The following is a 56,169-nucleotide window of genomic DNA, read 5'->3' as shown; positions in this document are numbered from 1 at the left end:
ATGCAGTGTCCGCACCGTCACCCCGGCGAAGGCCGAGACCTGCCCCACGGAGTAGCTCATCCACCTGCCCTTTCGTTGGTCCACATCCTCAAGCCTGACGTAAGGGGAGGGTCAACTCGCGCTCGCTGGGCGTCGGAGTGAAGACGGAGAGGTCTCGCGGCGCGCTGGTCGGTCTTCGACCGCGAGCCGGCCGGCGCGGGAGCAGATGGTCGGCCGGACGTGCTGTTGTTGCGGAGCTGCCGGCGGAAGGTGGGAAGACACGGGCGTGTGCACCGGTCTCTGCCTGATCCGATGCTCACCCGCCGCGGTGCCGGGCAACCGCAACGACTGCGGGGCGTGGGATCTGACGGATCGAAGGCCGCCGTCGCCCCTGGTTCTGGGGCTGCCTGCCGCGGGCGCAAATTCGGGGGGCCTCAGCGCTGTGCGGAGAACTTCGCGATCATCTCCGGTGCGATCCAGCCCCGATCTTCGAACTGGTCGACTACGGCGTCGTCGGCGACCTCTGCGACGTCGTCCCGCATCTCACCGAGGAAGTCAACACCCGCAAGGGCTGACGCAGCCGAGCCGCCCAGCCAGGCCGTCGCATGCGGCTCAGCCTCCCGTGGTCCCCTCGCGCTGCCCCGTCCGCCGGCGTAGCCCGCCGAGCATCGGCATGGTCAGGCCCGCGAAGAGGAACAGCACGGCGAGCCCGCTCAGTGCGGGGCTGACCGCCTCCTCGGCGTCGAGGGGCCAGTGGTTGCCGAGTGCCGAGAAGACGATGTGGGACCCCTTGGACATCGTGTACCCGACGCCCAGGGCGGCCGCGACGGCGCACACGGCGAAGCCGGCGCCGGTCCAGGGACGAGTCGTCCAGCTGCGGCGGGCGGTGCGGGCGCACATGAAGACGAGCTCACCGCAGGTGACCAGGACGTAGGAGAGGTAGATGAGCAGGTAGGCGGCCACGGCCGCGGGTGATGCAGGGCTCTCCGGGTGCAGAACGCGGTCACGATCACGCCCGCCACAGTGCAGGAGCCGAAGATTATGCCGTCCACTCAAGCACCCACGCTTTTCGCCAACGACGGAAGCACCCTGCTGGTCCACGTCGCCCGGTCCGACCCCCGTTCGGAATCGGGCATCGTCCTCCGGTCTGCCCGGTGGCCCGGACGTGACCGCCTAGTAGCTGTCGTAGCTCGGCTCACCGTTCGGCCGGTAGACGCCGACGACGGTGCCGCCCTTCGTCGTCGAGACACTGACCGGTTCCAGCGCGGTGGGGATCGCTCCGTCGGCGAACAGCCGCTTGCCGGTGCCGATGATCACCGGGTGGATGGTGAGCCGGTACTCGTCGACGAGGCCGTGACGCATGAGGGTCTGGGCGAGGTCGCCGCTGCCGACGACGTTGACGTTGCCTCCGTCGGACGCCTTCAGTTCGCGTACGGCAGCGACGACGTCGCCCTCCAGCAGCGTGGAGTTCTGCCACTCGACGGACGTCAGGGTCCTGGACGCCACGTACTTGTGCATGCTGTTCATCCGCTGGGTGAACGGGTTCTCGGGATCGGCGGTCGGCCAGTACGAGGCGAAGATGTCGTACGTCTTGCGGCCGAGCAGCATCGCGTCGGAGTGCTCGTACCAACCGGCGATGGCCGTGCCGACCTCGTCGTCGTCCACCGGCTTCTGCCAGCCCCCGTGCTCGAAGCCGCTCTCGGCGTCCTCGTCCGGACCGCCCGGCGCCTGCATGACACCGTCCAGCGTCAGGAACGTGCAGATGATGACCTTGCGCATGATGCGCTCCCTTCGTCAACGGGTAGACCGCACCACCGCCGAAAACTCATCTCGCGTCAGGCCCTGAGCGTCGCGGCCGTCGCACACGGGATCCCGCAGGCCGCACCCTCACCGGTGCGTCGGAGCCGCCGCTTTCGTGCCGCCGTCCGTCCTGGTCCGGTACCCGCCGGTGTTCCGACACGTCGGTGGCGAGGCGGTACTCCACGGTCACGTCGCGGTAGTCCTGCCCGGGGGCCACCCGATGGGGAAGATTGGTCCGCTCGGCGTGGGAGACCGACTCGCGCGCTCCGGTACCGGGGAAGGAGACCCTCGTCCGTGGCGCCTCCTCGAAACGCAGACGGTCGCCGCTGACGACTGCGTCGAAGGAGATGGCCGGGCCGGAACCCGCGGGGCCGCCGCCGGAGGCTTCAGCCGTCGGAAGCGGCGGCGCGTCCGTTCACGGCGGCTCGCCGCGCTCCTTGTCCTCCCGGTGCCGTACGGGTCGCCTCGCCCCGGACTCGTCGTCCGGCATGCGGCGCCGCCGAGTGCCGGAGCGTCCACCGGTCTCCCTCGCCGCCTCCCCGAGGCCTGCCTCCTTCGAGGTGCGTCGCACGCTTCGCTCGGCAGCCCGTCGGGGCTCCCGAGCCGCGTCGTCCGCGGCCTCGCCGGCCTTGCCCGCCGCCCCGCCCACCTCGCCGACAGCTCCTCCCGCATTCCCTCCGACGGCCTCAACGGCCTCCCCGGCGCCCTGCGCGATCTCTCCGACGGCCTCACCGGTGCTGCCGCCGATGTCCTCGACCGCGGATCCGGCCCCCTCTCCGACGTCCCGCACGGCGGTCTCGGTGCCCCGGCCCACGTCGTGCACGGCCGACCCGACGCCGCGGGCCAGGTCCTCCAGAATCTGCGGATTGCGGTCGAGCGTGGTGAGAACCCGGTTGATGATCAGCGCGACGTTGTCCAGCCGGACCTTGAGCCGGGCCTGTGCCTCGACTCCGGAGAGGCCGAGATGGACCTGGCCGAGCGCGACGTCGGCGCCCACGTTCAGTTTGAGCAGGTCCAGCACCTCGGCCTGGAGGGACACCCGGGCCCGCAGGTTCTCCACGTCGAGGTCGAGCTCATCGACCTTGAGCTGGGGGACGTCCAGAAAGACGTCGGGGCCGTGGTCCTCCGAGGACCTTCCCGACGTCGAATCGTCGTCCCGGACCGCAGTGTCTTCGTATGCCGCCCCGTCGTCGAACTGCTCGGCCCCGTCGTCGTAGACCGCATCGTCGTACGGCTCCGGCTCCTCCGTGGCGTCCGTCGTGTGGTCGCCGTCGTTCTCGGCGTGCTGCTCCATCGCTGCGCCTCCGCGAACTCGCCCCTTCGAAACTTCATCCCATTTACCCCAGTATGGCGCGATCGGGGTCGATGGATCCGAATTCAGTCCCCGGAGCACCGCAGCGGGGCTCCGCCGCTCCGGGAGCCGGGACGGCAGTCATGGCACAGAAGCGATGGGACGCGCGCCGCCACGGCGTGCCGACCACCGCACGGTCCGCCGAGAGGTCGCGGCAGAAGCGTCAGGCGTCGGTGACCGTCGTGGTCACCGGTGTGCCGGTCTCGACGGTCCTGCTCACGGTACAGAGACGGTCATGAGAAGCCTTGACCGCGCGGGGCAGGATCGCGCGGGCGCGCTCCGCTCCCTCGCCGTCCGGGAAAGCCACGGTGAACGCGACCTCGAGGTTCGTCATGCGGTTGCCCTGGTCGTCGCTGACCTTGTCTCCCGTGACCGTCACGGAGAACCGGGCGGGCTCTGCGTGACGGCCGGTGGCGACATCGACGTCCACAGCCGTGCAGCCGCCGATCGCGGCCAGGAACAACTCGACGGGGGTGAACCCGGTGTCCTGACCGCTGTCCGGGGACGTACCGAAACTGATCGATCCGCCGCGGGTGTTGGTCGCCACGAACCGGCCGCTGCCGGTACGTTCGACGACGACGGAACGTTCCGAGTCTTCGCTCATGTCACTTACATTAGCCACTCCGACGCACCGGTCCACGGCGCCGGACCGGCTCACCGTGGGGTGATGCGCATTCCTGCCGCGGTTCGCGGAAACACGCGCGTATCGACTCCGTCTAGGGAGCAGTCCGCGCCTGCTGAAAGCCGGGGTGCGGATCAGCACCGACCGGTTTCCCCGCCGGCGGCCCACAGGTGAGCGGCGACGGCCGGGTCGGCCATGTGCGGCGGGGGGCTCACGGCGCGGTTTGCCGCGCAGTTCGGATCGCATCACCGCCGACAGACGACCGGCGCCCCTCCGGACCGCTGCCCCACCACCGACGCAGCGGTCCACGGAGCAGGACGACCCGGGCCTCAGTCCACCGTCAGGACGATCTTGCCGGTGGTGCGGCCCTGCTCGCCGATCGAGCTGGACCAGATCGACACCAGCCTCGCGCCCGGCCGGATTCCCGCGATCGCGGCCATGACCTCGGGTGGCAGCGGGCCCCCGCGGCCCAGCTCGGGCATGATCCCCGGGTCAAGGTCGACGAGGAGGTCTTGTTCGTCGACGACGGCGACGTGCTGACGTCCGCGGGCGTGGCCGCAGGCGTCGACCTGTGCCTGCACATGATCCGCCGGGACCATGGTGCGGCCGCCGCGAACCGGACCGCCCGCATGTGCGTCGTACCGCCGTGGCGGGCCGGGGGGGCAGGCCCAGTACATCGACCGTCCCATCCCGGACCCCACCGTCGCCGGCACCACCGACACGCGCGCCTGGGGTCTGGAGCACCTCGGGGAGCCGTTGTCCGTGGCACGGCTCGCCGAGCATGCCCGGATGAGCCTGCGCTCCTTCAGCCGCCGGTTCCGCGACGAGGTCGGCATGACTCCGGTGCAGTGGCTCACCGCCCAACGCCTGGAACTGGCCAAGCAACTGCTGGAGACGACCGACCTGCCCGTCGATCTGGTCGCCCACCGGTCCGGTTTCGGCTCCGCCAACTCCCTGCGGGCCCACATGAGATCCACCTTCGGCGTCTCACCCGCCGCCTACCGCCGCAGCTTCAGCTCGCGCGTCGACGTCGGCGCATAGGCGCGGTGCGCGCCACGGGCCTCACGCGGCCGCGGTCTTCGCGGGTTTCGACGCACGCAGGCGCGACGGCGCGTTCACCGTGCCGGCCACCGACCTCAAGGCTGACGTACGGAATTTCGCACCTGGTTCGGGAAGCCGGTCAGACCGTAAAGCTGTGTCACGGACCCGTCGACGCTCTCGACGCACCGGACGATGGGCGCACCGGAAGATGCCGGGTGCATTGACGGCCCGTTGACGCCGGAACTATGGTCTCGACGATTTCACGAACAGCGTTCGAAATAGCGAACCACAGGTCTTCCGCCCGCCCTGCCCCTTCACGGTGAACGCAAAGGTGGTTTCATGTCCGCTCCCCTCAGCAGAAGGCGCGTGCTCCAGTTCGCCGGGACGACGGCCGCCGCGACCGCCGTCGGTCCTCTCGCCGGCAGCTCCCCCGCCCACGGAGCGGTCCTCCCGCCGGCCCGGACCGACATCGGGGCACTGGTCTTCCCCTTCGACCTCGGTCGGGTCCGGCTGACATCGAGCAGGTGGCTGGACAACCAGAACCGCACAGAGGCGTATCTGCGGTTCGTCGACGTCGACCGGCTCCTGTACAACTTCCGCGCCAACCATCACCTGTCCACGAACGGCGCCGCCGCCACCGGCGGTTGGGAGGCTCCCGACTTCCCCTTCCGCAGCCACGTGCAGGGCCATTTCCTCACCGCCTGGGCGCAGGCGTACGCCGTGACCGGTGACACCGCCTGCCGGGACAAGGCCCTGTACATGGTGGCCGAGCTGGCCAAGTGCCAGGCCAACAACGACGCCGCGGGCTTCGGCGCCGGGTACCTCTCCGGCTACCCCGAGTCGGACTTCGCCGCCCTGGAGTCCGGGACGCTGAGTAACGGCAACGTGCCGTACTACACGATCCACAAGACCCTCGCCGGTCTGCTGGACGTGTGGCGGCACCTCGGCAGCACCCAGGCCCGTGACGTACTGCTCGCCCTGGCGAGCTGGGTCGACCGGCGCACCGGCCGGCTGAGCACCGCCCAGATGCAGGCCGTCCTGGGCACCGAGTTCGGCGGCATGAACGCCGTCCTGACCGATCTCTGCCAGCAGACCGGCGACGCGCGATGGCTCGCCGTCGCCCAGCGGTTCGACCACGCCGCGGTCTTCGACCCGCTGGCGGCGAACCAGGACCGGCTGGCCGGGCTGCACGCCAACACGCAGGTGCCGAAGTGGATCGGGGCCGTGCGCGAGTACAAGGCCACCGGCACGACGCGCTACCGGGACATCGCCGCCAACGCCTGGAACATGTGCGTCACCACCCACACCTACGCCATCGGCGGCAACAGCCAGGCGGAGCACTTCCGCGCCGCGAACGCCATCGCCGCGCACCTGGCGGACGACACCTGTGAGAGCTGCAACACCGTCAACATGCTCAGTCTCACCCGGGAGCTGTTCGCGCTGACGCCGGACCGGGCCGAGCTGTTCGACTACTACGAGCAGGCGTGGCTCAACCACATGATCGGCCAGCAGAACCCGGCCGACCCGCACGGCCACGTCACCTACTTCACCCCGCTGAAGCCGGGCGGCCGACGCGGTGTGGGTCCGGCGTGGGGCGGCGGCACCTGGAGCACCGACTACACCACCTTCTGGTGCTGCCAGGGCACCGGTCTCGAGATGCACACGCGGCTGATGGACTCCGTCTACTTCCACGACGGCGGCACCACCCTGACCGTGAACCTGTTCGTCCCGTCGGTCCTCACCTGGACCCGGCGCGGCATCACCGTCACGCAGACCACCTCGTACCCGGCGAGCGACACCACGACGCTGCGGGTCACCGGCAACGCGGGCGGCACCTGGGCGATGCGCATCCGCATCCCCGGCTGGACCACCGGTGCCGTCATCAGCGTCAACGGCGTCACGCAGAACGTCACCGCCACCCCCGGGACCTACGCGACCGTCGACCGCGCCTGGGCCTCCGGGGACACCGTCACCGTCCGTCTGCCGATGCGCACCGTCGTACGGCCCGCCAACGACAACCCGGGCGTCGGTGCCGTCACCCACGGCCCGGTCACCCTGTCCGGAAACTACGGGGACACCACCCTCTCCTCCCTCCCTTCCCTGGACGTCGCCTCGATCAGGCGGGCCGGTTCCACCGCGCTCTCCTTCACCGCCACCGCGAACGGCGCCACCGTGGATCTCGGTCCGTTCCACGACGCCCACGGGCACAATTACACCGTCTACTGGAACACCGGCGGCCTCCCCTCCGTCCGCATCGCCGACGCCGCCGGCGGTCTGGTGCTCGGCATCCAGGACATGTCCACCGCCGACGGCGGCCGTGCCCTGCTCTGGTCCGACTCCGGGACCGCCGACCACGACTGGGAGATGGTGCCCGACGCGGGCGGCACCCATCGCTTGCGCAACGTCCACAGCGGCAAGGTGCTCGGCGTGCTCGACATGTCCACGACCGACGGCGCCACCGTGCTGCAGTGGACGGACAACGGCACCGCCGACCACCGGTGGACGCTCCACGACCAGGGCGACGGCACCTGCACGATCCGCAACGCCCACAGCGGGAAGCTGCTCGCCGTCCAGAACGACTCCCCAGCGGTCGGCGCCTTCGTCGTCCAGGACGCGGACGACGGTACGGCCGACAACCGCTGGCGCATCGTGCGCTGAGCCGGTGTTCCTCCGCCGCTCCACCGTGCTCGGCGGTCGCTCTCCGGGCCCGGATCGGTCCCGTGCGACGCAGGTACGGGCCGCGGGCGGCAGTGAGTAGGGCACCTCCTGTCACCGGCTCGGCGCGCTCGCCGAGAACCCGGCCGGATAGCATGCACACCGCTCCGGGGAAGGGCCCCGGACGGGTGTGCTTTCCAGTGGTTGGGGGTCCGCATGGTCGCGGGTCGTGTGGTGCGTTTCGACAGTGCGCGGGGCTATGGGTTCATCGCCCCGGACGACGGAGGCGAGGACATCTTCCTGCACGTGAACGATCTGCTCATTCCCGAGGAGTACGTGCGCTCCGGTCTGGTCGTGGAGTTCGAGGTGGAGAGCGGTGAGCGTGGGCTCAAGGCGTCGGGCATCCGGCTCCCCGAGGGTGAGCGGCCCAAGGCTGTGCGGCGCCACCAGGAGGCCGCACCGCGAGCCCCGATGTCCGACGAGAACGGCCATCCGATGTGCGATGTGCTGAGTTCCGACGAGTACCGGCGTGACGTGACGGAACTGCTGCTGACGTCAGGTCCGCAGTTGACCGCGGAACAGATCCTCACCGTCCGCAGCGCGCTCCTGAAGTTCAGCGAGGGCCACGGCTGGGTCGAGGACTGAGGCCGCGTTCCTCTACCCTGCGTGTTCCCACTGGGGCCAGGTGCGGGAACGGGCGAAGTCCCAGTGGGCGATGCCGGTCCGCGAGAACGTGCCCCTCGGCCGGCCCCGCACCCACGACGACACCCCGGTGTGGGAGGCCATCGACGCGGTCGGTCTGCGCGAAGCCGTCGACAGCCTTCCCGCAGGCCTGGACACCCTGTTCTCCTGTGACGTCTTCGGCGGCACCGAGCTCTCCGGCGGCCAGTGGCAGCGAGTGGCGTGCTCAGGGGCCCTGTACGGCACTGCTGTCCGACCTCGACGCCATGACCGAGGCACTCGGCGACTGACCGGGCGGCCGGAAGGACACCGGCGGGCGAGGCGACCGCGGCGCGGCAGGGCGACGACCGGCTACTCGATCAGCGCGTCCGCGACGATGATCACCAGGCCGATCAGCATGTCCAGGGCGCCTGCGCGGCAGGAGGCCAGGCGGCCGAGCCCGGCGGTGCGGGCGGCAAAGAAGCCCAGGGCGAAGAGGGTGACGGTGTTGCACAACAGGGCCGTGTCGGCGGCCGTCTCCTCCGCCCACCACCCGGCCGTCGCGGCGAGCAGCAGCGCCACGGTCGGCAGCACGGCGACGACCAGCGGCCACTCGGACAGCACCGCGCGCACTCTGCTCGGCCTGGCCGTGCCGTCGCCGGACGCGCGCTGGGCGATGACGTGCGCGTACCCGTGGGCGGCACCCGACGTCAGCGCGGTGAGCAGGACCCACAGCGCGTCCTGACCGGGGTTGGCCTCCTCTCCGGGAACGTCCAGCGCGGCCACCAGGGCGCTCGCCAGGACCAGGCCGTAGATGCCCTTGAACAGCCACCGCTCGGGTCGGCTCCGGAGGATTCCCCTCGGCGTGCCGCTGCCGGCGGGGACGGGGTCGGCGTGTTCGTTCATTCAGGCGAGCCAGTCGGTGTACCGGGTGGTGGCCAGGTGGGCCTCCTTGTCGGTGAGGACGTCGCCCTTGACCGCCGCGAACATGCCTGCGGTCGGGTCGGTGACGACCGTACGCCCGTCGCCCTTGCGGGAGAGGGTCAGGCGGCCCAGGTCGTCCAGCGGATACACGTCCGGTCCGCCGATGTTGCGGATGCCGTTCAGCGGGGTGCCCACGGCGACGTCCGCCACCGCGGCCGCCACGTCCTTCGCCGCGATCGGCTGGATCGGCGTCGCGGGCAGCCGGACGGAGTCGCCGTCCGACGTCCAGGACAGGACGGCCTCCATGAATTCCATGAACTGGGTGGCGCGCACGATCGAGTACGGGACGGGGCCGCGCCGCAGGATCTGCTCCTGGAGGAGTTTCGCGCGGTAGTAGTCCAGCTCCGGCACCCGGTCGACGCCGACGATCGAGAGGATGACGAAATGCTCCGTCCCGGCCCGCTGGGCCGCGGCCAGGAGGTTGTCCATCGAAGTCCGGAAGAAGGCCGGCGAGGCGTCGTCGAAGGTCGGGGAGTTCGTCAGGTTGACGACGACGTCGGCCCCCTCGACCGCCCGGTCCACTCCGTCGCCGGCGATCACGTCGACTCCCGTGGACAGCGAGTGGGGTACCGCCTGGTGTCCGGCTGCGTTCAGGTTCTCGACGACCTGCGAGCCGATCAGCCCCGTACCGCCGATGACCGCGACCTCCATGACGTGCCTCTCTTCCTTCCGGAGCCGGGTGCCTCAAGGAACCACTGTGTCGGTGTACGGAGAGGACGGCGCTTTGGACGCCCCGAAGGGATGAGTGTCCTCACGCGGCGGGCGACGACGCGGGGACAGGTCCGGGCCGGCCTTCGGCGGGCACGCGGTCGGTCCGCGTCAGGCGGCGCAGTCCGGGCAGATGCCGCGGTACGTCACTTCGACCTCGGAGACGGTGAAGCCGAAGGACCGGGACGGCGGGAGGTCCGCGAGAGGGTCGCCCGTCGGCCGGACGTCGCGCATCGAACCGCAGCGTGAGCAGAGCAGGTGGTGGTGGGGCCGGTGCGCGTTCGGGTCGTAGCGCTTGGCGCGGCCGTCGGTCGACACCTCGAGGACCTCGCCCCGGTGCACCAGTTCACGCAGGGTGTTGTACACCGTCGCGCGGGAGATCTCGGGCAGTCGCTCCGCGGCGCGGGCGTGCACCTCGTCGGCGGTCAGGTGCACGTGGTCTCCGTCGAGAACCTCGGCGACGACGCGGCGCTGCGCGGTCAGGCGCCAGCCGCGTTCGCGAAGCCTCCCCAGGAGATCACTCATGCGCAGCACCCTAGCAGGGAACGGCGTCAACTCAAGAGTGGATATCGCTCTAGATGGCACCTTGCCTTAGATCCTGTCCAAGGTAGGGTGTGCCCATGAACGCGCGGGGCAGCTTGCCCCGGACTGCCGGCCGGCCGGGACCGTCAGGCCTTGAGCGCCATGCGAAGAACCACACCGAGGAGCAAGCCTTGCCTGAGAACAACCAGAAGCCGCTGACCACGGTTGCCGGTGCACCGGTTCCCGACAACCAGAACTCCCTGACGTCGGGTCCCCGCGGGCCGATGCTCCTGCAGGACGTGTGGTTCCTGGAGAAGCTCGCCCACTTCGACCGCGAGGTCATTCCGGAGCGCCGGATGCACGCCAAGGGCTCGGGCGCCTTCGGCACCTTCACGGTGACGCACGACATCACGCGCTACACCAGCGCGAAGATCTTCTCCGAGATCGGCAAGAAGACCGAGCTGTTCGCCCGGTTCTCCACGGTCGCCGGTGAGCGCGGCGCCGCCGACGCGGAGCGCGACATCCGCGGTTTCGCCGTGAAGTTCTACACCGAAGAGGGCAACTGGGACCTCGTCGGCAACAACACCCCCGTCTTCTTCTTCCGCGACCCGCTGAAGTTCCCCGACCTCAACCACGCGGTGAAGCGCGACCCGCGCACCAACATGCGCAACGCCGAGAACAACTGGGACTTCTGGACCAACCTTCCCGAGGCCCTGCACCAGGTCACGATCGTGATGTCGGAGCGCGGCATCCCGGCCACCTACCGGCACATGCACGGGTTCGGGTCGCACACCTACAGCCTGATCAACGCCGAGGGCGAGCGGTTCTGGGTCAAGTTCCACCACCGCACGCAGCAGGGCATCAAGAACCTCACCGACGCCGAGGCCGAGGCCCTGGTCGGCAAGGACCGCGAGTCGCACCAGCGCGACCTCTTCGACTCGATCGAGGACGGCGACTTCCCGAAGTGGAAGCTGTTCATCCAGGTCATGCCGGAGGCCGACGCGGAGAACTACCGCTTCCACCCCTTCGACCTCACCAAGGTCTGGTCGAAGAAGGACTACCCGCTGATCGAGGTCGGCGAGTGGGAGCTCAACCGCAACCCCGACAACTACTTCGCGGACGTCGAGCAGGCCGCGTTCAGCCCGGCCAACGTGGTGCCCGGCATCAGCTTCTCCCCCGACCGGATGCTGCAGGGCCGGCTCTTCTCCTACGGTGACGCCCAGCGCTACCGTCTCGGCGTCAACCACCACCAGATCCCGGTCAACGCCCCGAAGAACCCGGTGAACTCCTACCACCGCGACGGCGGCATGCGCGTCGACGGCAACCAGGGAGCCACCCCGGGCATCGAGCCCAACTCCTACGGGCGCTGGCAGGAGCAGCCGGCCTACCGCGAGCCCGGCCTGGCCGTGGGTGCCGTCGCCGACCGGTTCAACTACCGTGAGGACGACGACAACTACTTCGAGCAGCCCGGCAACCTGTTCCGGCAGATGAGCCCGGAGCAGCAGCAGGTTCTCTTCGAGAACACGGCGCGCGCGATCAACGGCGCCTCCGAGCAGACCGTCGAGCGGCACATCGCCAACTGCACCAAGGCCGACCCGGCCTACGGCGAGGGCGTCCGCAAGGCGATCGAGGCTCTGGCCGCCGGCAACCTCTGACCGGCCGGTCGGGAAGACGCGCGGTACCTCCACCGCGCCGGCGTGGGCACCCGTGAGGTGCCCACGCCGGCGCGTGTACCGCCACGGAGACTTCATGGACATGCACAGCAACAGCGGTGGGCTGACTCCCGAACAGACGGAGCGCGTCGTGGCCATCGCCATGGATCTGGCCCGGGAGGGCGACACCGAGCAGCTGGTGGAGTTCGTGACACACGGGCTGCCGGTGGACGTACGCGATCCGGCCGGCAACACCCTCCTCATGCTCGCCGCATACCACGGTCACGCCGAGACGGTGCGGACCCTGATCCGCCACGGCGCCGACCCCGACCTGCGCAACGACAGGGACCAGTCCCCCATCGCCGGCGCCCTGTTCAAGGGTGCCGACGACGTGGTGGCCGTACTGCGCCGGGCCGGCGCGGACCTCGACGCCGGTACGCCGACCGCGCGGGCCGCCGCGGCCATGTTCGGCCGGGACCACCTGCTCGCGAGCTGACCCCGGCCGCGGGGACACGGAGCTGCCGGGGCTGATCGCGCGCCGCCTCCGGTTCCGGCTGGCCCGCGACTACCCGACCGAGGTCGCCTCCCTCGTCGCGAACCGGCCCCGGGCGGACCCCCCGACCCGGCGCGGTCGGGGTCCGCCCGGAGCCGGTACTCATCCCCCGGTACTCATCCCCCGGAACTGCGCCGACGGCGTACTGACGCCGGCCCGATGTGTATCCGGACGAGCACGTGCGCCGCCTGCTGGTGGCCTGATCCATCGGTGCGGACGCGCACTGCGAGCGGGGAAATGGGCGTCGAACTCAGCGCCCGGGAACGCGCGGTGGCGCGAAGACGTCTGTGAGCCTTCACAGGTTGATTGATCAACTCCCAAAGCTTGACCATGAATTACACACACCCTCTCTACACGGTGGCCCCGATGGTCTAGATTGACCGTGCTTCGGCCGTTCAGGCACGAGGCGACCGAAAATGATCTTTAGGTCGGGGGCAGGGGGGTCTGCTGCTACCACTGTGAGTTGGTCACATTTCTGTGACACGGCCGGAACGTCGTGCGCGGGCAGGCGGGGGCCGCCCGTGGGGAGGAACAGCGCGGCGCGGGAGGCGGGGGCCTCCCGAGGGGGAGGAACAGTGCTAGGCGAACACGTCGAACCACTGGGAACCTGGGGGGTTCTGTGCGGCAAGGGGGATTGGTCAGCGCGTTTCCGTCTGCGCGCGGACAGTTGGCGGAGGGGGCCATCGGCCGGCCCGCGGTCGACTGGGAGCAGCGGTACCGCCGTACCGTGATCACCAGCGATACCGTGACCACGGCCGTCGTGGTGGCGGGCATCGGCAATTTCTTCGGGGTTCGGGACGCGGCCAACTGGCACGAGAAATGGGGAATTCTCGCATTCGGCACCGAACTGCTGGTGCTGGGGGCGCTCGCGGTCAGCCGCTCGTGGTCCCCGGCCGTACTCGGCCAGGGAGCGGAGGAATTCCGTCGCCTCGGGCGCTCACTGTTCATGGCGACCGTCGTACTGGCGCTCGGCGGAATCGCGCTCACTTCGCGCAACATCAAACTCTGGATCTTCGTCGCCGTTCCCGCGATCGCGATCGTCACCATGGTCGCGCGGTATCTGCTGCGCCTGTGGCTGCACAGGCAGCGCAAGGAAGGGCGGTGTCTGAGACCGGTGCTGGCCGCAGGCAGCCCGGCGACCGTGCGCGACCTGATCACCCGGACCCGGCGCTTTCCGCACCTCGGCTGGCGGGTGGACGCGGTGTGCACGACGGACGGTCCCGGGCTCGAGGGCGGTGACCAACTGGACGGAGTGCCGGTCGTCGGCCCGCTGTCGGACGTCGCCGACCATGTCCGCCGCGACGGCTACCGGGTCGTCGCCATCACCCCGGATCCGCACTGGTCACCGCACCGGCTGCAGCGGCTGGCCTGGAACCTGGAGGGCAGCGACGCCGAGATGGTCGTGGCCCCCGTGCTCATGGAGGTGGCCGGCCCCCGGCTGCACGTCGACGCGGTGCTGGGGATACCGCTGCTGCGGGTCAGCATGCCGACCTTCACCGGAGGCCGCCGGGCGGTCAAAGCGGTCGTCGACCGGATGGGCGCGGCGATCCTGCTGACGCTGTTCGCGCCGCTGATGGTGTTCGTCGCAGTGCTCATTCTGGTGGACAGCCGGGGCGGTGTGTTCTACCGCCAGCGCAGGGTCGGCAAGGACGGTCGCGAGTTCACCATCGTCAAGTTCCGCACCATGGTCGCCGGAGCCCACCGGGCCCGGGCCGCGCTGGCCGACCGCAACGAGGGCGCGGGCCTGCTGTTCAAGCTCCGCCGGGACCCGCGGGTGACGCGGGTGGGCACGGTGCTGCGCCGGTACTCGATCGACGAACTCCCGCAGCTCTTCAACGTGCTCACCGGATCGATGTCGCTCGTCGGTCCGCGGCCGCCGCTGCCGGAGGAGTCCGCCGCGTACGGCCCGGACATCCGAAGACGGCTGCTGGTCAAGCCCGGCCTCACCGGTCTGTGGCAGATCAGCGGGCGCAGCGACCTGCCGTGGGAGGAAGCGGTCCGGCTGGACCTGCGGTACGTGGAGGACTGGTCACTCGCCCTGGACACCGTGATCTTGTGGAAGACGCTGCGTGCGGTGGTGCACGGGCAGGGGGCCTATTGATGCGCGGTGGTCGTCGGACCGGCGCGCGGACCGCAGGCCGTCACGGCCTGCCTGGGGGGAGGAACGGGTCATGAGGGTCAGTGTTTTCGGCCTGGGCTATGTGGGCTGCGTGTCGGCCGCGTGCCTGGCCGGCATGGGTCACGAGGTCATCGGGGTGGACGTGAACCAGGTGAAGGTCGACCTGGTCAACGACGGCAGGGCCCCGGTGGTCGAGGAGCGGATCGGTGAGCTGATCGCCGAGGTCGTGGGCACCGGAGCGTTGCGCGCCACCGGCGACGTCCGCGAGGCGATCATGGAAAGTGAGATGTCCCTGGTCTGCGTGGGCACGCCGTCGGAGCCCAACGGCAGCCTGTGCACCGCCTACTTGGAACGTGTCACCGAGGAGATCGGCGCCGCGCTGGCCGAGCGGGGCGGGCGGCACACCGTGGTGTTCCGCAGCACGATGCTCCCGGGCACCTGCATGAACCTGCTGGTACCGATCCTGGAGAAGTACGTCGGCGGTACCGCCGGGGTCGACTTCGGGGTCGCGGTCAACCCGGAGTTCCTGCGCGAGGGCACGAGCGTGCGGGACTTCTTCGACCCGCCCAAGACCGTCGTCGGCGAACTCGATCCGGCGAGCGGCGACGCGGTGCTGGCGCTGTACGACAGCCTGCCCGGCGAGGTGTTCCGGGTGCCGGTCGCGACGGCCGAGGCGATCAAGTACGCGGACAACGCCTTCCACGGCCTCAAGATCGGCTTCGCGAACGAGCTGGGTGCGGTGTGCCAGGCCCTCGGGGTGGACTCGCACCAGGTGATGGACGTGTTCCTGGCCGACCGCAAGCTGAACATCAGCCCCGCCTACCTGCGGCCCGGCTTCGCCTTCGGTGGCTCCTGCCTGCCCAAGGACCTGCGCAGTCTGGTCCACGCGGCGCAGCGGGCCGACGTGTCGGTGCCCATCCTCTCTCACGTGCTGCCCTCCAACTCGGCGCATCTGGAGCGCGCGGTGGAGCTGGTGGAGCGCACCGGTAAGCGCCGGGTGGGGCTGTTCGGACTGTCCTTCAAACCCGGCACCGACGACCTGCGCGAGAGCCCGCTCGTCGAGCTGGCGGAGCGGCTCTTCGGCAAGGGCTACGACCTGAAGATCCACGACGCCAACGTGAGCCTGTCCCGGCTGCTGGGCGCGAACCGCGAGTACGTCGAGAACCGGCTGCCGCACCTCGCGCAGCTGCTCGCGGACTCCGTCGACGAGGTCCTCGGGCACGCCGAGGTGTGCCTGGTCGGGACCAGGGATCCGGCCGTGCTGTCGGCGCTCCCTCATGGCGGCGGCCCGCTGCTGATCGACCTCATCCACCTTCCCGACGCCGACGCGCGCCGGGCCGAACCGGGGTACATGGGCCTTGCTTGGTGACACGACGTCCGGTGGCGCGACCTCCGGTGACACGCCGCGCGATGGCAGTGCCGGCGACCGGCCGGGGCGGCGCGCGCTGATTCTGGTGGAGAACCTGTCGGTGCCCTTCGACCGGCGGGTGTGGCAGGAGTGCACGACCCTGCGCGACGGAGGCTGGGAGGTGCACGTCATCTGTCCCCGCGGGACCACGCGGGACACGGAGGCGGAGACGGAGATCGACGGGGTGCGCATCCATCGCTACCCGTTGCGCGCGGCCACCGGAGGACCGGCCGGCTACCTGCGGGAGTACGGGGCGGCGCTCTGGCACACGGCCCGGCTGGCCCGCAGGGTCGGACGGGTGGACGTGGTCCACGCCTGCAACCCGCCCGACCTGCTGTTCCTGCCGGCCCTGTGGCTCAAGCGGCGCGGCGCGCGGTTCGTCTTCGACCAGCACGACCTGATACCCGAGCTGTACCTCTCCCGCTTCGGCCGCGGCAAGGACCTGCTCTACCGCGCCGTGTGCGCGCTGGAACGGCTGACCTACCGGGCGGCGGACATCGTGCTCGCCACGAACGAGAGCTACAAGGACGTCGCGATACGCCGGGGCGGCCGGCGCCCGGCGGACGTCTTCGTGGTGCGCAGCGCACCCGCGACCGACCGGTTCCAGCCGGTGCCGCCGGAGCCGGAGTTGAAGCGCGGCAAGCCCCATCTGCTGTGCTACCTCGGCGTCATGGGTCCTCAGGACGGCGTCGACTACGCCCTGCGGGCCCTCGCGAAGCTGCGCGACGAGCTCGGGCGGACCGACTGGCACGCGGTCTTCGTCGGCTCCGGTGACGCCTTCGACGCGATGGTGGCGCTGTCCCGGTCGCTGGGGCTCGCCGGCCAGGTGCAGTTCACCGGGCGTGTCCCGGACGCCGACCTGGTGCGCTACCTGTCCACCGCGGACGTGTGCCTCTCCCCCGACCCGCGCAATCCGCTCAACGACGTGTCGACCATGAACAAAGTCCTGGAGTACATGGCGATGGGCCGGCCGATCGTCTCGTTCGACCTCCGGGAGGCGCGGGTCTCCGCCGGTGACGCCGCCGTCTACGCGCCCGCCAACGACGAGACCGAATTCGCAGGGCTCGTCGCGCAGTTGATGGACGATCCGGAGAAGCGGGCCCGGATGGGCAAGATCGGCGAGGAGCGGATCAACGGGCAGCTTTCCTGGCGGAACTCGCAGGCGTCGCTGCTCGCCGCGTACGCCGCCGCCTGCCGTGACCACGCTCCGGTGCCGGCGGGCGCTCCGGACAAGGCAGGGAGAAGGCCGCGCCGTTGAGTGATGACACGATACGCCTGGTCACGGTCGGGCGGATTCTCCGTCGGCGCCGGCGGCTGCTCGCCGTCCTCGTCGTGGTGGGCGCGCTCGTCGGCTACGGCATCTCGGTGCTGTTCCCGCCGCGTTACACGGCGTCGGCCTCGGTCCTGCTGCCGGGGCCGTGGGAGGAGCGCGAGCTGCTCACCCAGGTGGAGATCGCGACCAGTTCGCCGGTGGTCGACCGGGCGGGCGACACGCTCCGCTGGAGCGGCGTCAGCGACAGGGAGCTGCGAGAGCGGGTGAGCGCCGAGATCGCCGACGGCAACATCATCAAGATCTCCGGGACGGCCGACTCCCCGGAGCGCGCGCAGCGGCTCTCCGACGAAGTCGCCCAGCAGTTCGTGACGTACGCGGCGCGCATCGCCAGCGGCACCACCGATCCCGAGGGGGCGACGGGGCCCGAGGCACTGCGGCAGCAGGTGACCCGGACCAACCAGCGCATCACCGACCTGGCCAACGCGGCCGACCCCGGGCAGACCGTGGAGAGCGTGCAGGCCCGCACCGAGCTCGAGAAGCTGCGCACCGCGCTGCAGGAGGCCATGCAGAAGCTCGACGAGGCCGACCCCGCGAGCAACAAGGCCGGTCTGGTCGTCATGGGGCCGGCCCCCCGGCCGACCGGCGAGGCTCCCCCGACCAGGTCGCAGCTCGTCGGCGGCGGGGCACTGCTGTTCTTCGTGCTCGCGATCGTCGGCCATCTCGCCGCCACCCGGGTCAACCGGCGGCTGCGCTCCGAACCGGAGATCGCCGCGGCGCTGGGCTCGGCGCTGCTGGGAACCGTGGACGTACCCGGGGAGCGGCGCGCGCACCGGCCGAAGGCACGCGGTGTGCGGGCCCGCCTCCGGCGGCTGCTGGGCATCGACACGCGGTGGGACCTGCCGGCCCCGCAGTCGTCCGGCGACGAGGCCGGCCGGCGGCTCCGCTACCGGCGGGTATGCGCCCGCCTGCGGGAACGCCTGCCGGCCGCCCGGCGGTTGCTGGTCGTCGTACCGGACGACGACGAGGTCGCCCGCCGGGCGGCCGGGCAGCTCGCCGCCGAGGCCGAGGGGGATCCGCTGCTGCGGGTGGTGGAGGTTTCGGTGTCCCGGCCGTTGGTGCCGGACCGCGACACCGAGTCCGGCGCCCTGGTCGTGCTCAGCGCGGGCGCCTGGACCGCCGAGGAACTCGCCGGTGTCGCGGAGGCGTGTGCGGACGGCGGGCACGAGGTCGTCGGCGTCGTCGTCGCCGGCGCCGTCCGGGCCCGTCGTTCGGGGCCGGCCGCCCGGCCTCCGGAGCCCGCCACCGCGGCGGCCGCTGTGCACGACCACGCGACGGGAGGTTCCGCATGACGACGAGTACGGCTGCCCAGTCGTCGGCCTCCGCTCCGCTGCTCGACCTGCAGGCACTGGTGGTGGCGGTGCGCAGGCGGCGCCGTCTGTGGGGCGCCCTGGCCCTGCTGGGGCTGCTGGTCGGCGCGGCCGTGGCGGTCCTGCTGCCGCCCCGGCCCGCGGCGGTGGCCAAGGTGCTGGTCGCGCACAAGGACGACCAGCCCAACGACACCGGAACGCTGATCCGCACCGATGTCGAGCTGCTGGCCACCACACGGATCGCCGAAAAGGCCCTGCGCTCCCTCGACTCCCGGGAGAACCCGGAAGACTTCATGCGCGACTACCGGGGCACCGGCCTGACCAACAACCTGCTGCGGATCGATGTGACGGCTGACAGCGACGCGGAGGCGGTGGCCCGGGCCAAGGCGCTGGCCGACGCGTTCGTCGCGGACCACGTGCGGCGGATGCGGGAGTCCGCCCAGGCCGAGGCCCAGTCCCTGCTCGACCAGCGCGACCGCATGCGCAAGGAGCTCGCCGAGGTCAACAAGGCGATCGGTGACCGGTCGCCGGACGACGATCCGAAGGCGTCGGCGAGCATCGAATCCCTCTACGCCCGCCGGGCCGAGCTCGACTCGCGGATCGCCGAATTCGACCAGCGAGCCGCGGAGGCGCGCACCGGCACGCCCGAGGTCGTCGCCGGCACCCAGATCGTCGACGCCCCGCACGCCGTCCGGCACTCGTTGCCCAGGGCCGTGGGCACCGACGCCGCGATCGGGCTCGTCCTCGGGCTCGTCCTCGGGCTCGCGCTGGCCGCGGTCGGCGCGGTGGTGGCGGACCGCCCCGTGCTGCGCCGGGACATCGCGGCGAACCTGGGCGCCTCGGTCCTCGCGGAGCTGCGCCGCGGACCCCGCCGGTCGGCGGGGCGGTGGCAGCGCCGGCGGACCCGTGCGGCACGCGAACGGCTCACCACCACGCTGGCCCGCATCGTGCGCCGCTCCGCGGAACCGTTGTCGCTCCTGGAGCTCGGCTGTGCGCGCGGCACCGGCGTGATCGCCCTGGACGTCGCCGGGGCACTGGAGGCGGACGGGCCCGTGGTCGTCGTCGACGGTCTGCCCGGCACGGAGCTCGCCGACAGCCGGCGCAGGCCAGGGGGTCCGGCCGTGCTCAGCGGTGAACGTGCCGCGGCCGAGCCACACCAGGGGCGCCGGCTCGGCGTGGGGTCGGTCGCGCCCGGCACGGCGTGGACGGACCTGCAGTACCTGGGCAGCCGGACGGTGCTCGTCGTGCGTGCGGGGCACGGCAGTGCCGCGTGGCTGCACACCGTGGCGCGGCAGCTCGCGGACCAGCGCATCACGGTGATCGGTGTGGTTCTGATCGACCCCGATCCGCGTGACCGTACCGACGGCACCCTGTGGGACGGTCCGCGCGTCGCGTCGCGCGGCCATGACGAAGGGCCGAAGCGGCACAACGGGACGGGGCGGCTCAGGACGGAACGGCCGTCGATGCCGGCCGCGCGGGTCCCCGACAGCGACCAGGAGGCGCGGTAGCACATGTGTGGCATCGCAGGCACGTACCACTGGCCGGACGGGAAGGCCGTGACCGACCGGCTCACCGATGTCCTCGCCCACCGCGGTCCGGACGGGGCCGGCCGGTACAGCCACTCCGCCGGCGGGGGCGAGGTGCACCTCGGACACCGCCGGCTGGCCATCATCGACCTGTCCGGGACCGGCGCCCAGCCGATGGTGTCGGACGGCCTCGCCCTGACGTACAACGGCGAGCTGTACAACGCGCCCGAACTGCGCGGCGAGCTGCGGTCCGCCGGGGTGCGCTTCCGCGGTACCTCCGACACGGAGGTGGTGCTCGAGGCCTGGCGGCGCTGGGGCACGGACTGTCTGCCACGGCTGCGCGGCATGTTCGCGTTCGCGGTCTTCGACGAGCGCACGGGTGAACTGGTGCTCGCCCGCGACCAGCTCGGCATCAAGCCGCTGTTCCTGCTGCGGCGCGGCGAGGGTGTGGTGTTCGCCTCCGAGCTCAAGGCGCTCGCCGCCGTGACCGGCGGGAAGCTGGAGGTGGACCACGCGGCGCTGGTGGCCTCGCTGCTGTACTACTGGGTGCCGGACTCGCGGTGCGCGTTCCGCGAGGCGGAGAAGCTGCCGCCGGGGAGCTGGCTGCGGTGCCGACCCGACGGACGGGTGGAGCGGGGCCGTTACTGGAACCTGAAGGACGTCGCCGCCGAGGGCCGGGAGCGGGCCCGCAGCGGCGAGCGGCCGGACCTCGCCGCCGTCGTCGAGGAGTCGACCCGGCGCCACCTGCTCTCCGACGTGCCCGTGGCGACCTTCCTCTCCGGCGGGCTCGACTCCAGCTATCTGACCGCGCTGGCGGCCCGTCACCAGCCCGGGATCTCCGCCTACACGATCGGGTTCCGCGCCGAGGACGCCAGGTTCGAGGCGATGCCGGACGACCTGCGCTACGCCCGGCAGGTGGCCGCGCGGTTCGGCGTCGACCTGCACGAGATCGAGATCGCCCCGGACGTGCTCGACCTGCTGCCGCGGATGACGTACCACCTGGACGAGCCGATCGGCGACCCCGCCGCGATCAACACCTTCCTGATCTGCTCGGCCGCCCGGGAGGCCGGGGTCAAGGTGATGCTCTCGGGGATGGGCGCCGACGAGCTGTTCGCCGGTTACCGCAAGCACCTGGCCAACCTGCTGGCGCTGCGCTACCAGCGCGTCCCGCGGCCGCTGCGGCGCGGGGTGTCCGCGGCCGTGGACCGGCTGCCGGTCGCGACGGGCCGTCGGGGGTTGCGGTCGGTGCGGTTCGCGAAGCGGTTCCTCTCCTTCGCCGATCTGCCGGAGGAGACCGCGTTCCGGCGCAGCTACACCATGTACGACCGGGAGGAGCTGCTCGCCCTGATCGACCCGGACCTGGCGGGCACGGTCGAGGACGTGCTGACCGAACACGCGGACGTCTACGAGGACAACGACCTCGACGACTTCGTGAACCGCATGTGCCTGGGCGACGCCCGGATGTTCCTGCCGGGCCTGAACCTCGCCTACACGGACCGCTCCAGCATGGCCGCGTCGACCGAAGTGCGGGTGCCGTTCGTGGACGTCGAGGTGGTCGAGGCGGCGTTCGCGGTGCCCGGTGACCGCAAGATCGTGGGACGGCAGGGCAAGGCCGTCCTGAAGGAGGCGGCCACCTCGATCCTGCCCCGGGAGATCGTGTACCGGCCCAAGGGTCTGTTCAGCGCTCCGCTGCGGGCCTGGATGAGCCGGGATCTGGCACCGCTGGTGCGTGAGGTGGTCAACGACGGCGAGCTCGTCCGTTCCGGGTTCCTGCGTCGCGACGCGCTGCGGCGGCTCGTCGCCGAGGACGCCGCCGGGCAGCAGGACTTCTCCAAGCACCTGTGGCACGTACTGACCCTCGAGTACTGGTATCGCGGCGCGACCGCCGGGGCCGGCCAGAACTCCTCATCGACGACGTAGGGCCTTCCCGCGCAGAGACAGCAGAGACCGGCACAGAGACAACGGGCACGGGCAACCGGCACAGAGACAAGAGGACTTCGGGTGAAACAGGTTGTGCAGAACTACAAGAGCGGCGAGCTGGCGCTGCTCGACGTGCCGGTGCCGGGCTGCAAGCCGGGCGGCGTACTGGTGCGGACCGCCTACTCGCTGATCTCCACCGGCACCGAGCTGATGAAGGTGTCCGAGGCCGGCATGTCGATGCTCGGCAAGGCCCGCTCCCGGCCGGACCAGGTGGCCAAGGTGGTGCAGAGCGTGGCCACCAACGGGGTGCCCGCCACCTACCGCAAGGTGATGGGCAAGCTGGACTCCTACACGCCGCTGGGCTACTCGCTGTGCGGGGTGGTCGAGCAGGTCGGCGCCGGGATCGACGACGTGAAGGCCGGCGACCTCGTGGCCTGCGCCGGCAACGAGCACGCGTTGCACGCCGAGTTGAACTGGGTGCCGAAGAACCTCTACGCCCCGGTGCCGGACGGTCTCGCACCGCGGGACGCGGCCTTCGGCACCGTCGGGTCGATCGCGTTGCAGGGTGTCCGCCAGGGCGAGTCGCGGCTCGGCGAAGTGGCCCTGGTCATCGGGCTCGGGCTGATCGGGCAGCTGGTGGTGCAGCTGCTCGCCGCCTCGGGCGTCCGGGTGGTCGGCGTCGACCCCGACGCGGAGCGCTGCGAGCTGGCCGAGCGGCTGGGTGCCGCGGCCTGCGGCGACCCCGCGTCCCCGGCCGTGGAGAGAGCCGTCGCCGAACTCACCGAGGGCCACGGCGTGGACCAGGTGTACCTGGCCGCCGGCGGCGGCAGCAATCAGCCCGTCGAGCTGGCCGCGCGGCTGTGCCGGGACCGCGGCCGCGTCGTCGACATCGGCAAGTGCCGTCTGGACCTGCCGTGGAACGCGTACTACGAGAAGGAACTCGACGTCCGGTTCTCCCGCTCCTACGGCCCCGGGCGCTACGACCCGGAGTACGAGCTGGAGGGGCGGGACTACCCGATCGGTTACGTGCGCTGGACCGAGCGCCGCAACCTGGCGTGCTTCCTCGATCTCGTCGCCCGGGGCCGCGTCGACGTGGAGCCCTTGATCTCCCACACGGCCGCCTTCGACGACGCAGTCGAGACGTACCGGCGCCTCAAGGACGGCGAGCTGAAGGCCGTGGCCGTGCTGTTCCGGTACCCGGAGCAGGCGGACGAGGCAGGGGCTTCGGCCGAGGCCCGGGCGGTGGCCGTGCCCGCGGTGCGGCGCGGTGGCGAGCCGCCGACCCCCGTCCGGGCCGCGAGGACGCCGGTGCGCCTGGCGTTCGTCGGCGCGGGGAACTACGCGAGCTCGATGCTGCTGCCGCATCTGGCACAGCGCGACGGCGTGGAGCTGTCGACGGTCGTCACCACCACGGCGCTGTCCGCGGCCAACGCGCAGCGCAAGTTCGGCTTCGCCGAGGCGACCACCGACCTCGACGCCGTGCTCGGCGACAAGTCCGTCGACGCGGTGTTCGTGGTCACCCGCCACAGCTCGCACGCCGAACTGACCCGGAAGGCGCTGCTGGCCGGCAAGGCCGTCTTCGTGGAGAAGCCGCTGGCGCTCACCGAGGAGGAGCTGACCGGCGTGCTCGCGGCGGTGGAGGAGTCCGGCAACGACCGGATCCAGGTGGGCTTCAACCGCCGGTTCGCGCCGCTGCTCCAGCAGGCCGGGCAGCGGCTGGGCGCCCGCACCGGGCCGGCGAGCCTGCGCTACCTGGTCAACGCGGGCCGCCTCGACCACGGCAGCTGGTACCTCCGGCAGGACACCGAGGGCTCGCGGTTCGCCGGTGAGGGCGGGCACTTCATCGACACGGCCAGCCGGCTGCTGGGCGCCGACCCGGTCTCGGTGTACGCCGTCGCCACGTCCGGCAACGAGGACCTTCAGGTCGTGCTGGGCTACCCGGACGGGTCCACCGCCACCATCAGCTACGTCACCTCCGGGGCGGCCGGCTTTCCCAAGGAGACGCTGGACCTGGTCGCGGACGGCAAGGTGCTGCAGCTCGACGATTTCGTCCGCACCTCCGTCTACGACGGCCGCAAGCGGTGGGTCAGTTCGCGGCTTCCCAAGGCCCGGGACAAGGGCCAGTCGGCCGAGCTGGCCGCGTTCGTCAGGGCCGTGCGCACCGGCGGCCCGATGCCGGTGCCGCTCACGTCGCTGGTCGCCACCACGGCGGCCACCCTCGCCGTGCGGGCCTCTCTCGCCTGCGGCGCTCCGGTGACCCTGGCGGAGGCGCGATGACGGTGAACTCAGGGAGTCCGGGCTGGTACCTGCGGCGGCTGTCCCGGATGGGGCCGAGTGAGGTCGGCGGACGGGTGGGCGACGCGGTGCGCAGGCGGCGGTGGCGGTCGGCGCGGCCGGTCGTCCCGAGCGTGACCGGCGCCCGGTTCACCGCCGTGCTGCCCGCCGGGACGATCGCCGCGGTGCCGCCGGACGCCGCGAAGCGTCTCGTCGCCGAGGCGGACCGCCTGATGGCCGGGCACGTCGAGTACTTCGGCGTGCTCCGCGACGATCTGGCCGACCCGGACTGGTGGTACGACCCGAAGACGGGCCGCCGGGCTCCCGAGGGTTACGCGTTCGACGTGCCGTACCGCGACGAGGACGTGGCCGGGGACATCAAGCAGATCTGGGAACCGTCCCGGCACCAGTACCTCACCGTGCTCGCCGCCGCCTACGCGGTCACCGGGAACGAGCGGTACGCCGAGCGGGTGGCCGAGCACCTGCGGTCGTGGTGGGCGTCCAACGCGCCGCTGCGCGGGGTGCACTGGGTCAGCGGCATCGAGCTGGGGATCCGGCTGCTGTCCTGGGTGTGGATCCGCCGGCTGCTCGACGGCTGGCCGGGCGCGGCCGCCCTGTTCGAGGACAACCCGGTGGCGCTGAAGCAGATCTGGCACCACCAGCGCTGGCTGGCCGCCTTCCCCAGCCGGGGCTCTTCGGCGAACAACCATGTCGTCGCCGAGGCCGCCGGACAGTTCGCCGCCGCCTGCGCCTTCGGGTGGTTTCCCTCGTCGGTGCGCTGGCGGGACGACGCGCTGCGGTCGCTGGAGCGGCACCTGCGCGGCAACACGTTCCCCTCCGGCCTCAACCGTGAGCTGGCCACCGACTACCACGGGCTCGTGCTGGAACTCGGCCTGGCGGCGGTGGCGGAGGCGGACGCCGCCGGCGTGCCGGTTCCCGCGACGGTCCGGCTGGTGCTGCTGCGGATGACCGACGCGCTCGCCGCCGTCGTGGACGGCCGGCTGCGGCCGCCGCGCCAGGGGGACGCGGACGACGGACACGGCCTGGTCGTGGACGGCGCGGGCACCGACCGCTGGGCCTCGCTGCTGGCCACCGGGGACGCCGTGTTCGGATCGCTTCCCTGGTGGCCGGGGGTGACCGGCACCGATGTGCGTACCCCGCTGCTGGCCGCGCTGATCCGGCCGTACGCGAAGGAGGGAGCCGCCCCGGCCGTGACGCGTCCGGCGAGCCGTCCGGCCCATTTCGCGGACGCGGGGCTCACCGTCCTGCGCGGTCCGGCGGGGATCTGGTGCCGCTGCGACGGTGGTCCGCACGGCTTCCTGTCCATCGCCGCGCACGCCCACGCGGACGCGCTGTCCGTGGAGGTGCGGCACGACGGGGTCGACGTGCTCGCCGACCCGGGGACGTTCTGCTACCACGGGCAGCCCGAGTGGCGGCGGTACTTCCGGTCGACCCTCGGCCACAACACCCTGGAGCTGGACGGCGCCGACCAGTCCGTATCCGGCGGCCCGTTCCTGTGGACGCGGCACGCCCGCAGCCGCGTCCTGGCGGTGGAGGCGTCCGACGAGGGCGTGTCGCGCTGGTGCGCCGAGCACGACGGGTACGGGCCCTCGGTGCACCGCCGCCGGGTGGAGCTGACGGCCGAGAGCCGTGAACTGCGGGTGGTGGACGAGGTGCGGGGCCCACGCCGGGCCGTGCGTCTGGCGTTCCACCTCGGCCCCGCGGTCGCGGCGGACCTGGTGGACAACCGGGCCGTGCTCACCTGGTCCCGGGACGGCGAGGAGCGCTCCGCGGTGCTCGACCTGCCCGGCGAGCTGTCCTGGCGGGCGCACCGCGGGGAGAGCGACCCGCCGCTGGGCTGGTACTCCCCCGGCTTCGGGCGCAAGGAGCCCGCCACCACGCTGGTCGGCACCGGCTTCACCGACGGCGCGCAGGGGTTCACGACCGTACTCGGATTCGGCGACTAGGAAGAGGAAGGGGGGACGCATGGGGATCACGTGGCGGGGCCGGGCACTGCCGGCCGCGGCGCCGCTGGTGCTGGCACTGACACTGCTGGCGACCGGCTGCGACGGCACACCGGACGACCCGGCGCCGAAGCCGTCCGCGTCGTCCTCCTCGTCGGGTGCGAGGCCCGTGGCCCGGGTCTGCGCGAAGCCCGCCGCCGGGCCGGCCGAGGCGCCCGAGGGAGCGGTGACCGTCGACCCGGGGGTCGTCGGCGACCTGGCGGCCAAGACCCGGAACAGCCCCGCGCACACCACCTTCTGGCTCCGGCCGGGCAAGCACCGGCTGGAGTCCGACCGCTACTCCCAGGTCGCCCCCAAGGAGGGGAACCGGTACATCGGCGCGCCGGGAGCGGTGCTCGACGGGCACAAGACCAACCAGTACGCGTTCGGCGGGACGGCACGCGACGTCACCATCAGCCATCTCACGGTGCAGGGTTTCGCCGCGCCGCACGACGAGGGCGTGGTCAACCACGACTCGGCCGACGGGTGGGTGATCGAGCACGCCACGATCCAGTACAACTCGGGCGCCGGACTGATGGCCGGCGACCGCCAGGAGGTCCGCGCCAGTTGTCTGCGCGGCAACGGCCAGTACGGCATGAACGCGTACAAGGGCGACGGCATCATCAACGACCTGGTGGTCGAGGGCAACGAGATCGTGGGGAACAACACCGGCGACTGGGAGCGGAAGCGGCCGGGCTGCGGCTGCACCGGAGGTGTCAAGTTCTGGGCCGTCCAGGGTGCCGACGTGCGCGGCAACTGGGTGCACGACAACCGCGGGACCGGACTGTGGGCGGACACCAACAACAACGACTTCCTCATCGAGGACAACGTGCTGGAGTCCAACGACGGTGCCGCGCTGATCTACGAGACCAGCTACAACGCGGTCGTCCGGGAGAACACGATCCGGCGCAACAACTGGGTCGAGGGCCGCGAGAACACCGACGGCGGCGACAACTTCCCGTTCGCGACCGTCTACATCTCCGAGTCCGGCGGCGAACCGCGCGTCGAAGCCCGCACGGACAAGATCGAGATCTACCGGAACGTACTGGAGGACAACTGGTCCGGGATCACCCTGTGGGAGAACGCCGACCGGTTCTGCAACAGCCCGGCCAACACCTCGTCCGGTGACTGCACGTTGCTGGTGGAGAACACCGACCGCTGCGCACGCCCGGCCATCGCTGAGGCACCTCTGTACGCCGACTGCCGGTGGAAGACCCAGCGGGTGGACATCCACGACAACCGCTTCGTGCTGGACAAGTCGGTCGTCGAGTGCACGGTCAACTGCGACCGCATGGCACTGCTGGCCAACTACGGCACTTATCCGGACTGGTCCCCCTACCAGGGCGAGCGGGTGGCGGAGGCCGTCACCCACCTCCAGCACAACCGCTGGCACGACAACGTCTACGTCGGACCGTGGCAGTTCGTCGCCCACGACCCGAGCCGGGTCCTCGACTTCGAGGAGTGGCGGAGCGCGCCCTACCGGCAGGACGCGGGCAGCACCTTCCGCACGCGGGGAGGGGGTTGAGATGGAAGCGGACCGCACGCCCAAGCTGGTCGGGACGGTCTGGGGGCTGCTGGTCCTCAACACGCTCGGTTCCACGGGGGCGGAGACCATCGTCCCGCTGCCCCGCTCGCTGATCCAGATGGTCACCATGGGCGCGCTGGCCGTCGCGTTCACGCTGGCGCTCGCGCTCAATCTCCGCCTGCGCGTGCGCCCCAGCGCCTACCTGCTCCTGCTCACCCTGCTGCTGGTGCCGAGCGTGATCTCCAGCGCGGGCCTGGAGTCGGGGTTCGGCGCGCTGTTCCGCTGTGCCCGGCTGGCTCTCTTCGTCGGCACCCTGTGGCTGCTCAGCCGCTGGTGGGACGGCAGCACGACGTTCGTACGGCAGCACATCCGGATGTACTTCGTGGTCCTGTGCTCGGTGGCCGCCGGTGCGCTCGTCTCTCCGGGCGCGGCCCTGCCCGACCTCTACGGCGGGCGGCTGGTCGGCGCGTTGTGGCCGCTCACCCCGCCGCAGATCGGGCAGTACGCCGCGGTGATCATCGGACTGTCCGTGCTGCTCCTTCTCAGCCACCGGACCGACCGGCGCAGCGCGGCCATGGTGATCGTGCCCTCGCTCGTCCTGCTGTTGCTGACCCATACCCGTACGGCCACGCTCGGCCTGCTCGTCGGTCTGGCGCTCGCGATCGGCTCGCTCACCCTGACCAGTGCCGCCGCCCGCCGGTTCTTCTCCTGGGCGGTGCTGTGCGCCGCGGTGGCCGCGGTGGTGTTCGCCTCCGCGCTGCAGGCGTGGTTCCTGCGGGGGCAGAGCGAGGAGAACTTCAGCAATCTCACCGGCCGGGCCAAGGTCTGGGACGCTCTGCTGGCGGCGCCCCGGACGACCGGGGAGAAGGTGTTCGGCATGGGCCTGGGCGACAAGTCGTTCGACGGGCTGCCGATCGACAACAGCTGGCTGGCCGTCTACCACGAGCAGGGACTGATCGGCGTCGCCCTGGTGGTGGCGGTCTTCGTCGTGTTGGGCGGGGTCGCGCTGCTGCGGCCGCCGTCCCCGGCAAGGGCCTGCGCGATCTTCCTGATCAGCTACTGCGCACTGGCGTCGTACACCGAGGCGGGTCTCGGCGACGCCTCGCCGTATCTGCTGCATCTGGCCGTGGCCGCCTCCCTGCTGGCGGAACCGGCCGCGGCCACGCCCCTGTCGACGCCCGAACCCCCTCGACGCCGCGTCCCGCGCTGGGCCCGCACCTCGGAGGTGACCTGAGCATGCACGTCCTCGTGGTGCACAACCGCTACAACTCGGCGCAGCCGAGCGGCGAGAACAACGTCGTCGACCAGGAGGTGGAGCTGCTGCGCACGGCCGGCCACCGGGTCGGGGTGTTCGAGCGGCGCAGCGACGACATCGCCGGCCGGTCCCTGCTCGGCAAGGTCGCGGTGCCGCTCATGGTGCCGTGGAATCCGGCGGTCCGCACGGAGCTCGCCGCCCGGCTGCGGGCCGAGCGGCCGGACGTGGTGCACGTCCACAACGTCTTCCCGCTGCTGTCGCCCGCGGTGCTGGCCGCCTGCGCCGACGCGGGGGTGCCCGCCGTCGCCACGCTGCACAACTACACGCAGGTCTGCCCGCCCGGCACGCTGCAGCGCGACGGCCGGCCGTGTACCGAGTGCGTCGGGTCGGGGCCGCTGCCCGCCGTCCGGCACGGCTGCTACCGCGGTTCCCGGCTGGCGACGGTGCCGCTCGCGGTCAGCCTGTCGGTCAACCGGCGGCGCTGGTGGTCCGGTGTGGAGCGGTTCTTCTGCATCTCCGCGGCGCAGCGCGACGTCCTGGTGCGGGCGGGCATGCCGGCCGAACGACTGGCGGTGAAGCACAACTTCGTGCCCGACCCGGACGCCCGCCGTTCGGGCACCGGCGAGCACCTGCTGTATCTCGGCCGGCTCGCGGAGGCCAAGGGCGTACGGCTGCTGATGGCCGCGTGGGACGAGATCGCCGCGGCCGGCGGTGTGGGTGTCCCGCTCGTCATCGCCGGCACGGGGCCGCTGGAGCGCGAGGTGACCGCCTGGGCGGCGGGCCGGGACGACGTGCGCTGCGTCGGCCTGTACGACCCGGAGCGGTGCCGTCGGGCGATCGCCCGGTCGGTGGCCGTGGTGGCTCCCTCGACGTGGCTGGAGGCGTTCGGTCTGGTGGTGGTGGAGGCGATGGCGGCGGGGGTCCCGACCGTCGCCGCCGGACACGGCGCCTTCGTCGAGCTCGTCGAGGACGGGGTGACCGGGTTGCTGCACCGGCCGGGCGAGCCCGCCTCGCTCGCGTCGTGCCTGCGCCGGATCACGGCCGAGCCGGGCCGGAACCAGGAGATGGGCCGGGCGGCCCGGCGCCGTTACGAACAGGGCTTCAGCCCGGCCGTCGGGCTGGAGCGCCTGCTGAAGGGGTACCGCACCGCGATCGCGGGGCGGTCAGCACTGGCTCGCGGCGGGGACACCCCCGCGGGCAGGGGGAATGGGGGCAGTAGATGACACGATGCCGACTCTGCGGCTCGGCGGCGATGGAAAGCGTCGTCGATCTGGGAGCGACCCCTCCGTGCGAGAGTTTTCTCGCCGCGGACCAACTGGACCGGCCGGAGCCGACGTACCCGCTGCACCTGCGGGTCTGCACCGACTGCTGGCTCGCGCAGATCCCGGCGCTGATCACGCCGGAGGAGACGTTCACGCAGTACGCGTACTTCTCCTCCTACTCGACCTCCTGGGTGGAGCACGCGCGGACGTTCGTCGCCGGCGCCGTCGATCGGCTGGGGCTGGGTCCGGACGCCTTCGTGGTCGAGGTCGCGAGCAACGACGGGTACCTGCTGCGGCACATGGTGGACCGCGGGATCCGCTGCCTCGGCATCGAGCCGTCGGTGAACGTCGGCGCGGCGGCGCGGGATGCGGGCGTGCCCACGCTCACGGAGTTCCTGAGCCCGGACACCGGCGCGGGCGTCCGCGCCGAGCACGGCCCGGCGGACCTGGTCGTGGCCAACAACGTGTACGCGCACATCCCCGACGTGGTCGGCTTCACGCAGGGGCTGCGTGCCCTGGTCGCCGACGACGGCTGGGTCTCCGTCGAGGTGCAGCACCTGCTGACGCTGATCGAGGAGAACCAGTACGACACGATCTACCACGAGCACTTCCAGTACTACACGGTCGCCTCCGCGATCCGGGCGCTGGCGAGCGGCGGACTCGCACTCGTGGACGTCGAGTTGCTGCCCACGCACGGCGGTTCCATCCGGCTGTGGGCCCGGCCGGCCGAGGTGGCCGGTGAGCCGAGCGGGCGGGTGGCCGACGTACTGGACCGGGAGAAGGCGGCCGGGCTGCGGGAGCTGTCCGGGTACACCGAGTTCTCCGCCCGGGTGGCCAAGGTGCGCCGGGACCTGCTGCGGTTCCTCATCGAGGCGGCCGAGCGGGGCGAGACGGTGGTCGGCTACGGCGCCCCGGGCAAGGGCAACACCCTGCTCAACCACTGCGGCATCCGGCCCGACCTGCTGTCGTACACGGTCGACCGCAACCCGTACAAGCACGGCAGGTTCACTCCGGGCACCCGTATCCCGATCCTGTCGCCCGAGCGGATAGCCGCCGACCGGCCGGACTACGTCCTGGTCCTGCCGTGGAACCTGCGGGCCGAGCTGGTCGAGCAGCTCTCCTTCGTGCACGAGTGGGGCGGCCGGCTGGTCTTCCCCATCCCGGAACTGAGCATCGTCGAGGCCGCGTCTCGAAAGGTCACAGCATGAAGGTCGTACTGTTCTGCGGCGGTTACGGGATGCGGATGCGCGAGGGCGCGTCCGACGACGTGCCCAAGCCGATGGCGATGGTCGGTCCGCGGCCGCTGATCTGGCACGTCATGCGCTACTACGCGCACTTCGGGCACAAGGAGTTCATCCTGTGCCTCGGGTACGGCGCCCACCACATCAAGGACTTCTTCCTCCACTACGAGGAGACGACGTCCAACGACTTCGTGCTGCGGGACGGGCGCACCGAGCTGCTGTCCACGGACATAGCCGACTGGACGATCACGTTCGCGCAGACCGGGATCGAGTCGCCGATCGGGGAGCGCCTGCGCCGGGTGCGACACCATCTGGACGGCGACGAGATGTTCCTCGCCAACTACGCCGACGTGCTCACCGACGCGCCGCTGCCGCGGATGATCGACTCCTTCGCCCGGCGGGATGCCGGTGCGTCGATGATGGTGGTGCCGCCGCAGTCCTCGTTCCACTGCGTGGACCTCGGTGAGGACGGTCTGGTGGGCGGCATCACGCCCGTGAGCGACCTGCCGCTGTGGGAGAACGGCGGCTACTTCGTGCTCCGTCAGGAGGTCTTCGACCACATCCCGGAGAACGGGGACCTGGTGGCCGACGGATGCACCCAACTGGCCAAGCGCGGCCGGCTGGTGGCGCATCAGCACCGCGGCTTCTGGAAGCCGACCGACACCGTGAAGGAGCGGGCCGCGCTCGACGCCGCCTACACCCGGGGCGAACGCCCGTGGGCCGTGTGGGAACGCGACGACGCTGCGGCGCGTGGCGGGGTGAGGTCCGCGTGATCCGGCTCGGCGCCGGACGCCCGGACCGGGTCGTCGCGGTGGGCGCGCACTGCGACGACATCGCCATCGGCGCCGGCGGCACCCTGCTGACGCTGTGTCTGGCCCGGCCGGGTTTCCGCGTCGACGCGCTGGTGCTCTCCGGCGGTGGCGGCGAACGGGAGCAGGAGGAGCGGGCGGCGCTCGCCGCCTTCTGCCCGGGCGCCGACCTGCGGCTGACCGTGCTCAAGCTGCCGGACGGCCGCATGCCGGCGCACTGGGAGGAGGCCAAGGCCGCGGTCGAGGAGCTGCGCGAGCGGACGGAGCCGGATCTCGTGCTGGCGCCGCGCACCGACGACGCGCACCAGGACCACCGCGGCCTGGCGAAGCTGATGACCACCGCGTTCCGCGACCATCTCGTGCTCCGCTACGAGATCGTCAAGTGGGACGGCGATCTGGGCCGCCCGTCGGCGTACCAGCCGTTGACGCCGGAGATCGCCGAACAGAAGGTGCGGCTGCTGCAGGAGCACTATCCCTCGCAGCGGCACCGGCCCTGGTACGACCGGGAGGCCTTCCTCGGTCTCGCCCGGATCCGCGGCATCGAATGCCACGCCCGCTACGCCGAGGCGTTCGACGTCGCCAAACTCACTCTCAACCTGGGGGGTTGAACCTTGCGCGTACTGCTCACCGGACACCAGGGCTACCTGGGCACCGTGATGGCCCCGGTCCTCACGGCCGCCGGACACGAGGTCGTCGGCCTCGACGCCGGCCTGTTCGCCGACTGCGTCCTGGGCCCGGCGCCCGACGACCCGCCCGGACAGCGGGTCGACCTGCGCGACGTCACGGCCGAGCACGTGGCCCGCGTGGACGCGGTGATCCACCTGGCCGCGCTCTCCAACGACCCGCTGGGCTCGCTGGCGCCGGAGCTGACCTACGACATCAACCACCACGCGTCGGTGCGGCTGGCCCGGCTGGCCCGCGACGCGGGGGTGCAGCGCTTCCTGTACGCGTCGACGTGCTCGGTCTACGGCGCCGCGGGCGGCGGCGAGCTGGTGACCGAGGACGCGCCGCTGCGGCCGGTGACGCCGTACGCGGAGTCCAAGGTGCGGGTGGAGGACGACCTGCACGCGCTGTCGGACGGCGACTTCAGCCCGGTGTACATGCGCAACGCGACCGCCTTCGGTTACTCGCCCCGGCTGCGCGCCGACATCGTGCTGAACAACCTGGTGGGCCACGCCCTGTTGTCCGGTGAGGTGCTCGTGCTCTCCGACGGCACCCCGTGGCGGCCCCTGGTGCACGCCGCCGACATCGCGCGGGCGTTCGCCGCCGCGCTGGTGGCGCCGCGGGAGGCGGTGCACGACCGGGCGTTCAACATCGGCAGCGAGGTCAACAACGTCACGGTCGCCGAGATCGCCGAGGAGGTGGCCGCGGCGGTGTCCGGTTCGAAGGTGGTGATCACCGGGGAGACGGGCGCCGATCCGCGCTCGTACCGGGTGGACTTCTCCCGGTTCCGTGCCGCGATCCCCGGCTTCGACTGCGAGTGGACGGTGAAGCAGGGCGCGCTCGAACTCGCCGACGCCTACCGCGAGCACGGGCTGACCCGGGAGGACTTCGAGCGGCGCTTCACCCGCCTCGCGGTGCTGCGCGAGGCCTCCGAGACCGGCGCCGTCGACGACACCCTGCGGTGGCGCCGATGACCCAGACCGGAGAGGAGATGTACGCGCTGGTGGAGCGGCTCTATCCGCTGTGCCGGAGCATCACGGGCGACGGTGTGCGCGCCACCCTGCGGATCGTCGACGAGTACATCCCTCTGCACGTGCACGAGGTACCGACCGGGACGCAGGTGCTGGACTGGACGGTGCCGCAGGAGTGGAACATCCGGGACGCGTACGTCGCCGACGCCGACGGCCGCCGGGTCGTCGACTTCGCCGCGTCGAGCCTCCATGTGCTCGGCTACAGCGTGCCGGTGTCGGCGACCATGCCGCTGGCCGAGCTCCGTCCGCACCTGCACACCCTGCCGGACCAGCCGTCCCTGGTGCCGTACCGCACGAGCTACTACAAGGCGGAGTGGGGGTTCTGCCTGGCTCAGCAGACCCTGGACGCGCTGCCCGAGGGCGAGTACGAGGTCCGCATCGACTCGACCCTGGCGGACGGCCACCTCACCTACGCCGAGCACGTGGTCCCGGGGCAGGTGCCCGACGAGGTGATCGTCTCCTGCCACGTCTGCCACCCGTCGCTGGCCAACGACAACCTGGCCGGCATCGCGGTGGCGACGTTCCTGGCCCGGGAGCTGGCGGAGCGGAACCCGTACTACACCTACCGGTTCGTCTTCGCGCCCGGCACCATCGGGGCGATCACCTGGCTGGCCCGCAACAGGGAGCGGGTGGAGCGGGTCAAACACGGTCTCGTGCTGGCCTGCGCGGGTGACCCGGGGCAACTGACGTACAAGCAGAGCAGGCGCGGCGACGCGGAGATCGACCGGGTGCTGCGGCACGTGCTGTCCACCTCCGAACGACCGCACCGGGTCACGGAGTTCACGCCGTACGGCTACGACGAACGGCAGTACTGCTCGCCCGGGTTCGACCTCGGCGTGGGCTCGCTCACCCGGACCCCGTACGCGGGCTACCCCGAGTACCACACGTCGGCGGACAATCTGGACTTCGTCTCCCCGGCGGCGATGGCGGACACGCTCGCGGTCTGCCGCGAGGCGTTCGCGGTCCTCGACCGCAACCGGCGGTACGTCAACCTCAGTCCGTACGGGGAGCCGCAGTTGGGGCGGCGCGGGCTGTACGACTCGCTCGGCGGCCGCAGCGACGCGAAGCAGGCCCAGATGGCCATGCTCTGGGTGCTCAACCTCTCCGACGGCGAGCACAGCCTGCTCGACGTCGCCCAGCGGTCCGGGCTGCCGTTCGAGACCGTCGCCGTCGCCGCCGACGCCCTGCACGGCGCCGGACTGATCAAGGCATGACGCCGATGACCGTCGAGGGGGAGAAGACGACGACACCGGCGGAGCCCGCGCGGCGGGGCGTCGTCGGCAGGCTGTCCTGGGGGCTGGCCGACCAGGCGGCCTCCAGCCTGTCCAACTTCGTGGTGGGCATCTACGTGGCACGCTCGCTGGGGCTGACCGCGTTCGGCGTGTTCAGCCTGGCCTGGGTGACCTACGGCGTGGTCCTCAACGTCTCCCGCGGGCTGGCCACCGACCCGCTCGTGGTGCGCTTCAGCGGCGTGCCGGAATCGTCCTGGCGCGGGGCGGTGGCCCGGTCGTCGGGTTCCGCGCTCCTGGTCGGCGCCGGTATCGGAACGGTGTGTCTGGTCTCCGGGCTGGGCATCGGCGGCCAGGTGGGAGCCGCGTTCGCCGCTCTCGGCGTCGTACTGCCGGGACTGCTGCTCCAGGACGCCTGGCGGTACTCGTTCTTCGCCGCCGGCGTCGGCCGGAAGGCGTTCGTCAACGACGTCGTGTGGGCCGTCGCGCTCGTCCCGGCCATGGTGGTGGCGGCCCGCGTGGGCAGTGTGCCGGCCTTCCTCCTCGCCTGGGGCGGGTCGGCCGCGGTGGCCGCGGCGTACGGCTGGTTCCAGTCCGGCATCCGGCCGAGACCGGCCGGAGCGCGCGAGTGGCACCGCGACCACCGCGACCTCGGCTACCGGTACCTGGTCGAGAACGTCGGTGTCAGCGGCGCGGGTCAGGTGCGGGCGTACGGGCTCGGCGCGATCGTCGGGGTCGGCGCGGTGGGTGTGATCCGGGGCGCGGAACTCCTGCTCGGCCCGTTCCTCGCGGTGCTGATGGGGCTGTCGCTGGTCACCGTGGCGGAGTCGGCGCGGGTGCTGCGGCAGGCCCCGGAGCGGCTCGGGAAGTTCTGTTTCCTGCTCGGCGGCGGGCAGGCCGTCGCCGCGCTGCTGTGGGGCACGGCGCTGCTGCTGGTGCCGGACCGGCTCGGCGAGCTCGTTCTCGGTGACGTCTGGAGCTCTTCCTCGGAACTCATCGTGCCGGTCACGCTCGGTGTCGCGGGCGCCGGGCTCGGCACCGGCGCGGCGGCCGGGCTGCGGGCGCTCGCCGCGGCCCGGCGCAGTCTGCGCTGCCAGTTGTTCGCCTCCGCCTGCTATGTCACCGGCGGGCTCGGCGGAGCGGTCGCGGGCGGCACGGTCGGTTCCGCCTGGGGCGCCGCGGCCGCGTCCGTCTGCGGTTCGGCCGTGTGGTGGCTGCAGCTGCGGGCCGCCCTGCGCGAGCGCCACCACCCTTCCATTCCCGAAGTGAGGACCACATGACCGCCCACCCCCGGCTGAGCATCGGCCTTCCCGTCTACAACGGCGAGGAGTACCTGGCCGAGTCGCTGGACGCCCTCCTCGGGCAGACTTACGAGGACTTCGAGCTGGTGATCTCCGACAACGCGTCGACCGACGGCACCCAGGACATCTGCCGCCGGTACGCCGCGCTGGACTCCCGCATCCGCTACATCCGGCTGCCCCGGAACATCGGTGCCGCCCCGAACCACAACTACGTGTTCACCGAGTGCCGCGGCGAGCTGTTCAAGTGGGCCTCGCACGACGACCTCTACGCCCGGGACCTGCTGCGCAGCTGCGTCCAAGCGCTGGACGAGCGGCCGGACGTGGTCCTGGCGCACAGCGGCCAGGCGGTCATCGACGGCGACGGCAAGGTGAAGGTCCCCTACGAGTACGGGCTCGCCACCGACTCGCCGCACGCTCCGGAGCGCTTCCGCAGCCTGCTGTTCGAGCCCGGCGGTGACGACTTCTACGGGGTGATGCGGGCCGACATGCTGCGCCGCGTGAAGCCGCACGACAGCTACCACCACGCGGACCGGACGTTCGTCGCCGAGATCACCCTGCACGGGCCCTTCCACCAGGTGCCGGAGCTGCTGTACTTCCGCCGCGACCACCCCACCCGTGCCGAACGGGCGAACCCCTCCAAGCGCTCGCGGTGCGTCAACCTCGACCCGCGCCGGGCGGGCCCGCTGCACCCGACGCCCCGCCTGCTCGCCGAGTACGTCTGGGGCTTCGTCTCCGCGATCGGGCGGGCGCCGTTGTCCTCGGCCGACCGGCGGGCGTGCCACCGCCATCTGGCCGCGTGGATGACCAGCCGCATCCGGCCCGGCGCCGGCGAGCGGGTCGAGGACCGCACCCCCGCCGGCCCGGGCCGGCTCACCGTCTCCGTCGACGCCCTCGTCGCCGGCCGCGAGAAGAGGCAGGCATGACACTCAGCGAAACGCCGGTGCGCATCGGCTTGTTCGGCCTGCTCGGCTCCGGCAACAGCGGCAACGACGGGTCGCTGGAGGCCGTGCTCGACCACCTCCGCGCCGCGCGTCCCGGCGCGGTCGTGGACGCGATGTGCGGCGGGCCCGAGATCGTCGCGACCCGGTACGGCATCCCCGCGACGCGGCTGAACTGGTACCGCGGTGAGTACCGGACCGCGTCCCGGGTGAGCGCGATCGCGGCCAAGGGTCTGGGCAAACTCGTCGACGTCGTCCGCACCGCCGCCTGGGTGCGCCGGCACGACGCGGTGATCGTGCCGGGTACGGGCGTCCTGGAGACCACGCTGCCGCTGCGGCCGTGGGGCTTCCCGTACTCGCTGTTCCTGCTCTGCGCGACGGGCCGGCTCTTCGGCACCCGGGTCGCGCTGGTCAGTGTCGGCGCCGGCCCGATCGGCAACCGGCCGACCCGGGCCCTGACCCGCTGGTCGACGCGGCTGGCGGCGTACCGGTCGTACCGGGACACCCAGTCGCGCGACGCGATGCGGGCGATGGGCGTGAACACCGCGCGGGACGAGGTCTACGCGGACCTCGTGTTCGCCCTGCCGGCGCCGTCGGCGAACGAACCCGCGGACACGCCGGGCCCGGTCTGCGTCGGCGTCATGGACTTCCACGGGAACAACGACGAACGCGACCGGGCCGAGGAGATCCACCGGCGCTACCTCGACGGGACGACGCGGTTCGTCCGCGCGCTGGTCGAGGAGGGGAGGCCGGTCCGGCTGCTCACCGGCGACGAGCTCGACCGGCCGGTGGCCGCCGCGATCGTCGACGCGGTGGGCTCACCGCTGGTCACCGTCGCCGAGGCGGCCTCGCTGGCCGACCTGATGAAGGAGACGGCGTGTGCCGACAGCGTGGTGGCGACCCGCTACCACAACATCGTCTGCGCACTGAAGGTCGGCACACCGACGCTCGCCCTGAGCTACTCGGTGAAGAGCGACGTACTCATGGCCGAGATGGGCATGGGTGCATACTGCCACCCGGCCCGCGAGGCCGACGCCGACCGGTTGCTCGAACAGTTCCGCGAGCTCGAGCGGAACGCGGCTCGGCTGCGGCGGACCCTCTTCGAGCGGAACCTGGCCGTCGCCCGGCGCGTCGAGCAGCAGTTCACCGACCTGGCCGCGGCGCTGTTCCCGGCGACCGACCCCACCCACGCCCTGCGGGAGACACCATGAAGGCGACCGAAGTTCCCCGGATCGCCGGCGCGTACCTGTTCGAGCCGACGCCGCACGCCGACGAGCGCGGCTTCTTCTGCCGCACCTTCGACGCCGACGTGGTCCGCTCGGTGGGCCTCGACCCGGCCGCGTTCGTCCAGGACAGCGTGTCCCGCTCGGTCCGGGGTGTGCTGCGCGGCCTGCACCTGCGCTCCGGCGCGGGCGAGGCAAAGCTGGTGCGGTGCTCGTACGGCAGGATCTTCGACGTCGTCGTGGATCTGCGGCCGGACTCGCCGACGTACCTGGGCAGGGCCTTCTTCGAGCTGTCCGGCGAGACGCAGGCGACCCTGTACATCCCGGCGGGATGCGCGCACGGCTTCCAGTCGCTGACGGACACCTCCGACGTCTCGTACCGGATCGACCGCCCGCACGACCCCGCCGAGGACGTGACGATCGCCTTCGACGACCCGGAACTCGCCATCGACTGGCCGCTGCCGGTCACCTCGATGTCCGAGCGGGACCGGCGGGCACCGAGCCTCGCCGAGGTCCTGAAGCACAGGGAAGGGTGAAGCACCGAGTGAACGCGGAAGAGTTGAGTCTGCCCCGCTCGCGGCAGGCGAACGAGCGGTTGCACGCCATGGTCCCCGGGGGCGCGCACACCTACGCCAAGGGCGACGACCAGTACCCGGAGAACCTGGCCCCGGTGATCAGCCACGGCAGCGGTGCCCACGTGTGGGACGTCGACGGCAACCGGTACATCGAGTACGGCTCGGGCCTGCGGTCGGTCAGCCTCGGGCACGCCCATCCCCGGGTGACGGAGGCCGTGCGGCGCCAGCTCGACCGGGGCAGCAACTTCGTCCGGCCGTCCGTCGTTGAGGTCGAGGCCGCGGAGCGCTTCCTGGCTACGGTGCCGACCGCCGAGATGGTGAAGTTCGCGAAGAACGGTTCCGACGCCACCACCGCCGCGGTGCGCCTGGCCCGCGCGGCCACCGGGCGGTCCCGGGTGGCCGTCTGCGCCGACCATCCGTTCTTCTCCGTCGACGACTGGTTCATCGGCACCACTCCGATGTCCGCCGGCGTTCCGGCGGCGACCGACGAACTCACCGTGGCGTTCCCGTACGGGGACCTGGCCGCCACGGAAGATCTGCTCACCCGGTACCAGGGCGAGATCGCCTGCCTGGTCCTCGAGCCCGCCACCCACACGGAGCCGCCGCCCGGGTACCTCGCCGGTCTGCGCGAACTGGCCGACCGGCACGGCTGCGTGCTGGTCTTCGACGAGATGATCACCGGCTTCCGCTGGTCGGAGGCGGGCGCCCAGAGCCTGTACGGTGTCGTCCCCGACCTCTCCACGTTCGGCAAGGCGCTGGGCAACGGCTTCGCCGTCTCCGCGCTGGCCGGGCGACGGGAGCTGATGGAGCGGGGCGGGCTGCGTCACTCCGGCGAGCGGGTGTTCCTGCTGTCCACCACCCACGGTGCCGAAACGCACGCGCTGGCGGCCGCGATGGCGGTGCAGGCCACCTACGTCGAGGAGGGCGTCACCGCGCGGCTGCACGCCCTCGGGGAGCGGCTGGCCACCGGTGTCCGCGAGGCGGCGGCCGGTATGGGCGTCGGCGACCACGTCGTCGTCCGGGGCCGGGCCAGCAACCTGGTCTTCGCCACCCTCGACGAGAACCGGCGGCCCTCCCAGCAGTACCGCACCCTGTTCCTGCGCCGGCTCCTCGCGGGCGGGGTGCTGGCCCCGTCGTTCGTGGTGAGCAGCGCGCTCAGCGACACCGACATCGATCAGACGGTCGACGCCGTGGCGCAGGCCTGTGCGGTGTACCGCAAGGCGCTGGACGCCGCCGACCCCACCCCCTGGACGGGCGGCCGAGCGGTGAAGCCGGTGTTCCGCCGCTCGGCGTGACGTGAGGCGAACGGCGGCGGAGGGACGACGTGACCGGGCGTGGCGTCAGCGGCACTCCTGCCGACCGGCGCCGGCCCTCCGGTCGGCTCTCCGGTCGGCCGGCCGGTCAGCCGTCCCGTCGGCCGGCCCTTCAGCCCTCCGGTCGGCCGACCGGTCGGCTCTCCGGTCGACCAGCCGGTCAGCCGTCCGGTCGACCAGCCACACGGTCACCGGCAGCACCGCCAGCGCGGTGCACCAGCCGCCGAGGGTGTCGGTCGCGTAGTGCGAGCCCAGGGCGACCTGCGCCCAGCCCATGACCGCGCCGGCCACCAGCCCCGCGGCGAACACGAACGGCACGCCGGCCGCTCTGCCGAGGCCGAGCCGGCCGGTCGCGAGCAGCGACACCATGAGGGCCATCGCGGTGAGGAAGGCGGTGTGCCCGCTCGGGTAGGACAGGTTGTCGCCGTGTATGGTGCGTCCCACCACGGGCTTGAGCAGTGTCGTCGTCCCCACGGTCAGGCCGGCGCCGGTCACGACGAACACCGCCGCGCGCGGGTGCCGCAGCAGCAGACAGCCCGTCACGACGGCCGCGACCAGCAGCACGGCTCCCACGGGCTCCCCCAGGAAGTCCGTGACCAGAGCGACGTGCCGCCACGGCGGCCCCACACCGTCCACCGCCGCCCAGATCCGCGCGTCCGTCGTGCCCGGCTCGCTGTCGTCGGCGTACGCGGCCCCGGAGACGACGACCACCAGCGCGGCGAGCGACGCGGTCAGCCCGAGCCACATGCGCGTCGACGGGGGCAGCAACGGCGCCGGCCGGCCGGTCGCACGCCCACCGCCCCCGGGGGACCTGCGGTACTCTCCCACGTCCTCGTCCACTCCCCCGTGTCGCCCGGCTCACGGGCGGTCCCCACCGATCACCCTCGGGCCGAAGCCACCGTAGTCGCTCCCGCGGACCTGATAACAGCCGGTTCGGGCCATTGGGCAAAGAGTGCCGTGAATTGCTCGGCGGTGTCCCAGAACTCCCCTCGCGCCCGGGGCCGTAGGCTCGGCCGGTCCTACGGCTTCCGGGCCATCACGGCGGCGATGAGGTGCTCCCAAACGGTCAACGCCCGCTCACCGCCGTCGTTCCACGGTGTACCGGCCCTCTCGGCACGCCACAGGGGCGCCGGCACTATCCCCGGCTCCAGGATCTCCAGACCGTCCAGCAGGGCCTCGATCTCCGCGTCGGTCCGCCACCGGCCGCGGCCGAACGTCCCCTGGAGGACCTTCTCGGCCTCCGCCGTCTCCGGGTTGTTCCCGGACCGGAAGTGGCTGACGAAGAAGCAGCTCCCGGAGGGCACTTGCTCGCGCCAGTAGCGGACGATCCCGGCGGGATCCTCGTCGTCGTTGACGTGGTGGAGGATGGCGCTGAACATGACGGCGACGGGACGGTCGAAGTCGATCAGCTCCAGGGTGTCGGGGTGGTTCCTGATCCCCTCGGGATCGCGTACGTCGACCGGTACGACCCGCGTCCGGTCGTTCTCCTCCAGCAGCGCCCGCCCGTGGACCAGCACTTGGGGATCGGTGTCGACGTACACCACCCGGGTGTCCGGCACCCGTCGTTGCGCGACCTGGTGCACATTGTCGGCGGTGGGCAGGCCGCTGCCCAGGTCGATGAACTGCCGCACCTCGGTCGTCGTCACGATCTCCCCCACCGCCCGGGTCAACGCCGCGCGATTGGCGAAGGCGATCGCCACCGAACCGGGAAGGTCACGTTTGAACACGTCACCGATCTCCCGGTCCACCGCGTAGTTGTCCTTGCCGCCGAGCAAGTAGTCGTAGACGCGGGCGATACTGGGCCTGGTGCTGTCGATGGAGGAACTCTCTCCCGTCATGGCACCCATCTTCTCCCCCGACGAGCCGCCCCGACCACCGTTTCTTTGACCTTGACACGGTGACAAGGTCTTCACTGGCTGCCGAGGAGGTGGTTCCGATGACCACGACCAGACAGGACACGGATCCGATGCGAGCGCTCGAGGGCCTGGAGGACGAGCGTGCCTCCGTGCGGCTGCGGGCGGCCCTGGCCGTCGGTACGACGCCGGACCCGCGCTTCGTCGACAAGCTCGTCGAGCGATCCGCGATCGAACCGGAGTTCTTCGTCCGCGACATGCTGACCTGGGCACTCACCCGCCACCCGGTGTCCATGACGCTCCCCCCGCTGATCCGTGAAGTCCGCTCGCAACGCCCGCAGGCACGGAGTCAGGCGCTGCACACGCTGTCCAAGATCGGGGATCGGCAGGCGTGGCCGGCGATCACGCGGGCGGTGCTGTCCGACGCGGACGAGGAGGTGGCGCGCAGCGCCTGGCGGGCCGCGGTCGTACTCGTCCCCGAAGGCGAGGAGGCCGCCCTGGCCGCCGTGCTGGCGACGCAACTGGGGCGCGGCGACCGGGAGACGCAGCTGAGTCTCAGCCGGGCACTGGTCGCGCTGGGCGAGGCGGCCGTGGGGGTGCTGGAGGCAGCGGCGAGCGCGCCGGCCCCGCCCGTGCGTGCGCACGCCCTCGCCACACAACGGCTGCTGCGGGACCCCGGTGCCGGGTTCGAATCGGCGATCGAGGAGGCGAAGCGCGTCGTGGCCCTCGGCGGGCCGGGGCCAGGGGGACGATAGAACGTGTTGATCGGTGAGGTGGCGCGACGGTCCGGGGTCAGTGCCCGCATGCTCAGGCACTACGAGTCGCTCGGCCTGGTACGGCCCTCGGGCCGTACCGGATCGGGCTACCGGGAGTACTCCCGGGAGGACATCCGGCGGATCTTCCACATCGAGAGCCTGCGGTCGCTCGGGCTGTCGCTGCGGGAGATCGGTCGCGCGCTCGACGAGCCCGGCTTCGCACCCTCGGCACTCGTCGACGACCTCGTCCGACGGACACGCGAACGCATCGCGGCCGAGACCGAGTTGCTCACCCGGTTGCGCCGGATCGATGCCGCGGGCCCGGCCGGCTGGGAGGACGTCCTCCAGGTCGTCGCGCTCCTCCAGGCGCTGGGCTCGAAGAGCGCGGACGCCCGCCAGCGTGCGGCCCTCTCCTCGGTCCACGAGGCCGTGGTGCCGGTGGAGGCCCTGGTCGAGGCGGCACTGAGCGAGACGGATCCCAACGTCGCCGGAGCCCTTCGCTGGGCGCTGGCGCGATCGGGCGACGACGGCACGGCCCTGCTGGCGGAGGGTCTCGGCTCGCCGGTGGCCGCGGTGCGGGAGCGTGCCGTCCAGGCCCTTGCCGAGCTGCCCGGCGTCGAGGCCGCCGCACAGCTGCGGCACGCCCTCGACAGTCCCGACGCCGTGGTTCGCGGGTACGCGGCGCTGGCGCTCGGGACGCGTGGAGTGGGCGATGCGGTCCCGACGCTCATCGACATGGTGGTGCAGGGGAGGAACGACACCGACGCGGCCGACGCCCTGAGCGTGCTGGCGAGCGACGCCGCGACGGCGGACCGGATCGCGGCGGTGCTCGTCGGCCGTCTCGACCACGACACCGTCGAAGCGGCCGCCCGCGGCCGGCTGACCCAGGCGCTGGCGGGCATCCCCGGTGCGAGGGCGTCCGGTGCCCTGGTGGAGCTGTCCGAGGACGAGGACCGTGCCGTCGCGGTGACCGCGGCCTACCTTCTTCGGCTGCGCGGCGAGCGGTGACGCCGCTTGGCGCGGGACCGCGTGCGGCACGGTCGAAAAGACGTCGACAGCGCCGCTGCGTGCCGGGAAGAATGCCCGTCCGTGACGAGCAGCGAACTGTGGACCCGTGAGACCGCCGACCGCTACGACGCCGAGGAGACCGAGAATTCCTCGGCCGCCGTCCTCGGGTCGACCCTCGACTTCCTCACCGAACTCGCCGGAGACGGCCGGGCGCTGGAGTTCGCCATCGGAACCGGACGCGTGGGCGTCCCGCTGCGGGAACGCGGTGTGCCGGTGGCGGGCATCGAGCTCTCCGAACACATGGCGTCGGTCCTGCGGCGCAAGGCCGACGAGGAGACGCTGCCGGTGTCCCTCGGGGACATGGCCACGACCGTCGTCCCCGGCGAGTTCACCCTGGTCTATCTGGTCTACAACACCATCACGAACCTGCTCACACAGGACGAGCAGGTCGAGTGCTTCCGTAACGCGGCACGCCATCTGCGCCCCGGCGGCCGGTTCGTCATCGAGCTGGGCGTGCCGCCGCTGCGGTTCCTGCCGCCCGGACAGGTCGCGGTCCCGTTCGACGTCTCCGAACGGCATCTGGGCTTCGACACCTTCGACCTGGTCGAGCAGATGCTCGTGTCGCACCACTTCACCCGCGACGGTGACGACGGCGCCTACCGCCGCGACAACTCCCGGCACCGGTACGCCTGGCCGGCGGAGCTCGACCTGATGGCGCGGATCGCCGGCCTCGAGTTGGAGCGTCGCGTCGGGGACTGGGACGGGAGCCCGTTCACCCAGGACTCCCGGAAGCACGTCTCCGTGTGGCGCAAGCCGGCCTGAGGGGGTGGGGGCTCCGCCGTGCGGCGGAGCCCCGGTCGGCCGACGGCGCCGCCTCAGCGGTCGCCGGCGAACCAGTCCCGCTGCGGGACCTTGGCCGCGAGCGCGCCGCAGTTCGAGCCGTAGTTCCAGGCCTGGAGGTTGCCGATGACGCCGCCCCACTCCACGCAGGCGCCGCGCGCGAACGCGTACACCGGCCCGGCGTACGAGCGGTAGTCCCCCGCGTCGGTCTGGTCCTCGCCGCTGTCGACGTTGCGCACGTAGGCCACCATGTACGTCGGTGTGCCCGTCTTGTTGCGGATGGTCACGGTGCAGTTCTTGCCCGTGGACGAGTTGTAGGTGAGGTACACCGTGCCGGTGGTACCGATCGGCATGGAGTTCACCACCTTGTAGCCGGAGCCGCAGACACCGTTGTACGACGCGGTCGCACCGGCGGTGGCCGCGCCGGCGGCGGGAGCCGTCACCAACAGCCCCGCCCCGATGGCCCCGACGGCGGTCAACGTCGCCCCCACGGCTTGCATGGAACGCTTCATGGCACCTCGATCCGTGAATCGACTGGCCTCCCCATGGTGTTGCTGAAGCCACCTGTTGAGACCTTTGCGCCCCTTCGGGGGTTGTACGCCGTTGACGGAAGTTTACGGCCGTTCGCGAAGAAGATCGGCAGAGTCCCCTCCGGCTGCCGGGACCGGCATCGCCAGGTGTGCGAGGTCTCCCGGTGGGGGCGTGCTGACGGGCCACAGCGGGGCGGGCGTGCCGTCGGCGACCGCGGCCGGGGCGTCGGTCAGCCGCATGCGTTCGCGCAGGCGGCCGTAGAAGTCCATGGGCCCCAGCCGCACCGCCCGCAGTCGGCGGGGAGCGGCGTAGACGCCGAGCCAGTCGCCCGGATCGAGTACGCCCCGCAGTTGCCCGTCGATGCTCACGGCGGCCCGGCCCGACCGTTCGAGGACCCGCAGCCCGACGGGCTCGTCCGGTGCGGTGACCACGGAGCGGTCGAACGTCATGTGCGGGGCCACCGCGGTGAAGACGAGCGCTTCCGCGCGGGGCGAGACGACCGGGCCGCCCGCGGCGAAACTGTAGGCGGTGGAGCCGGTCGGGGTGGCCACGAGCAGCGCGTCGGCGGAGTACGAGGCGAGCAGCCGGCCGGCGATGTAGACGCCGACGGAGACCTGCCGGTCCCTCGACAGCTTCTCGAGGACCACGTCGTTGAGGGCCGTGACGTTCAGCGCGATGCCCCATTCGTCCCCGCTCTCGCAGTCGGTACGCACCCGCGGGGGCGGCAGCAACGGTCCTCGCCCGTACCGCAGGAGCGCCTCCATCTCCGCCGGGATCTCCAGCGGCCGGGAGGCACGCAGAGTGAGCAGCATGCGGCTCTCCGGTTCCAGGCGATCGCCCTGGACGGCGTCGAGGGCGGAGCGCACCGCGGGCGCGGGGACCTCGGTCAGGAATCCGACGCGGCCCAGGTCCACGCCCAGGATCAGGGCGTCGTTCTCCGCCGCCAGCCGTGCGCCGCGCAGGAAGGTGCCGTCACCGCCCAGGGTGACGACGAGATCCGGGTCGCCCGCCGCGTCCACCTCCTCCCGGGCGCTGCGCCGCCCCCCGCCGCTCCAGACGTCGATGTCCGTGCAGACCGCGGCGTTCTCCTCGCACCACTCCCGGACTTCCCGTGCCGCTTCGGCGGCGCCTTCGCGGCCACCGTGGACCACGAGTCCGACCCGCTCGATCGTCACCGCTGCCTCCCTGCTCCCGGACCGTGTCCCCGGAACCGCGATCGACGAAATACTCGCCGACCGTCATGGCGGGGTGGGCATCGACATGCCGGGGCGGCCCTCCCCCGTCCGGTGAGTCGCGCGTCAGGTACCGAGTAGGTACCATGCCGGTATGCCATCACTCAACGTGACCTTCACCGAGGAAGAAATGGAAGGCGTGCGTGCCGCCGCCGCGGCCGAGGGCAAAAGCCTCAAGCAGTACATGCACGACCTCGGTGTCCGCGAGATGCAGCGCAAGCGGTTCGTCGCCGGCGCCGCCTCGTGGGCGGACCGGCTGCGCGCCGAGTTCGACGAGGCGTTCCCGGACGAGATCCCCCCGTCCCAGCGCGGCGAGGGAGTCACCGCCGCCTGATGAGCGAGCCCCTGTACATCGATGTCCCGTGGCTCCTGGACGTCCAGGACGCCGCTCTCGACAACGAGGACGTGTCGGTCACGGACTACTCGGCCCTCGTCGCGGCGGTGGCCCGCCACAAGACCCGCATGCCGACCCTGGCCGCGTCCAACCCGGACAGCGCCTGGCGGGCGGCGGCCCTCCTGCACACCGTCGTGCGTCTCGAACCGCTTCCCCACCGCAACAGCCTCTTCGCGGCTTTCGTGACCGGTCAGTACATGGACCAGTCCGGTGAAGGAATCGACCCTCCCTACGGGGCCCTGTCGGACCTGATCAGAAAGGTCCGCGAGACCCGGCTGAGCATCTACGACGTGGCCGAAGCGCTCCGTTCCTGGCGCATCTGACGCGCGCGGCCGTCACATCCCACGCCAGATGTTGTCGAACGCCGCCTCCTCGATGCTGCGACGCTGCCGGGTGGCGGCCAACTCCACCACGGCGTCGTTCACGGCGGCGAGAACGGCCGCGAGCCCGTCGTCCTCCGGGTCCGCCACCTGATCGGCCGCCTGGTGCCGGATGCCCACCGCGGCCGCGAGACCCACCAGCACGGGATCGCCGCCGGACCAGCGGTCGGTGGCGCGCCGACGGGCCGACGCATCGGCCGGGACCGGGGCCGTCCGGTCGGCAGTACGCCGTACGTTCCATCGCGGGCGCCTGCGGCCACCGTCGTCCGCGCCCGCCGCGGCGAGGTACCGCGCCGCCAGGCCGTCTCCCCGGCGCCACAGCCAGTCCTCCACGGACTCGGCCGGCTCCTGGCCGACCAGGGTCGCCGCCGCGTCGAGCAGCGCGTCCCCGGACCGCGTCGGCGACACCGGCCGCAGGAGGAGACCGTCCAGCGCGACCGTCCCCGCTTCCAGCAGGTCGATCAGTTCGGCTCCGGCCAGTGCCAGCGACAGGTCGCCACGCTCGACCGGGTAGTCGGAGGGAACCTCGAGAGAGACGATCGTCAGATCGTGCGCTGTGGTCATGGCGGAAGCTCCACATCTGTCACATCTGCTGCGGTACACCGGCCGCGATCCGGGTCAGCCTACCCACGACCGCAGCTTCTCGGGGTTGCGGACCGCCCAGATGCGGGTGACGCGGCCTTCGGCGACCTCGAACGCGGCCACGGTCATGACGACGCCGGCGCGCCGGGCCACGAGGCCCGGTGCCCCGTTGACCGACTGCTCCAGGAGTTCGAGTCCCGGGGCCTTTTCGGCGATGGCGGCCATGTACTGGGCGATGCGGGCGCCGCCCTCGACCGGGCGCAGGGCGGCGCCGGCCTTGCCGCCGCCGTCGGCGGTCATGACGGCGGCCGGGTCGAGGAGGTCGACCAGGGCCGCGATGTCCTTGGTCTCCCACGCCTGTTTGACCTGCCGCACCACGTCGGTCCGCTCGGCCGTCGCCGTCGTCGGAGCCCGCGCGGCACGCACCCGGCGCCGGGCCGACGCCGCGAGCTGCTTGCAGGCCGCGGGGGTCCGCCGGAGGATGCCGGCGATCTCGGCGAACGGGTAGCGGAAGACGTCGTGCAGTACGAAAGCCACCCGCTCGGCGGGTGTCATCGACTCCAGGACGACCAGGAAGGCCATGGACACCGATTCGTCCAGGACCATCTGGTCGGCGGGATCGGAGCCGGGGCCGTGGTCCCGTTCGGCGTGGTCGGGGAGCGGGTCGGGCAGCCATGCGCCGACGTAGCGTTCGCGCCGGGCCCGCGCCGAGCCGAGCACGTCCAGGCAGATGCGGCCGGTCACGGTCGTCAGCCAGGCTCCGGGGGCCACGATCTCGTCCTGCCGGTCGGGGGGCAGCGCGTACCAGCGCGCGTAGGCCTCCTGTACGGCGTCCTCGGCCTCGGCCAGCGAACCGAGCAACCGGTACGCGACATTGATCAGTTGGCGCCGTTCACCGACCGTCTCGTCGGTGCTCGTCCCAGCCGTGCCCATGCCCGACCGCCCCCTCGCCTTACCTTTCGCCGACCCGTGTCGTCGGGCTGGTGAGAGCTTATCGATCTACTGCCCTCCGGGGCGGAAAAGGGGACCGTGACATGGCAACCCAGGCGACGGCGCAGCGCCGGTTCTCGTTCCTGCAGATCGCGATCGCCCTGCAGACACTGACCATCTTCCTCCAGGCGGTCTCCGCCGGACTGCTGCTGACCGCGTCCTACGGAGAGACGCTGCACAGCGTCGGGGCGCGGGTGATGTACGCGGCGTCGATGCTGTACGTGATCGCGGCGATACTGGCGTGGAAGCCGGGCGGTGGCCCGGTCACGCCCGTCTGGCACGCCTCCGGCTTCCTCGTCCTCGCCTCGGTCCAGGTGGTGCTCGGCATCGCGCACGTTCCGTCGGTCCATCTGCCTCTGGGCGTCCTGATGTTCGGACTGAGCGTGCTGGCGCTGGCGCGGCGCCGAACGCTCGCGTGAACGGGGGATCAAGCCCGCTGCCGGGCGTGGCGGAGGCAGGAGGCGGCCACCACGAAGGGCCACAGCGACTGGAAGCACGTCACGACGCGTTCGGCGACGCCGGCGTCGCCGTGTCGCCGCATCTCGATCAGGAACCACACGCCTCCGACGGCCATCAGGGTCGTCGCGACGAGCGAGGGCGCGAGACGCAGCGCCCAGGGAGCGGCCGGTCCGCCGTCGACGGCCAGCACCGGCCACACCGCCAGGAGCGTGAACCCGACCACCACCACGGCTCCGTGGCGCAGGGAGCCCCCGCTGCTGGGTGCGGGAAGCCCCACCAGGACCAGCGCGGCGAGTCCGCCGCCGCCCAGCGCGACGCGTCCGGCGGTGGCGGCCGCCCGCAGCCCCCAGGCGGTCAGCAGGTGACAGACGCCCAGGGCCAGGAACGCGGCCGTCATCACCCAGAACCCGGCGGCCCCGTAGGCCCCCAGGACGCTGATCGTCTGGGTGACGGGGTCGTAGGAAGGCCCTTCGAACCGCGCCGCGCCGGTCCAGCCCGCGATCAGCAGGACGGGTGCACATCCCGACGAGAGCAGGACCCATCTGGGTACACATCGCATCGGATCACCATAAAACGCGGAACCGGGGCCATCGCGCTCACTCGGGCGGGTTGAGCCTGCGCCAGTACGTCCAGCTCGTCTCGTTCGGCTCGCTCCACTTCTCCGGGGCCCGGGCGAACTCCGGGTGGTGGTCGGCGATGCAGGCACGGGTCCGCTCGGGGACCTCGGTGTAGGCGCCGAGCTTGCGGCCCCGGCAGTGATAGGTGAGACCGCCCGGTCGTTGGCCGCGGGCCATCCACGGGGCCCATGGGGACATCCGGGTCCACGACATGGTGGCCGGGACGCCGGGGGCCGGGCCGGCCAGGTCCGCGCGGTGGGCGAAGAACTGGAAGAGCTCCAGGGCCCGGTACGTGTCGCCGGCCGAGTGCAGGGGGTACTGCGCCACCGGCAGGGGCGAGGGGTAGGCGAGCGGGATCTCGAGGCTGAAGCAGACCTGTCCGTCGAGGTCGGTCGTCGGCACCGGGAAGGGGCGCCATTTCTGGTTCGCCGGGTCGTTCCAGATATGCTCCACCGGCAGGTCCCGCCAGGTCTCGAGGATCTCGCCGGTGACGGGGTCGAGGTAGAAGGCGGCCTCCCGGCTGAGCAGCCGGTAGGCGTCCGGGCCGTCCTCGGCGTCGTGGACCAGGCGGGCGACGTTGACGCCCTCGAAGCCGAAGACGCGCTCGTAGGGTTCGTCGGGAGCCCACGAGTACACGCTTCCGGACCACCAGTACGTGACTTCCTCACCGTCGAGGGAAGCCCGGGTGCGGGCGAGAGAGCGGAGCGACTGTGCGGGTGTCGTCATGGGAAGTACTCTGCGCGACGGTCACCCGGGCCGGGCGGCATACGACGCGCCCAGCCCCGGAATCGGCCGGAAGCAGCCGTTCCGGGACTGGGCGCGTCGCGTTCGGCCGGGGGCCGGTGACGGCGCCGGGGTGCGGTGCGCGGCGTTTCCGTCGTCGTACCGGCAGAAGCGTTCGCGGAAGGCCGCACGCAGGATGGCGGCCTCGGTACCGCGCCGACGACCGCTGCGGAAAGTGTCGATGAGCTCGTCCTCGGTCGTGACGACCGCTCCGGCGTGCCGCCGGGGCGCCGGAGAGGAGGTCGAAGGTGATACCGCGGACCTGGACGCAGATCTCCCAGTCGTCGGCGTATATGACGATGGGTCGGTCGAGGTGGGCGTGGTCGAAGGTGATGGACGAGTACTCGGCGACGAGCGCGTCCGCTGCCGGGCAGAGGTCCTCGACGGAGGGTGGCGGGCACGTCGATGACGGCGCCCCGTTCGGCGAGGTCGCTCAGCTCCGGGGCCAGGTCGTAGACGTAGTGGGCACGGACGGGCAGGACGAAGTCGTCGCCCGGGGCCTTGACCGGGCGGGCCGGATCGAAGGAGGGCGTCCAGCTCGTCCGGTGGTCGCGGTGCGTCGGGGACGAGTTCCCTGGCCTTGTCGTGGACGGCGAGCGGGTTGCGGGACGGCAGCCGGTCTCAGTACGAGGTGCAGACGGCGCGGCGGGGGTGCTGGCGCGGTAGAAACGTTGTACGAAGCGGTGAATGCGCAGAGCGGTGGGGAACCGGCGCCTGTCTCGCTCCGAAGCGATGAATTCGGGCCGCGGATCGGGTCGACCCTGTATGACTCACATCATCGCGGACATCTCGATCTCCCTCGACGGCTACGTCACCGGACCCGACCCCGGCCCGGAGAACGGTCTGGGCACCGGCGGCGAGGCGCTGCACACCTGGGCGTTCTCCGACGACCCCGAGGAGCGCCGGATCGTGCGCGAGACGACCGCCCGCTCCGGCGCCGTCCTCCTCGGCCGCCGGCTCTTCGACATCGTCGACGGGCCCGGCGGCTGGGACGACACCGTCGGCTACGGCGCCGCGGAGGTCGGCAGACCCCCGTTCGTCGTCGTGACGGGCTCGGAGCCGGAATCGGTCCGGCTCACCGGCCTCGACTGGACGTTCGTCACGACCGGCCTGCCCGACGCCGTCACCGTCGCCCGCGAGCGTGCCGAGGCGGCTTCGGCGGACCGTGGCAGGGACCTCGACGTCGTCCTGATGGGCGGCGGCGCCCTGGTCGGCTCGGCGCTCGACGCCGGACTGGTCGACGTGCTGTCGCTGCACCTCGCGCCGGTCGTGCTGGGCTCCGGAACACCGCTGTTCACCGGCGGGACACCGCGCACACTGGTCCGGCGGAGCGCGAACCCGACGCCGAACGCCACACATCTGGAATACGAGGTGCGCCGAGGAGGGGTGTGAAGTGGACCCCGGTACGGCCATTGACGAGGGTGGGCCGTGCCCCTACGGTGCCCTCACCGCACGACCCGCGATCGGTGCCGAGGGCCCCCGGGGGGATGGTGGCAGGGCGATGAAGGCAATGGTCCAGGAGAGGTTCGGCCCGCCGGACAGCCTGCGGCTGAGGGATGTCGACCGCCCCCGCGCCGGGGCCGGTCAGGTGCTGGTGCGCGTGCACGCCGCCGCGGTGAACCCCTACGACTGGCACATGCTGCGTGGGGACCCGTACGCGGCGCGGCTGTCGGGAGGCATGGGGCTCACCCGGCCGAAGCACCGGGTGGCCGGGATCGACGCGGCCGGGGTGGTGGATCAAGTCGGCGCGGGCGTACAGGGGTTCAGCCCCGGCGATCCCGTACTGGGCTTCTGCCCGGGAGCCTTCGCCGAGTACGCGTGCACCACGGCACCGCTGCTGGTGCCCAGGCCCGCGGGCCTCTCCTTCGAGCAGGCCGCGGCAGTGCCGATGGGCGCGGTGACCGCCCTGCGCGGCATCCGGACCGTGGGCCGGGTGCGGTCCGGGCAGCGGGTGCTGGTCAACGGGGCGGGCGGCGGAGTGGGCACCTTCGCCGTGCAGCTCGCGGCGGTCCTGGACGCGGAGGTCACCGGGGTGTGCAGCGCCCGCAACACCGACCTGGTGCGTTCACTGGGCGCCGCCCACGTCCTCGACTACGCACGGGAGGACTTCACCGAGGGACGCGAGCGCTACGACGTCATCCTGGACAACGTGGGCAACCACCCGCTGGGCCGGCTGCGCCGGGCGCTCGCCCCGGCGGGCGTCCTGGTGGCCAACGGCGGCGGCTCTCCGGGCCGCGTGTTCGGGGCCATCGGCGCCATGGTGAAGGTGACGGCGGTCAACGCGGTCACGCGGCAACGGCTGCGCCCGATCCTCCCGGCGACCCCGGACGGGCCGGCCCACGAGGACCTGCTCGCCGTCACCGCGCTCGTCGAGGCCGGGCAGGTCACGCCCGTGGTCGGCCGGACCTTCGCCCTGGCCGGCACCGCGGAGGCGGTACGGCACGTCGAGGAGGGCCACGCCTGCGGCAAGACCGTGATCACCGTGCCGTGAACGTCCCTCATCCGCAGGCGCCGAGCCCGCGCTTCAGTGGAAGCCCGTGCGCGGGGCCGTGACCTCGACGGTGTCCTTCACCAGGGCCAGCGCCGCTCCCACCGGGCTCGACCGTCCGCCGCTCACGGTCACCTGGCCCGCGTCGGGACAGCCGAAGACCACGGCCTTCTCGGGCCCGGTCAGCGCGTGCAGCGGGTCCCCCGGCTCCGTCTCCTCGAGCCGTACGTGCACGACGCCGGGCTCGGCCTCCGACGCACCGGCGACCGCCCGCAGCCGACGGGACCGGGATGCCGCCTCCAGGGCCCGGCCCGCGGTGGCCCCGTCGACCGGCTCCGCCCGCACGCGCACCTCCGACGGGTCCCACCCCCAGGCCAGCGCGGCCAGCAGCCGCACCTTGGTGGCGGCGTCCTCGCCCGACAGGTCCGCCGAGGGGTCCGCTTCCGCGATGCCCCGGAGCCGCGCGGCACGGATCGCGTCGCTCAACGTGTCGCCTTCGGCGAGGCGATCGAGCACGAAGGTGACGGTGCCGTTGGGGCAGGCGCGGATCGACCGGCAGTCCAGGCCGCGCAGGGACGTGCGCGCCAGGTCGCCCGCCGGGAGCGCCGCACCGGTGGCCCCGGAGATCCTGATCAGGCTGCCGCCCGCCCGGGCGGCCTCGTCCAGTTCCCGCCAGTGCGTGAGCAGGTGGCTCTTGGTGGCCGTCACCACGTGGATTCCCCGGCGCAGCGCGGTCACGGCCTCCTCCGCCGCACGCTGCCGAAGTTCGGGTGAGGACGGGACGGCCTGGACGAACACCCGCGCGCGCGTGCGGTCGAACGTCTCGTCCAGCGGCCTCGCGGGACCCCACTGCGAGCGCGGCGGCACCGACCCGTCGGCGCCCGGCCGGCACTGGGCCGAGCTCGCGCGTACGGCAGCCACCCGCGGCCGTACGCCGTGACGGCGTGCGAGCGCTGCGCCGTCCCGGGCCAACCGGTCGGCGAACGCCTGCCCGACCGGGCCGTACCCGGCGAGGACCACAGGGGTCCGAGTCGCTTCAGTCGCTTCACCCATGGACCCGGGATCCTCTCACATCACCTGTCCGCGACCAGGGCGGTCACCCTCCCGGAGGTGGTGGGGGACGAGGACCCGGGTGCCCCCGGCAGGGAGTCGGTTCGAGGGGGACGACGGGCCAGTGGTCAGATGCCCGGGTAGACGGCCAGCCTGCCGCACATGCCGAAGCGCCCGCGCGCCGCGGGTCCGGTCGCGGACACCCGGGCGGCGGTCAGGTGTGTGTCGTCCTTGCCGCGCAGTGCGGCGAGTTGGGCCCGGGTCGCCTCCGCGGCGGCGTGCGCGCCCTCTCGCCATCGCCGCTCCCACGCGTCCAGCCGGGGCCGCACCAGCTCGGCCGCGGCCCGCTGGAACGCCGCCAGCGGCTCCGGATCGCCGTTCTCGGTGGCCTCACGGAGTTCGAGGAAGCGCCTGGTCGCCAGGTCACGGCGGACGCGAGCGGCCTTCGCCTGTTCGGCGTCGGGCACATCGGCGGGAAGGCGGACCGCCCCGGCGTACGTCTCGGGATCGGCGAGCAGGTCCTGGGGCAGGGTGAGGACGGCGTCGCCCGCCTCGGGCAGGCCGCTGTTCTGCATCACGACGGTGATCTCCAGGCCCTGGTCGTTGACGAGGCGGTGGATCGTGCCGGGCGTGAACCAGGCGACCGTGCCCGGCTCCAGGGGCGTCTCCTCGAAGCCCGAGGTGGTGAGGGTCTGCACCGCGCCCCGGCCCGCCGTGACGACGTAGCCCTCGCCGCACGTGAGGTGCAGGTGGGGTGTGCCCCCGCCGGGAAGTCCCTCGACGGTCGGCCAGTCGTACACGGTCAGGCGGGACACGCCCACCGCGGCCGGGAAGCCGTGGTACGTCGCGCTCACCACGCGAGTCCCTCCAGGTGCGCGGCGACCCGCGCGCGGTCCCAGGCGCCGTCGGCCACGACCACACGGTAGGTCCGGGCGAGGGTCTCGCCGGGCGGCAGCACCAGTTCCTCGTGGAAGGCCCAGGACGGTGCGACGGCGGCGAAGGGGTCGCTGCGTACGAACCAGTGCGCGGGGTGGGTGCCCTTCTCGCCCGAGTGGTCGTTGGACGGGGCGTGTTCGAAGACGAGCGTGGCATGGCCGTCCCGCCCGTCGTGCTCGCCGACATAGGCCAGCCAGGGCGACTGGGAGCCCATCGCGTCCCCCTCGGGCGACACGGCGGACGCGGAGGACACGACGGACTCGCCGGTCGCGCCTGACTCGGCCGGTTCCGCGGTGAAGACCCGGCCGCCGCGGAAGGCGCGCGGGCCGCGCCAGAACAGTCCGGTGTAGCCGGCGGCGGGGCGTCCGTGGGTGGTCGGGCTGCCGAACCTCAGTGGTTCGGCACGCCGGTTGGTCACCGCCGACGTCCAGACGAGCGTCCAGCTGCCGCGCTCCGGGTCGACGTCGTGGACCTCGATGCGGCGCTCCT

54 protein-coding genes and 3 pseudogenes (2 of these 57 only partly in view) are annotated in these 56,169 nt (G+C 72.0%); 35 read left to right on the top strand and 22 right to left on the bottom strand.

The window, feature by feature from the left end; genetic code table 11:
* The 6 genes from ABS735_RS17140 to ABS735_RS17115 form a co-directional block, all read right to left on the bottom strand.
* Positions 1–60, bottom strand: partial view of a MerR family transcriptional regulator gene (locus ABS735_RS17140; RefSeq protein ID WP_373905301.1) — the beginning only. It extends 741 nt beyond the left edge of the window; 60 of the gene's 801 nt are visible here — the first part of the coding sequence; its start codon is at positions 58–60; its stop codon lies off the left edge, out of view.
* A gap of 531 nt (positions 61–591) precedes the next feature.
* The gene (locus ABS735_RS17135) at positions 592–942 is read right to left on the bottom strand and encodes a hypothetical protein (protein WP_373905302.1); all 351 of its coding nucleotides are present in this window, start codon (positions 940–942) and stop codon (positions 592–594) included.
* A gap of 210 nt (positions 943–1,152) precedes the next feature.
* A complete protein-coding gene (locus ABS735_RS17130; RefSeq protein ID WP_373905303.1) occupies positions 1,153–1,758 on the bottom strand; it encodes a dihydrofolate reductase family protein in 606 nt (201 codons plus the stop codon).
* 436 nt (positions 1,759–2,194) lie between these two features.
* Complete coding sequence (locus tag ABS735_RS17125) at positions 2,195–3,073, bottom strand: hypothetical protein (protein ID WP_373905304.1); 879 nt, start codon at positions 3,071–3,073, stop codon at positions 2,195–2,197.
* A 220-nt stretch (positions 3,074–3,293) separates the two neighbouring features.
* Positions 3,294–3,734 (bottom strand): OsmC family protein, encoded by a 441-nt coding sequence (locus ABS735_RS17120; protein ID WP_373905305.1) that lies wholly within the window; start codon positions 3,732–3,734, stop codon positions 3,294–3,296.
* Between the two features lie 347 nt (positions 3,735–4,081).
* The gene (locus ABS735_RS17115) at positions 4,082–4,333 is read right to left on the bottom strand and encodes a hypothetical protein (protein WP_373906233.1); all 252 of its coding nucleotides are present in this window, start codon (positions 4,331–4,333) and stop codon (positions 4,082–4,084) included.
* Between ABS735_RS17115 and ABS735_RS17110 the strand changes: the two are divergent.
* From ABS735_RS17110 to ABS735_RS17095, 4 genes and pseudogenes are all read left to right on the top strand, one after another.
* Positions 4,238–4,793 (top strand): annotated as a pseudogene (locus ABS735_RS17110) (GlxA family transcriptional regulator); the annotation flags it as partial. The gene ABS735_RS17115 and the pseudogene ABS735_RS17110 sit on opposite strands and share 96 nt — an antisense overlap.
* A 339-nt stretch (positions 4,794–5,132) precedes the next feature.
* Complete coding sequence (locus ABS735_RS17105) at positions 5,133–7,451, top strand: beta-L-arabinofuranosidase domain-containing protein (protein WP_373905306.1); 2,319 nt, start codon at positions 5,133–5,135, stop codon at positions 7,449–7,451.
* A 213-nt stretch (positions 7,452–7,664) separates the two neighbouring features.
* On the top strand, positions 7,665–8,093 hold the full coding sequence (locus tag ABS735_RS17100) for a cold-shock protein (RefSeq protein WP_373905307.1): 429 nt from the start codon (positions 7,665–7,667) through the stop codon (positions 8,091–8,093).
* 58 nt (positions 8,094–8,151) lie between these two features.
* Positions 8,152–8,370, top strand: a pseudogene (locus ABS735_RS17095) (ABC transporter ATP-binding protein); the annotation flags it as partial.
* A gap of 110 nt (positions 8,371–8,480) precedes the next feature.
* Here the strand turns inward: ABS735_RS17095 and ABS735_RS17090 are convergent.
* The 3 genes from ABS735_RS17090 to ABS735_RS17080 all read right to left on the bottom strand — a co-directional run bounded on the left by ABS735_RS17090 (position 8,481) and on the right by ABS735_RS17080 (position 10,325).
* Positions 8,481–9,014, bottom strand: coding sequence for a hypothetical protein (locus ABS735_RS17090; RefSeq protein ID WP_373905308.1), 534 nt, complete (start codon positions 9,012–9,014; stop codon positions 8,481–8,483).
* Positions 9,015–9,743, bottom strand: a complete 729-nt coding sequence (locus ABS735_RS17085; RefSeq protein ID WP_373905309.1) for an SDR family oxidoreductase — start codon at positions 9,741–9,743, stop codon at positions 9,015–9,017.
* Between the two features lie 168 nt (positions 9,744–9,911).
* Positions 9,912–10,325 carry a Fur family transcriptional regulator gene (locus tag ABS735_RS17080; RefSeq protein WP_373905310.1) on the bottom strand — a complete coding sequence of 138 codons (414 nt, stop codon included), beginning with the start codon at positions 10,323–10,325 and terminating at the stop codon, positions 9,912–9,914.
* Positions 10,326–10,513: 188 nt separating this feature from the next.
* Between ABS735_RS17080 and ABS735_RS17075 the strand changes: the two genes are divergently transcribed.
* The 23 genes from ABS735_RS17075 to ABS735_RS16965 all read left to right on the top strand — a co-directional run bounded on the left by ABS735_RS17075 (position 10,514) and on the right by ABS735_RS16965 (position 40,764).
* On the top strand, positions 10,514–11,977 hold the full coding sequence (locus tag ABS735_RS17075) for a catalase (protein ID WP_373905311.1): 1,464 nt from the start codon (positions 10,514–10,516) through the stop codon (positions 11,975–11,977).
* A 94-nt stretch (positions 11,978–12,071) separates the two neighbouring features.
* On the top strand, positions 12,072–12,470 hold the full coding sequence (locus tag ABS735_RS17070; protein ID WP_373905312.1) for an ankyrin repeat domain-containing protein: 399 nt from the start codon (positions 12,072–12,074) through the stop codon (positions 12,468–12,470).
* 676 nt (positions 12,471–13,146) lie between these two features.
* The gene (locus ABS735_RS17065; RefSeq protein ID WP_373905313.1) at positions 13,147–14,628 is read left to right on the top strand and encodes a sugar transferase; all 1,482 of its coding nucleotides are present in this window, start codon (positions 13,147–13,149) and stop codon (positions 14,626–14,628) included.
* A 70-nt stretch (positions 14,629–14,698) separates the two neighbouring features.
* On the top strand, positions 14,699–16,015 hold the full coding sequence (locus ABS735_RS17060) for a nucleotide sugar dehydrogenase (protein WP_373905314.1): 1,317 nt from the start codon (positions 14,699–14,701) through the stop codon (positions 16,013–16,015).
* Positions 16,005–17,312, top strand: coding sequence for a glycosyltransferase family 4 protein (locus ABS735_RS17055; protein WP_373905315.1), 1,308 nt, complete (start codon positions 16,005–16,007; stop codon positions 17,310–17,312). Before ABS735_RS17060 ends, ABS735_RS17055 begins: the two co-directional genes overlap by 11 nt.
* The gene (locus tag ABS735_RS17050; RefSeq protein WP_373905316.1) at positions 17,309–18,676 is read left to right on the top strand and encodes a Wzz/FepE/Etk N-terminal domain-containing protein; all 1,368 of its coding nucleotides are present in this window, start codon (positions 17,309–17,311) and stop codon (positions 18,674–18,676) included. Before ABS735_RS17055 ends, ABS735_RS17050 begins: the two co-directional genes overlap by 4 nt.
* Positions 18,673–20,202 (top strand): Wzz/FepE/Etk N-terminal domain-containing protein, encoded by a 1,530-nt coding sequence (locus ABS735_RS17045; protein WP_373905317.1) that lies wholly within the window; start codon positions 18,673–18,675, stop codon positions 20,200–20,202. The genes ABS735_RS17050 and ABS735_RS17045 overlap by 4 nt, the downstream gene beginning before the upstream one ends.
* Before the next feature lie 3 nt (positions 20,203–20,205).
* Entirely contained in the window at positions 20,206–22,140 is a 1,935-nt protein-coding gene (asnB, locus tag ABS735_RS17040; protein ID WP_373905318.1) for an asparagine synthase (glutamine-hydrolyzing), read from the top strand.
* A gap of 81 nt (positions 22,141–22,221) precedes the next feature.
* On the top strand, positions 22,222–24,417 hold the full coding sequence (locus tag ABS735_RS17035; protein WP_373905319.1) for a bi-domain-containing oxidoreductase: 2,196 nt from the start codon (positions 22,222–22,224) through the stop codon (positions 24,415–24,417).
* Complete coding sequence (locus ABS735_RS17030; protein WP_373905320.1) at positions 24,414–26,381, top strand: alginate lyase family protein; 1,968 nt, start codon at positions 24,414–24,416, stop codon at positions 26,379–26,381. The genes ABS735_RS17035 and ABS735_RS17030 overlap by 4 nt, the downstream gene beginning before the upstream one ends.
* A 19-nt stretch (positions 26,382–26,400) precedes the next feature.
* Positions 26,401–27,942 (top strand): right-handed parallel beta-helix repeat-containing protein, encoded by a 1,542-nt coding sequence (locus ABS735_RS17025; protein WP_373905322.1) that lies wholly within the window; start codon positions 26,401–26,403, stop codon positions 27,940–27,942.
* A gap of 1 nt (position 27,943) precedes the next feature.
* Entirely contained in the window at positions 27,944–29,176 is a 1,233-nt protein-coding gene (locus ABS735_RS17020; protein ID WP_373905323.1) for an O-antigen ligase domain-containing protein, read from the top strand.
* Between the two features lie 2 nt (positions 29,177–29,178).
* On the top strand, positions 29,179–30,420 hold the full coding sequence (locus ABS735_RS17015; protein ID WP_373905324.1) for a glycosyltransferase: 1,242 nt from the start codon (positions 29,179–29,181) through the stop codon (positions 30,418–30,420).
* A complete protein-coding gene (locus ABS735_RS17010) occupies positions 30,417–31,667 on the top strand; it encodes a class I SAM-dependent methyltransferase (RefSeq protein WP_373905325.1) in 1,251 nt (416 codons plus the stop codon). Before ABS735_RS17015 ends, ABS735_RS17010 begins: the two co-directional genes overlap by 4 nt.
* Entirely contained in the window at positions 31,664–32,473 is an 810-nt protein-coding gene (locus tag ABS735_RS17005; RefSeq protein ID WP_373905326.1) for a glycosyltransferase family protein, read from the top strand. Before ABS735_RS17010 ends, ABS735_RS17005 begins: the two co-directional genes overlap by 4 nt.
* A complete protein-coding gene (locus tag ABS735_RS17000; RefSeq protein WP_373905327.1) occupies positions 32,470–33,117 on the top strand; it encodes a PIG-L deacetylase family protein in 648 nt (215 codons plus the stop codon). Before ABS735_RS17005 ends, ABS735_RS17000 begins: the two co-directional genes overlap by 4 nt.
* A gap of 3 nt (positions 33,118–33,120) precedes the next feature.
* Positions 33,121–34,146, top strand: coding sequence for an NAD-dependent epimerase/dehydratase family protein (locus ABS735_RS16995; RefSeq protein ID WP_373905328.1), 1,026 nt, complete (start codon positions 33,121–33,123; stop codon positions 34,144–34,146).
* Positions 34,134–35,417 carry a DUF4910 domain-containing protein gene (locus ABS735_RS16990; RefSeq protein ID WP_373905329.1) on the top strand — a complete coding sequence of 428 codons (1,284 nt, stop codon included), beginning with the start codon at positions 34,134–34,136 and terminating at the stop codon, positions 35,415–35,417. The genes ABS735_RS16995 and ABS735_RS16990 overlap by 13 nt, the downstream gene beginning before the upstream one ends.
* A gap of 5 nt (positions 35,418–35,422) precedes the next feature.
* Positions 35,423–36,712: an MATE family efflux transporter gene (locus tag ABS735_RS16985; RefSeq protein ID WP_373905330.1), complete on the top strand. Its 1,290-nt coding sequence runs from the start codon at positions 35,423–35,425 to the stop codon at positions 36,710–36,712.
* Positions 36,709–37,656, top strand: a complete 948-nt coding sequence (locus ABS735_RS16980) for a glycosyltransferase family 2 protein (RefSeq protein ID WP_373905331.1) — start codon at positions 36,709–36,711, stop codon at positions 37,654–37,656. The genes ABS735_RS16985 and ABS735_RS16980 overlap by 4 nt, the downstream gene beginning before the upstream one ends.
* Positions 37,653–38,882, top strand: a complete 1,230-nt coding sequence (locus tag ABS735_RS16975) for a polysaccharide pyruvyl transferase family protein (RefSeq protein WP_373905332.1) — start codon at positions 37,653–37,655, stop codon at positions 38,880–38,882. The genes ABS735_RS16980 and ABS735_RS16975 overlap by 4 nt, the downstream gene beginning before the upstream one ends.
* The gene (gene rfbC, locus ABS735_RS16970) at positions 38,879–39,430 is read left to right on the top strand and encodes a dTDP-4-dehydrorhamnose 3,5-epimerase (RefSeq protein ID WP_373905333.1); all 552 of its coding nucleotides are present in this window, start codon (positions 38,879–38,881) and stop codon (positions 39,428–39,430) included. The genes ABS735_RS16975 and rfbC overlap by 4 nt, the downstream gene beginning before the upstream one ends.
* Before the next feature lie 8 nt (positions 39,431–39,438).
* A complete protein-coding gene (locus ABS735_RS16965) occupies positions 39,439–40,764 on the top strand; it encodes a glutamate-1-semialdehyde 2,1-aminomutase (protein ID WP_373906195.1) in 1,326 nt (441 codons plus the stop codon).
* Between the two features lie 45 nt (positions 40,765–40,809).
* On the opposite strand, the gene ABS735_RS16960 is transcribed toward ABS735_RS16965, so the two are convergent.
* Positions 40,810–41,529: a phosphatase PAP2 family protein gene (locus ABS735_RS16960; RefSeq protein WP_373905334.1), complete on the bottom strand. Its 720-nt coding sequence runs from the start codon at positions 41,527–41,529 to the stop codon at positions 40,810–40,812.
* Positions 41,530–41,801: 272 nt separating this feature from the next.
* A complete protein-coding gene (locus ABS735_RS16955; RefSeq protein ID WP_373905335.1) occupies positions 41,802–42,620 on the bottom strand; it encodes an SAM-dependent methyltransferase in 819 nt (272 codons plus the stop codon).
* 98 nt (positions 42,621–42,718) lie between these two features.
* On the opposite strand from ABS735_RS16955, the gene ABS735_RS16950 reads away from it, so the two are divergent.
* The 3 genes from ABS735_RS16950 (at position 42,719) to ABS735_RS16940 (ending at position 45,220) form a co-directional block, all read left to right on the top strand.
* The gene (locus ABS735_RS16950; RefSeq protein ID WP_373905336.1) at positions 42,719–43,390 is read left to right on the top strand and encodes a HEAT repeat domain-containing protein; all 672 of its coding nucleotides are present in this window, start codon (positions 42,719–42,721) and stop codon (positions 43,388–43,390) included.
* Positions 43,391–43,393: 3 nt separating this feature from the next.
* On the top strand, positions 43,394–44,398 hold the full coding sequence (locus tag ABS735_RS16945) for a HEAT repeat domain-containing protein (protein ID WP_373905337.1): 1,005 nt from the start codon (positions 43,394–43,396) through the stop codon (positions 44,396–44,398).
* A gap of 81 nt (positions 44,399–44,479) precedes the next feature.
* Positions 44,480–45,220 carry a class I SAM-dependent DNA methyltransferase gene (locus ABS735_RS16940; protein WP_373905338.1) on the top strand — a complete coding sequence of 247 codons (741 nt, stop codon included), beginning with the start codon at positions 44,480–44,482 and terminating at the stop codon, positions 45,218–45,220.
* Positions 45,221–45,273: 53 nt separating this feature from the next.
* On the opposite strand, the gene ABS735_RS16935 is transcribed toward ABS735_RS16940, so the two are convergent.
* Positions 45,274–45,738, bottom strand: coding sequence for a spore-associated protein A (locus ABS735_RS16935; protein ID WP_373906196.1), 465 nt, complete (start codon positions 45,736–45,738; stop codon positions 45,274–45,276).
* 114 nt (positions 45,739–45,852) lie between these two features.
* Positions 45,853–46,944 (bottom strand): NAD(+)/NADH kinase, encoded by a 1,092-nt coding sequence (locus tag ABS735_RS16930; RefSeq protein ID WP_373905339.1) that lies wholly within the window; start codon positions 46,942–46,944, stop codon positions 45,853–45,855.
* A gap of 151 nt (positions 46,945–47,095) precedes the next feature.
* On the opposite strand from ABS735_RS16930, the gene ABS735_RS16925 reads away from it, so the two are divergent.
* Both ABS735_RS16925 and ABS735_RS16920 read left to right on the top strand, forming a co-directional pair.
* Positions 47,096–47,335: a hypothetical protein gene (locus ABS735_RS16925; RefSeq protein ID WP_164457822.1), complete on the top strand. Its 240-nt coding sequence runs from the start codon at positions 47,096–47,098 to the stop codon at positions 47,333–47,335.
* Entirely contained in the window at positions 47,335–47,718 is a 384-nt protein-coding gene (locus ABS735_RS16920) for a toxin Doc (RefSeq protein ID WP_153176160.1), read from the top strand. The genes ABS735_RS16925 and ABS735_RS16920 overlap by 1 nt, the downstream gene beginning before the upstream one ends.
* Positions 47,719–47,730: 12 nt before the next feature.
* On the opposite strand, the gene ABS735_RS16915 is transcribed toward ABS735_RS16920, so the two are convergent.
* Positions 47,731–48,339 (bottom strand): GPP34 family phosphoprotein, encoded by a 609-nt coding sequence (locus ABS735_RS16915; RefSeq protein WP_373905340.1) that lies wholly within the window; start codon positions 48,337–48,339, stop codon positions 47,731–47,733.
* A 54-nt stretch (positions 48,340–48,393) separates the two neighbouring features.
* Positions 48,394–49,290: an RNA polymerase sigma factor SigJ gene (gene sigJ, locus ABS735_RS16910; RefSeq protein ID WP_373905341.1), complete on the bottom strand. Its 897-nt coding sequence runs from the start codon at positions 49,288–49,290 to the stop codon at positions 48,394–48,396.
* Positions 49,291–49,391: 101 nt separating this feature from the next.
* On the opposite strand from sigJ, the gene ABS735_RS16905 reads away from it, so the two are divergent.
* On the top strand, positions 49,392–49,766 hold the full coding sequence (locus ABS735_RS16905) for a hypothetical protein (RefSeq protein ID WP_373905342.1): 375 nt from the start codon (positions 49,392–49,394) through the stop codon (positions 49,764–49,766).
* A gap of 8 nt (positions 49,767–49,774) precedes the next feature.
* On the opposite strand, the gene ABS735_RS16900 is transcribed toward ABS735_RS16905, so the two are convergent.
* From ABS735_RS16900 to ABS735_RS16885, 4 genes and pseudogenes are all read right to left on the bottom strand, one after another.
* A complete protein-coding gene (locus ABS735_RS16900; protein ID WP_373905343.1) occupies positions 49,775–50,365 on the bottom strand; it encodes a DUF998 domain-containing protein in 591 nt (196 codons plus the stop codon).
* A gap of 37 nt (positions 50,366–50,402) precedes the next feature.
* Positions 50,403–51,149, bottom strand: a complete 747-nt coding sequence (locus tag ABS735_RS16895) for a DUF1838 family protein (RefSeq protein WP_373905344.1) — start codon at positions 51,147–51,149, stop codon at positions 50,403–50,405.
* A 21-nt stretch (positions 51,150–51,170) separates the two neighbouring features.
* Positions 51,171–51,389, bottom strand: coding sequence for a hypothetical protein (locus ABS735_RS16890; RefSeq protein ID WP_373906197.1), 219 nt, complete (start codon positions 51,387–51,389; stop codon positions 51,171–51,173).
* 100 nt (positions 51,390–51,489) lie between these two features.
* Positions 51,490–51,540, bottom strand: a pseudogene (locus tag ABS735_RS16885) (hypothetical protein); the annotation flags it as partial.
* A gap of 431 nt (positions 51,541–51,971) precedes the next feature.
* Between ABS735_RS16885 and ABS735_RS16880 the strand changes: the two are divergent.
* Together ABS735_RS16880 and ABS735_RS16875 are read left to right on the top strand one after the other, a co-directional pair.
* Positions 51,972–52,598, top strand: a complete 627-nt coding sequence (locus ABS735_RS16880; protein ID WP_373905345.1) for a dihydrofolate reductase family protein — start codon at positions 51,972–51,974, stop codon at positions 52,596–52,598.
* 109 nt (positions 52,599–52,707) lie between these two features.
* Complete coding sequence (locus ABS735_RS16875) at positions 52,708–53,697, top strand: NAD(P)-dependent alcohol dehydrogenase (protein ID WP_373905346.1); 990 nt, start codon at positions 52,708–52,710, stop codon at positions 53,695–53,697.
* Positions 53,698–53,730: 33 nt separating this feature from the next.
* On the opposite strand, the gene ABS735_RS16870 is transcribed toward ABS735_RS16875, so the two are convergent.
* The 3 genes from ABS735_RS16870 to ABS735_RS16860 form a co-directional block, all read right to left on the bottom strand.
* Complete coding sequence (locus ABS735_RS16870) at positions 53,731–54,747, bottom strand: homoserine dehydrogenase (RefSeq protein ID WP_373905347.1); 1,017 nt, start codon at positions 54,745–54,747, stop codon at positions 53,731–53,733.
* Positions 54,748–54,872: 125 nt separating this feature from the next.
* Positions 54,873–55,601 carry a cupin domain-containing protein gene (locus ABS735_RS16865; protein WP_373905348.1) on the bottom strand — a complete coding sequence of 243 codons (729 nt, stop codon included), beginning with the start codon at positions 55,599–55,601 and terminating at the stop codon, positions 54,873–54,875.
* Positions 55,595–56,169, bottom strand: partial view of a DUF6807 domain-containing protein gene (locus ABS735_RS16860; protein ID WP_373905349.1) — the 3' portion only. Its footprint extends 403 nt past the window's final position; 575 of the gene's 978 nt are visible here — the last part of the coding sequence; its start codon lies off the right edge, out of view — the gene reads right to left on this strand; its stop codon occupies positions 55,595–55,597. Before ABS735_RS16860 ends, ABS735_RS16865 begins: the two co-directional genes overlap by 7 nt.

This window comes from Streptomyces sp. MMCC 100 (genome assembly GCF_041538145.2).
Taxonomy (GTDB): domain Bacteria; phylum Actinomycetota; class Actinomycetes; order Streptomycetales; family Streptomycetaceae; genus Streptomyces.
The sequence above is the reverse complement of the archived record's forward strand: the minus strand, read 5'-3'. Positions and strand labels throughout refer to the sequence as shown.

Excerpts from the sequence above, each read along its gene's own strand:
- ABS735_RS17085 (WP_373905309.1), bottom strand. The coding sequence starts at position 9,743 with ATGGAGGTCGCGGTCATCGGCGGTACGGGGCTGATCGGCTCGCAGGTC.
- ABS735_RS16935 (WP_373906196.1), bottom strand. The coding sequence starts at position 45,738 with ATGCAAGCCGTGGGGGCGACGTTGACCGCCGTCGGGGCCATCGGGGCG.
- ABS735_RS16920 (WP_153176160.1), top strand. The coding sequence starts at position 47,335 with ATGAGCGAGCCCCTGTACATCGATGTCCCGTGGCTCCTGGACGTCCAG.
- ABS735_RS17010 (WP_373905325.1), top strand. The coding sequence starts at position 30,417 with ATGACACGATGCCGACTCTGCGGCTCGGCGGCGATGGAAAGCGTCGTC.
- ABS735_RS17105 (WP_373905306.1), top strand. The coding sequence starts at position 5,133 with ATGTCCGCTCCCCTCAGCAGAAGGCGCGTGCTCCAGTTCGCCGGGACG.
- ABS735_RS17060 (WP_373905314.1), top strand. The coding sequence starts at position 14,699 with ATGAGGGTCAGTGTTTTCGGCCTGGGCTATGTGGGCTGCGTGTCGGCC.
- ABS735_RS17100 (WP_373905307.1), top strand. The coding sequence starts at position 7,665 with ATGGTCGCGGGTCGTGTGGTGCGTTTCGACAGTGCGCGGGGCTATGGG.
- ABS735_RS17090 (WP_373905308.1), bottom strand. The coding sequence starts at position 9,014 with ATGAACGAACACGCCGACCCCGTCCCCGCCGGCAGCGGCACGCCGAGG.
- ABS735_RS16895 (WP_373905344.1), bottom strand. The coding sequence starts at position 51,149 with ATGACGACACCCGCACAGTCGCTCCGCTCTCTCGCCCGCACCCGGGCT.
- ABS735_RS17020 (WP_373905323.1), top strand. The coding sequence starts at position 27,944 with ATGGAAGCGGACCGCACGCCCAAGCTGGTCGGGACGGTCTGGGGGCTG.
- ABS735_RS16955 (WP_373905335.1), bottom strand. The coding sequence starts at position 42,620 with ATGACGGGAGAGAGTTCCTCCATCGACAGCACCAGGCCCAGTATCGCC.
- ABS735_RS16950 (WP_373905336.1), top strand. The coding sequence starts at position 42,719 with ATGACCACGACCAGACAGGACACGGATCCGATGCGAGCGCTCGAGGGC.
- ABS735_RS17030 (WP_373905320.1), top strand. The coding sequence starts at position 24,414 with ATGACGGTGAACTCAGGGAGTCCGGGCTGGTACCTGCGGCGGCTGTCC.
- asnB (WP_373905318.1), top strand. The coding sequence starts at position 20,206 with ATGTGTGGCATCGCAGGCACGTACCACTGGCCGGACGGGAAGGCCGTG.
- ABS735_RS17015 (WP_373905324.1), top strand. The coding sequence starts at position 29,179 with ATGCACGTCCTCGTGGTGCACAACCGCTACAACTCGGCGCAGCCGAGC.
- ABS735_RS17025 (WP_373905322.1), top strand. The coding sequence starts at position 26,401 with ATGGGGATCACGTGGCGGGGCCGGGCACTGCCGGCCGCGGCGCCGCTG.
- ABS735_RS16870 (WP_373905347.1), bottom strand. The coding sequence starts at position 54,747 with ATGGGTGAAGCGACTGAAGCGACTCGGACCCCTGTGGTCCTCGCCGGG.
- ABS735_RS17130 (WP_373905303.1), bottom strand. The coding sequence starts at position 1,758 with ATGCGCAAGGTCATCATCTGCACGTTCCTGACGCTGGACGGTGTCATG.
- ABS735_RS17070 (WP_373905312.1), top strand. The coding sequence starts at position 12,072 with ATGGACATGCACAGCAACAGCGGTGGGCTGACTCCCGAACAGACGGAG.
- ABS735_RS16905 (WP_373905342.1), top strand. The coding sequence starts at position 49,392 with ATGGCAACCCAGGCGACGGCGCAGCGCCGGTTCTCGTTCCTGCAGATC.
- ABS735_RS17120 (WP_373905305.1), bottom strand. The coding sequence starts at position 3,734 with ATGAGCGAAGACTCGGAACGTTCCGTCGTCGTCGAACGTACCGGCAGC.
- ABS735_RS16900 (WP_373905343.1), bottom strand. The coding sequence starts at position 50,365 with ATGCGATGTGTACCCAGATGGGTCCTGCTCTCGTCGGGATGTGCACCC.
- ABS735_RS16975 (WP_373905332.1), top strand. The coding sequence starts at position 37,653 with ATGACACTCAGCGAAACGCCGGTGCGCATCGGCTTGTTCGGCCTGCTC.
- ABS735_RS17005 (WP_373905326.1), top strand. The coding sequence starts at position 31,664 with ATGAAGGTCGTACTGTTCTGCGGCGGTTACGGGATGCGGATGCGCGAG.
- ABS735_RS17125 (WP_373905304.1), bottom strand. The coding sequence starts at position 3,073 with ATGGAGCAGCACGCCGAGAACGACGGCGACCACACGACGGACGCCACG.
- ABS735_RS16980 (WP_373905331.1), top strand. The coding sequence starts at position 36,709 with ATGACCGCCCACCCCCGGCTGAGCATCGGCCTTCCCGTCTACAACGGC.
- ABS735_RS16915 (WP_373905340.1), bottom strand. The coding sequence starts at position 48,339 with ATGACCACAGCGCACGATCTGACGATCGTCTCTCTCGAGGTTCCCTCC.
- ABS735_RS17045 (WP_373905317.1), top strand. The coding sequence starts at position 18,673 with ATGACGACGAGTACGGCTGCCCAGTCGTCGGCCTCCGCTCCGCTGCTC.
- ABS735_RS16875 (WP_373905346.1), top strand. The coding sequence starts at position 52,708 with ATGAAGGCAATGGTCCAGGAGAGGTTCGGCCCGCCGGACAGCCTGCGG.
- ABS735_RS16925 (WP_164457822.1), top strand. The coding sequence starts at position 47,096 with ATGCCATCACTCAACGTGACCTTCACCGAGGAAGAAATGGAAGGCGTG.
- ABS735_RS17080 (WP_373905310.1), bottom strand. The coding sequence starts at position 10,325 with ATGAGTGATCTCCTGGGGAGGCTTCGCGAACGCGGCTGGCGCCTGACC.
- ABS735_RS16985 (WP_373905330.1), top strand. The coding sequence starts at position 35,423 with ATGACCGTCGAGGGGGAGAAGACGACGACACCGGCGGAGCCCGCGCGG.
- sigJ (WP_373905341.1), bottom strand. The coding sequence starts at position 49,290 with ATGGGCACGGCTGGGACGAGCACCGACGAGACGGTCGGTGAACGGCGC.
- ABS735_RS16880 (WP_373905345.1), top strand. The coding sequence starts at position 51,972 with ATGACTCACATCATCGCGGACATCTCGATCTCCCTCGACGGCTACGTC.
- ABS735_RS16960 (WP_373905334.1), bottom strand. The coding sequence starts at position 41,529 with ATGTGGCTCGGGCTGACCGCGTCGCTCGCCGCGCTGGTGGTCGTCGTC.
- rfbC (WP_373905333.1), top strand. The coding sequence starts at position 38,879 with ATGAAGGCGACCGAAGTTCCCCGGATCGCCGGCGCGTACCTGTTCGAG.